Source organism: Cellvibrio sp., from assembly GCF_039207905.1.
GTDB lineage: Bacteria > Pseudomonadota > Gammaproteobacteria > Pseudomonadales > Cellvibrionaceae > Cellvibrio.
On record NZ_JBCECX010000010.1, the window covers coordinates 57,672 to 115,342 of the forward strand.

Below are 57,671 nucleotides of genomic sequence, written 5' to 3' on the forward strand. Positions count from 1 at the left end.
TGGCTATAAACCTGCTCGAAATCCCAAGGATCGTCACAATGAATAGGAACCGCTGTAACTTTGGTCTGCGGTGAAACCTGAGCCATATCATGGATAGTCAAATCCAGCAGCACCTGATCTTCCGGCAGATACATCAATAAAAATTCGTCCACCGGAAATTCAGAGTGCATCAACAGAGCAACACTGGGTCGCCAGCGCTCCCAGCGCCGCTTACCCAAGCCACCATGATCAAGCCTTGAACCTAAAATCCCGACAATGACATTACCCATATAGATATATTCCTATCTATTTTGATATATAAATTAATATCAACCATCCTACCCAAATACGGACAAACAGCCAATTAAAAAATAAAACACAATAAAATCAATACCTTAAAAATTAATTAAACCTCCAATTCAAAGTTGGCAACGCGCTTGCAATTACCTATGTGTAAACAAAACGAAAGGATAAGAGAAAGATCATGAGCAACTACGAAGTCATGCATAACAAAGGGCAAGTGCCGGTGAAATCCTGGACCAAGGGCGTAAGTTTCGATGAAAACGCACGGGCGCAGGTGAACAACATGGCGAGCATGCCCTTTATCCATAAGTGGATTGCAGTAATGCCAGACGTTCATTTAGGTAAGGGGGCAACTATCGGCAGCGTGATCCCAACTATCGGCGCAGTGATACCTGCGGCAGTAGGTGTGGACTTGGGATGCGGAATGATGGCTGCGAAAACCACATTGAATGCATCACAGCTACCCGATTCCTTAACTGCATTGCGTAGCGAGATAGAGAAAAAAGTACCGCACGGAATGAGCCCGAAAATGCGTGGTATGCGAGACAAAGGAAGCTGGGCAAATGTGCCGGATGATGTACTCAATGCATGGAGCCCACTAAGCGATGGTTACGCAAAGTTGGTAGAGAAGCATCCGTTTTTGAAAAACACGAACAATTTTAACCAGCTCGGAACACTGGGAAGCGGGAATCACTTCATCGAAATTTGTATCGATGAAAGCAATAAAGTCTGGGTAATACTGCATAGCGGATCGCGCGGTGTAGGTAACCGTATCGGGACGCATTTTATCGAGCAAGCTAAAAAAGATATGGAGCGCTGGTTTATTAATTTGCCCGATAAAGATTTGGCTTACATTCCCGAAGGGAGCGATAAATTTCGCGATTATGTAGAAGCGGTTGCCTGGGCACAGGATTTTGCCAAAACCAATCGTGAAGTGATGATGGCCAGAACACTGCAAGCTATGCGCGATATTTTAAAAATTTCGTTCGAGGCGCACGTGGAAGCAGTGAATTGTCACCACAACTATATCAGCCGCGAAAACCATTACGGGCAAAATGTATGGGTAACGCGTAAAGGTGCGGTGAGCGCGAAAAAAGGCGAGATGGGAATTATCCCCGGAAGCATGGGTGCAAAATCCTTCATCGTGCGCGGACTAGGTAACGAAGAAAGTTTTTGTAGCTGTAGCCACGGTGCGGGACGAGTGATGTCGCGCGCAGAAGCAAAACGTCGCGTATCCATGAGTGAACATTTACTCGCGACGGCAGGTGTTGAATGCCGAAAAGATGAAGATGTGATTGATGAAACACCTTCAGCCTATAAGCCCATCGAAAAAGTGATGAGCGCACAATCTGATTTGGTGGAAATTGTCCACACACTGAAGCAAGTACTGTGTGTTAAAGGCTAGGTATTTAAACCTTAAATAATTAACTAAAGATAAATCCGCACAAGGATGTGCGCGATAAACAGAATTTGGCAGGTTGTTATTGATGGAAAAATTAACAACGCTGAATGATCACAGCGGTTCCGGTTTTTTCGGGCTGACACAACCATCATTGATGACTTGTGTATCGGGATCAGGCAGTTGCCAGATAGTGCCTTGTAGCTCAGCGGTAGAGCAACGAACTTGTATTCGTAGGTCGCTGGTTCGACTCCAGCCAAGGCTCCAATGCTATAGCTCATTTGGTAGAGCATCTCACTGTTAATGAGACGGTTGCCGGTTCAATTCCGGCTAGCAAACTGGTCTTCCAACCAGCTTAAAAGTAATACCGCAGACCTCCTTGGAATTTATTGTGCTGCTATAAACGGTTTTCAAAAGGTAAAGGATTTCACCAGCACAAAAAATCCAAACAGAGAGCTGCCACAAGGAACAAATTGATTAGCGCGCAAAGGCGATCATTGCAATTGATTGCACAACATGGAGCAAAAGACATGGATTGTAATGCAATGGAGCGCATTTGATTTGCCAATGCCCGTTAATGACCCCCCTTGTGCCCGCCTTCTGTGGAGGTTCTGCACTCACAACAAAAAGCCAGGAATGGCAAAGGATGAAAAAAATGAAATTCAAGAAAAAGTATGTCATCAGCGATAGCCAATTAGGCTTGTTATTCAAGGACCAACAATTCCAGCAAGTATTAACCACTGGAACCCATGAATTTTGGGATTGGAAAAATAAACTGACCATGCAGTCAATCACTGTGACTAATACATTGGCTGATGGTGTAAGCAAAGACATTTTATATCTTGCTGACCTGTACCCTGCTGCGTTTGCAGATTATTTGCAGCAATGGGAAACCAACGAAAACGAAGTTGGACTGGTGTATCAACAAGGTATTTTGCGCGATATTAAAGGCCCCAGCCAACGCGGTGCTTATTGGAAACAGAAAAACCTGATCAGCCTGGAAAAACTGGACATCAGCGAACATTTTTCAATTTCCGACAAGCTGGTACGTGTTCTCTCTGGTGTTCGCGATCCTTTACTGAGCAAAGCTGCAATGACCGCTATCGCATTGAGCAACGTAGCCGAAGGTCATGTTGGCTTCTTAATGGTAGATGGAACCACCCAGCGCAGCCTGCAACCTGGTTTACATATGTGGTGGAAATACAACCGCACCATTGAAGTAAAACAGTTCGATTTGCGTTTGCAAAACATGGAGGTCAATGGTCAGGAAATTTTGACCAAAGATCGCGTTAGCCTGCGCATCAATTTGTCAGCGGTATGGCAAATTGTGGATGCAGAAATCGTGAAGCGCGAATTGGCAGACAGCAAAGATTATTTGTATCGCGAATTGCAATTGGCACTGCGCACTATTGTAAGCACCCAGACACTGGATGAATTACTGGCCGATAAAAACTCACTTAACCAGCAAGTGCTGGCGATAGTGAGCGAAAAATCAGTGCAATACGGTATTTCACTCAAGTCAGTGGGCGCGCGGGATATAATTCTGCCCGGTGAAATGAAAGCAATTTTGACTCAGGTAGTAGAAGCGCAAAAACTTGCCGAAGCTAACCTGATCAAACGCCAGGAAGAAACCCAGGCAACACGCTCATTGCACAACACCGCAAAAGTGATGGAAGGCAACCCAGTACTATTGCGTTTGAAAGAACTGGAAGTGCTGGAAAAAATCACCGGCAAAATTAACACCCTGAACGTCTACGGCGGCTTGGATGGTGTCATGAATGATCTGGTGAGGATTACCGATAGAACGGCGAAAGCTTAATTAAGTGGCCAGCTATGCTGGCCACATTTTATGGGAATAAAAAAATGGAAAGCCCGACATCTCAACAACAAAGCAATTTGCTTGATCTCGGTGAAGCCCGCATACAGAAATTAATCAGTCAAGCCAGTAGCCCCAATGGTTACGAACGTGAAGCAGCAGTCACCGCCATTAAGCGATTAAACGCACCGCAATTGCTGCCCACGCTTATTCGCAGAGCGAATGACTGGGTTAGCAGCGTAAGCATGCGTGCAACTGAAGCTTTGACGTGCTTGCTTAGAACTGAGAATCAGGCATTCTTCATTGAAGTCCTGCCAGATATTTTTCACTTAGCCCAGTGCGGTAGAAGAGATCACTCACAGCTAATAGCAGCAGTCCTTGAGTTTTTATTGGGGGAGAGTCAAAAACACTCACTAATTGGTGCCATCAGCCATCCCAATCCAAAAATTAGCAGCATTGCTTTTCACTTATCCACTAAGCACAGCCTGGTATCGAAAAAAGAACTGTTATCACTCGCTATTAAAAGCGAAAACATTGCCGTTGTTCGCGCTGCTGCACAACTGATCAATGAAGTAGACGATGAAGGATTTTTGCTTTTATCTCAAGAGTTGATCTGGCACAAATGCAGTGCAGTGTCATCAAGAGCAATCAAACGATTAAACCTTCTCACTCCTAAAGAAATTGAGAAGCTATCAGCTGATTTGATTTTTAACCGCAGCGCCGAAATCCGGACAATTGCAAGGAGTCATCTAGCTCAATGCGGCGTTGATGTGCTAAGCCTCTACCGAAACGAATTAAATTATTCCGCAGCACCGCTTTATAAACGTCGCGTAGCGTTAATTGGTATTTGCGAAACAGCTAGTGAAAAATCTCTCAATGATTTAACGCAGGCATCAATATCTCCCGAGCCAAGCCTTCGCTCGCTAGCAATTACACGCTTGGTTAAACTATTGGGAGACAAAGGAAGATATATCGCAATTGTTGGCATTTTTGATGAAAGCCCAAAGGTTGCAAGAGAATCTGCAATAGCATTCATCAAACAAGGGCTTCAATGCTCGGTAGAAGAGCTGCTACAACTCACGCGCCTCGGCAAATCGCCAAATCGGTTTGACGTAGCAATGTTTCTTGCAGAGAAAGGCAACAAATGGGATCACATTATATTTTTGCTTGAGCTTATTCAAAGACAGATTGGAGAGGATGATCTGATCAGAGAAAACTACACCCGGTGGCATACGAACTACAATCGCAGGCAGACTCAACCAACTAAACAACAATTAGTACAACTGCAAGATATCCAATTAAAAGATGAAACCTTAACTAACGAACTGGCACAAATATTAAAGATTTTTTGATGCTATTCCAGTGTTGGGCATCACCGCCCAACCTGGATCAAGTCACCACACAATTTTCAGGCACAACCGGCGGCGAGCCAATTTCTTCACCCAACATTTCACGCAGTGCCGATTCAATCATATTGGTCATTGCATCCAATGCGAGGTCATTTGGCTCAGTGCCGAATGGATCTTGCAGCTCTTCTGCCAGTGCCTCCAATGCCAAGAAGGTGTAGGCAACGAACACGACAATCAGCGGGGTCATAAAGCCCAGTGTCGCAACTAATCCCAAGGGCAGCAAAAAGCTATAGGTGTATACGGTGCGGTGAAGAATGACCGAATAGGCAAAAGGCACGGGGGTGCTGGCAATTCGTTCGCATCCGCCCAGGCAGGCACTTAATTGGGATAGATGCTGATCCATCCGCGCAAATAAAATCGGGCACAGCTGCTCTTGTTTACGCATAGTGCGCAGCTGTTGCGCGAGATCCAGCACCACCAACTCCGGTTTAAAACGACCTTTGATGACTTGAGTCACCGCTTCAGGTCTTAATAACTGCTGCAATGCTGGAGTCGCATCTGTGTGGCGGAGCTGGGCACGCAGCGCATGGACAAAGGCAATCAGGCTATATACAAATTGACGGTTCTGTTCGTCCGACGCATCGGCCGCGGTCAATTGCTGGCGAGTCAGCGTCCGGGTCTCGTTGAGCACTGCACCCCATAATTTGCGCGCTTCCCAAAACCGATCGTAGCTCACCGAGTTGCGAAAACTCAGGAAGATAGCCAAGGCAATCCCCAGCAGGGTGAACGGTAGCGGCGTAAGATCCGGTAGCAGACCGGGATAATAGTGGTGCACAACCACCACCAGCGTGGCCAATGAAACGAGCAAGAATAACTGCGGCAAAATACGGTTAAGCAAGGAGCCACGCCAAACAAACAACATACGAAGCCAGTGCAATTTCGGCCGGATAATCATAGAAAGGAGGTCACGTAACAGGAGGGAAGAAACTGGCGCCATGGTAAGACCTGATCCGCGAAATGCCCAGCGCTTGAGCAGCTAAAATGAAAAATATAATTGGATAGAGCAGGTTAAAGGGGCATTCAGGAAATCATTGTCGGCATCTCATCTCCAGCGTGCTAAGATGCGCGCCTTTTTTCTGTTTCCGGCCCGTTTTGACGGGCTAAACTAATGATTTCACGCAATCAGGCACGAGATATGGCAAGAAAAGTGGCAGTGATTATGGGTTCCAAGAGCGATTGGGCCACCATGCAAGCGGCAGTAGAAATACTGGAGCAGATGGGTGTTGAGTATCACACCGAGGTAGTTTCTGCCCATCGCACCCCGCAAAAGCTCACTGAATTTGCTGAAACCGCAGTGGATAACGGTTATGCAGTGATTATCGCCGGCGCCGGTGGTGCTGCGCATTTGCCCGGTATGGTCGCCGCACACACCCGCTTGCCAGTACTGGGCGTGCCCGTACAAAGCAAAGCACTGAGCGGTGTTGATAGCCTCTATTCTATTGTACAGATGCCCAAAGGCGTTGCGGTTGGCACTTTGGCGATTGGTGTTGCCGGTGCATTTAATGCCGGTTTGTTGGCCTGCCAGATTCTGGCGGTAACTGATCCGGCGTTAGCCACCAAAATCGACCAATTCCGCCATGACCAAACCCAATCGGTTTTGGATAATCCAGATCCAAGAGATCAATAGATCGCGATCAACAATCGTGATTGGTAATCCCCTTTGCAGTCAGTAAGCGCGTTTCGAGGTTAGGCATGAGTCAACGAATTTGGGTTTTAGGTGCAGGCCAATTGGGCGCGATGCTCAAGCATGCCGGTATGCCATTGGCGCTGGACGTGTGCCCGGTGGATATTAATGAAGGCACAGCGCCTGCACTCGCGCCTAATGACCTGGTTACCGCCGAGCGCGAGCAATGGCCGGAAACCTTGGTGACCCATGCGCTAGCGCAGCATCCACGCTTTATTAACCAAGCTATTTTTGGCCGTTTGGCTGACCGTAAAACCCAAAAAGAATTAATCGACTCACTCGGTATTGCCACCGCACCTTGGCGCAATGTGGCAAACGATATCACCGCCAACGAATTGCGCGATCAACTCGGCGAGCGCGTTTTATTGAAGCGTCGCACCGGTGGTTATGATGGCCGCGGCCAACACTGGCTGCGCACCGATGACGATGAAGTCCCTACAGATTGGCAAGGCGAAGCAATTGCCGAACAGGCGATCAACTTCGACGAAGAAGTTTCATTAGTTGGTGTGCGCAACCAGCAAGGCGAGTGCGTGTTTTATCCACTCACCTTGAACTTGCATTTAAACGGAATTCTCTACGCCTCGATTGCACCACTCGACCGCTTGCAACCGCTGCAAGCACAAGCGGAAACCATGTTGGGGAAAATCCTTAACGCGCTCGATTACGTCGGCGTAATGGCGATGGAAACTTTCCGAGTAGGCGATCAATTATTAATTAACGAATTGGCACCGCGCGTTCACAACTCCGGTCACTGGACCCAAGCGGGTGCCAGCATCAGCCAGTTTGAATATCACTTGCGCGCCGTTGCCGGTATGGCGACGCCGCAACCACAAGTGACCGGCCAGAATGTGATGATCAATCTCATCGGCACTGACTACAATCCCGAGTGGCGCAACCTCTCCTGCGCACGCACTTACTGGTACGGCAAAGACGTCCGCGCTGGCCGCAAAGTTGGCCACATCAATATTGTCAGCAACAACATCACCGAGATCCGCGAAACGCTGGTATTGCTCGGTGACCTCTTACCCGAGCACTGCTACCGCGAAGCAATCGACTGGAGTTTGCGCGGATTAGCCCCGCTTTAAGAATGCCTCTCATCACGCCTGCCTAACCCGCGGGCGTTTTGTTAATTTGGTTAATGTTTGCAGCTTGTTTGTCGAGAAGTGTGATAGGTTTTGCATTTATCCCGTGTTGAATCATCAAGGAGCTGCCGGATGTTTACTTTGCATATCGCCAACAAGAATTATTCCTCCTGGTCACTGCGCCCCTGGGTGCTGATGCGCACACTGGACATCCCCTTTACCGAACAAATTCATCCACTGGGCACATCAGGCAGCAGTTACGATGCCTACCGGACATTCTCCCCCAGCGGTCGCGTCCCCTGTTTACAAGATGGCGCGCAAACCGTGTGGGACTCGCTCGCGATTGTTGAATACCTTGCCGAAACCTATCCGCAAGTTTGGCCAACCGATAAGGCTGCGCGCGCTTGGGCACGTTCCGCCAGTGCAGAAATGCATTCGGGCTTTCAGGCACTGCGTAATACTTGCGGTATGAGTTGCGGTCATCGCATTGAGATGAAAGAAATCTCCCCCGCGCTGCAAAAAGATATAGCGCGCATCAACGAACTCTGGAACCAAGGTCTTAGCGAATTTGGCGGTGCGTTTTTAGCGGGCGATAAATTTACGGCTGTCGATGCGTTTTTTGCGCCGGTTGTTTTTCGCTTCCAAACTTATGGCTTGCCATTGACCGGCGCAGCCAAAGATTATCATGCGCGCTTGCTACAACTACCGGCACTGCAAGAATGGTATGCGAGCGGCCTTGCGGAAACCTGGCGCGAACCAGACCATGAAACAGAAATTCTTGCAGCCGGAAAACTTATCGCCGATTTGCGCGCGAGCAATTAATCACAACAGCTCTGTTAACCCGGAGTTTATTCAACAGACACAATCGCTTTAACGGAAGCAAGAAGTAATGATGGAAAACACAGTAACTATTACCCCGCACCTGCAAGAAAATTATTTGCATGTCGATGTAAAAGGCGTGGGCAATTATGAAAATGCGTTGACCTTGTGGACCAGCGTTGCGCAAGCTTGCGAGCAATATCAATGTTTTAATGTGCTGGGTGAACAATTCTTGATGGATACCGTCACCACCACCGAAGCCTTCGATCACCCGGCACTCTTTAAAAAAGCCGGAATCAATACCAAACACCGCATCGCCTGGGTTGATAAAAATCCCCGCACCCGCGAAACCACGGCATTTATCCGCGATGTATTAACCAGCCGCTCTGTTGGTTATGGCAAACTCTTTAACGATGTCGATACAGCCAAACGCTGGCTGCTCGGAACTAACTGATCACCAATCCCACCACTCTCTTCGCTACCAACCCATTCATCCCTTTTTAATCAAGCGCACATTAGTAGTGCAGCAATCGATTACATTTAATCCTTTTTGACAAAGACCTACCCCCTTACTAAGGTTCATACAAGCGCCACACAAACAGCTTGGCCTCAACTTAACACCATAATAATTCTTATAACCAACCGACAATATAACTGTGCCTTTCTGTGCTGATTTTTATTAGTGCGCGGGTGATAGAGGAGTTTTCCATGTTTAACGATATGAAAGTCGCTGTACGCCTTGCCGTACTGGCGGGCATGCTGGTTGTACTTATGATTATCATCGGTGTCATGGGTATTAAAGGCATGCGCGATGCAAACCGGGGTATGCAAACTGTTTATGCCGATCGCGTGGTACCCATGCGCGATCTGAAAGATGTTATCGATAATTACGCGTTAATCATGGTCGATGTACCGCAAAAAACAGTAAAAGGAATTATCACACCGCAAGAAGCACTCAAGATCACTCAGGAAACCCTGCCTGCAACTGAAAAGATATGGGAAACCTATTTAGGTACATTCTTGATTGACGAAGAAAAAGCGCTGATACAAAAAGCAACGCCGCTGATTACTAAATCCCAACAACAATTGCGCGATCTGCAAAACTGGTATGCAAACAATAATATCGATGCAGTAAACGTTTTTACCCAAACGGGTATCTACCCCATTTTTGATCCGCTCAATGAAGTGTTCACCGAGCTCAATAAATTGCAGGTGCGAGTGGCCGAGCAAGAATTTATTCGCTCAACCGAACGCTACGAAAGCACCCTGATGACAAATAGCATAATTATTATCATCAGTATTGTGATCGCCATTATTTTAAGTTTTATTATCGCCCGCAGCCTGCTGAAACAATTAGGTGGTGAACCAAACTACACCGCAACTGTAATCCACCATATTGCACAAGGCGATCTCTCTGTCACCGTTGACCTTAAACACAATGACAACAGCAGCATCCTGTTTGCCATTCGCCAAATGGTTTCCAAACTGTCAGAAATTATTGGCGATGTACGCTCCACTGCTGACTCGCTTTCTTCCGCATCAGAAGAGCTGAGTGCAACAGCGCAATCGCTGAGTCAGGCAGCAACACAACAAGCCGCCAGTATCGAAGAAACCAGCGCATCCATGGAGGAGATCACCGCTTCTATCGGGCAAAATAATGACAACGCCAAAGTGACCGACAGCATCGCTAGCAAAAGTGCGCAAGAAGCTACCCAAGGTGGCGACGCGGTAAAAAATACGGTTGATGCCATGCGCAAAATTGCGCAAAAAATTAGCGTGATTGATGACATCGCTTATCAAACCAATTTACTCGCATTGAATGCGGCGATTGAAGCGGGCCGCGCTGGTGAACACGGGCGCGGTTTTGCGGTAGTGGCAAGTGAGGTACGCAAGCTCGCCGGACGCAGCCAAACAGCAGCAAAAGAAATTGGCGAACTTGCAGGAGGCTCGGTAAAACTGGCCGAAAGCGCCGGGCAATTATTGGATGAAATTGTTCCCGCCATTCGCAAGACGGCGGATTTAGTACAGGAAATTTCTGCCGCAAGCGATGAACAAACCATGGGTGCCAACCAAATCACCACGGCAATCTCGCAAATCAGCGTGGCTACCCAACAAAATTCTTCATCAGCCGAGGAGCTTTACTCAACTTCAGAAGAACTCACCAGCCAAGCCTTGCAACTGCAACAAATGATGGAGTTCTTTAAACTCAAAAGCGCACGCAACGCCTAGCGCTTTATCACTCCAAATAAAAAAGCCCGGTGGAATAATATTCCACCGGGCTTTTTTATTAACTCTATGTTACGCAGTAAAAATTCGTCAGCTTAAAGAATCCAGACTTCAACACGGCGATTCATCCGCCGTCCCTCTTCTGAATTACTGCTAGCCAGCGGAGCCTCCTCACCCATACCACGCGCAACCAATGGATAAATACCCCGTGCGATTAGTTGTTGCTCTACCACTTTAGCGCGACGCAACGACAACTCACTATTTTGTGCTTTGTCGCCTTCGCTATCGGAGAAACCAAACAATTGCACACGCTTGGGTGAATTGATCTCTACATACTTAACTAAACGTTCAAGATCGCTAATACCCTTGGTATCCAATTCGTCGCTACCATCCTTAAAGCGGAAGTTAATCGACAAACGCTGCGAACGGACTGTCAGGTTGCGCATATCTTCCGGATAAAAATTATTGGCAAAAGGCTGTCCGGTTTTAATATTTTGCGATACCAAGCCGATATCCTCTACGATACTTTGGCCGCGCTCGGTTTCACTGAAGTTAACAAATTCTTCAGCATCACCATTAATATTCTTCTGCGGCAAATAAAAGAATAAGCGGCGAGCTAAAGGATAATCCTCAGTGCTCACTGTAAAGTGAGTAGGCAGAATAGGCTTTGCATTATCGGTGCTGGAAATTGCCATTAGCTTCGCACGGCGCACATAGGGTAAACCGATAAAACCAATCGCGCCCTCATCTTTCGCCACCGTATCCGATAGTTCAGTGCTCGATTCAAAACGTTTCGCAGTAGGTGCCAAAGATGTTTTAGCTGGGTCTAACACCATACTTTTAAATGAATCCCAGGTACCGGAATTTTCATCGCGTGCATAAAGGGTAATAGGTAAATTTTTCCCACCCACTTGCGACCAGTTATTTACTTCACCGGAAAATATTTTTACCAATTGCGGAATGGATAAATCAGCCAACGGATTATTGGTGTGGGTAATAATTGCCAAGCCATCCAAACCGATAATATGTTCACTGGCTGCCTCGGTCAGGTCGCCACTGGATTCCAACAACTGCTCGCGCTCTTGACCTTTGATCTTGCGCGACGACATGCCTAGTTCCGCTTTGTTCTGCTGCAAATCGGTAAAGGCAGTACTGGAACCGTGTGCATGAATCTCAACAAATTCGATGCGACCATTCAGCTCGGCGCTCACCGCTTTTTCAACCGCGTTTTTACCCTGCTCGGTTTTAATATTCGCCGCGCCCCGCGCCATAAAATAGGATTCAACTAAACGCGGCGCTAATTTTTCACCCAGGGTATTGGAGCCGTGCACACGGAACAAAGGTTTACTCGCACGTGTAACCGGGCCACCCGGAACATAGGCAGGCTGTTGCACGGCGGATTTAATCTGCGCACCGGTAACCGCCTCAAGCACAAATACTTCGCCAGCATCTAGCGGCAAAAAAGAACGCAACAAATAACCGCCAAGTACCAATAATAAAGAGCAAGAAAAAGCAGCAAGAAAACCTAGCCTGATACTGCCACGACCTTTTTTCTTCGGTTTAAATTCATTGCCTGTATGGGTGGCAGTAACAACATTATCCTCCATCTGGCGCACATCCCACACCAGTTGAGTTAACTCATCGTTGTTTGCGGCCAGGGCTTTTTCCAATAATTCTGCGCGGTACTCTTCGTCCTTTAACACCATATTTAACGGAATGTGCATCTTTAAATGAGCTTCGCACAAGCGTTTTAAATTCCATAATTTATCGACCAACGCCACGTTGTAATGCATATGTTTGTGGGACTTGGGGGACATAGTAGCTCTCTGCTAATCGACAAAACCGGATTGGCAGATTTGGATATTTTCCCAACCGCCAACCAATGAAGCCCAGTACTATATGACGGCATTGTGACAGCAGGGTTACATCTACATACAGCCTACTATTGCAGTAGTAATCAGATTGCTATGATGGATTCTCTTAATTACCAGCACTAACTCTTATGGAAACAATTCCACCGCGCAAACCAGGATTTTGGGAAGCAACCAAATTTTGGCTCAAATTGGGGTTCATCAGCTTTGGTGGGCCAGCGGGGCAAATTGCCATCATGCATCAGGAATTGGTGGAACAGCGCCGCTGGATTTCCGAGAAGCGTTTTCTGCACGCACTGAACTACTGCATGCTCCTGCCAGGCCCCGAAGCGCAGCAACTAGCAACCTACATCGGTTGGTTAATGCACCGCACCTGGGGCGGTGTTATTGCCGGTGCGCTCTTTGTTTTGCCGTCCCTGTTTATTTTGATTGTGTTGTCATGGCTGTATATCGCCTACGGCCATTTAACATTCATTGCCGGGATTTTTTATGGGATTAAACCCGCGGTAGCCGCGATTGTCGTGCAAGCGGCACAACGTATTGGTTCGCGCACACTAAAGAACAATTGGTTGTGGGGCATTGCGATCGTAGCCTTTGTCGCCATTTTTGCATTGCATCTACCCTTCCCGATAATTGTATTGTGCGCGGGAATTGTCGGTTGGCTCGGCGGAAAGTTTTCGCCACAGCTATTCAATGCCAGTGCCAAACATCAAGCCAACCAAAAAAATTATGGCCCGGCAATTATTGATGACGCAACGCCCACACCAGAACATGCAACGTTTCGCACAAAAAATTTGCTGCTCATTATTGTGTGCGGATTATTACTGTGGGTACTGCCCATGTTATTGCTCGGCGGAACTTTTGGTTGGAACCATGGCTTCACACAAATGGCCTGGTTTTTTACCACCGCTGCACTACTGACATTCGGCGGCGCTTATGCGGTTTTACCTTATGTGTACCAAGGTGCAGTTGTTAACTACCAGTGGGTAACTCCGGCACAAATGATAGATGGGTTGGCACTGGGTGAAACAACTCCCGGGCCATTAATTATGGTGGTCGCTTTTGTCGGATTCGTCGGTGCTTATACACAACAATTTCTAGGTGCCGATCACTTATTTTTAGCCGGCGCTATAGCCGCTACATTAGTGACCTGGTTTACTTTTTTGCCGTCATTTATTTTTATTCTCGCCGGCGGCCCTTTAGTTGAATCCACCCAAAGCAATTTACACTTTACTTCACCACTAACGGCAATCACCGCAGCAGTTGTGGGAGTGATTGTAAACCTCGCATTATTTTTTGCATATCACACACTTTGGCCAGAAGGGACTGAATTAAGTTGGCTGTCACAATTAGATTTGGTCGCATTGGCAATAGGTGTTGTCGCTAGCGTTTTATTATTTTATTGGAAGGTTGGAATTATTCGCGTGTTAGGAATTTGTGCACTACTGGGGATTGCGGTAAAAACATTTGTTTAATAACAATAAGGCGCCGATGGGCGCCTTATTTAATGAACTCACTGTTTGGCACCCCACGCATAGTCTTGCCCTGCCGTGGTAACAACATCAACCAGATAGGTATTATCCAGGGATATTCTTGGTAGAACTTTGGTTGTATTTTTCAGCGGTTGTTTAATCGATGGCAGACGATAAAACAGATTGGGATTATCACCCCGTGCCTTTTTAACTTTAAATCCATTCGCATCAGGCAAAACTGAATAGGTACGCAAGCGTAAATTACCACCCAAACGAGAATGGATTTTTAGCGCGCTTATCTCGCCATTGCTCCAGCGCATATCCACAACAAAACCACCACGCATTACCAGCCCTTTAATTTCACCGTCCGGCCATGCATGCGGAAGTGCCGGTAGCAGATGCACCGCGCCATCATGACTTTGCGCTAACATTTCAGCCATGCCCGAGGTGAAACCAAAATTACCATCAATCTGAAACGGTGGATGCGCATCAAACATATTGGGATAAGTGCCACCATTTTCATTAACGCTACCATCAACTGTCAGCGCCGGCTTAATTTGATCACGCATTAATTTAAGCGCACGATCACCATCCAAAAGACGCGCCCACATATTAATTTTCCAATTCATCGACCAACCAGTCGAGGGATCGCCACGCTGTTCCATAGTCACCCGCGCCGCACTGAATAATTCCGGTGTCTGCAATGGTGAAATTTGGTTGCTTGGATAGAGGCCATACAAGTGCGATATATGGCGATGTTTATCTTGAGGATAATCCCAGTCTTGTAGCCATTCCTGCACTTGATGGTACTTTCCAATTTGCATTGGCGGTAAGCGCGAACGCATTTTTTCCCAAGCAGGAACCCGTGTTTTATCTTCACCCAAAATTTTAGCGGCCGCGATAGTATTGCTGAATAAATCAAACAAGAGTTGATTATCCATAGTCACACCCGCTGCGATCTTTGTACCCGTAGCTTTAGGTACATTCTCGGGTGACATTGAGGGAGAAACAATCAGCCACTTTTTATCCGGTGATTCAATTAAAAAATCTTCAAAAAAAGTAACCGCTGATTTCATGACCGGATAAACTTCCGCCAGGTATTTTTTATCGCCACTGTATAAATATTTTTCCCATAAATGTTGACTGAGCCAGGCACTACTGGTGGGCCAAGGTCCCCAAGAGCGATCAACACCTCCGGTTATGCGCCATATATCCGTATTGTGGTGTGCCATCCAGCCGCGCGCGCCATACATGGTTTTAGCGCTCTCTTGCCCGGTTGCAGACAACTCTTTCGTCATAGTAATCAGCGGCTCGTGCAACTCACTTAAATTAGTGATTTCCGCCGGCCAGTAATTCATTTCAGCATTAATGTTGAGCGTGTATTTGCTATCCCAAGGAGGATCTTGGCGATGATTCCATAGGCCTTGCAAATTTGCGGGCTGACTGCCGGGTTGCGATGATGAAATCAATAAATAACGGCCAAACTGAAAATATAAGCTAGCCATTTGCGGATCATGCCGCGTTGCAAATAAACGAATGCGTTTATCCGTCGGCTCTTGGGAAAATTCATTATCGCCAAGATCTAATGAAACACGTGAAAAATAGTGATTATAAAAATCGCTGTGCGCTTTCTTGCGCGCAGAATAGTTATCGCCAGAAAAATTGGTTACCGCTTTTTGCAGTAAGGATTGTGAACCTGCGAGTGCATCACCGCTAATATCGCGATAATTAATAAAGTTCGTCGCCATGGAGACCAAAATAAGGGCTGAATCTGCGTTGGTAATCTGCAGCCGATTATCGGTAACGCTTAACTTCCCACCTTGCGGAATCACTTTCACCAACGAGGCCAATTTAACTTGGCCTTTAATACCTTCGTGATCTTTCGATAATCCCTGCATCATCAAGGTTGAGCCATCACTCCCGACTGAAAAATTCATTGGCGATGGATGCGAAAGTTGGGCAGAAAAAGTCAGTGCACCCGCTTTGCTCGCCGTTAATTTGATGGCAACTACCTGATCGACAAATGAGGTAAATACTTCGCGCTGATAAGTCACTCCATCAACTTGATAACGGGTTGTGGCTACAGCATTCTCGATATTTAAATCGCGATAATACTGCTGGTAATTTTTGTGATCAGGAAAAGTGAGGTGTAAGTTGCCAGCAGTCTGGTATGGCATGCCATTGGCGCCTTGGCTGGTTATCGCTTTCTCGCCCAGTTTTTCAGCAGCTTCATATTGGCCCGCAGCGATTAATTGGCGAATCTCCGGTAACGCCTTCAATGCGGCGGGATTGAGATTATTGTGCGGCCCACCCGCCCAGAAAGTATTCTCATTGAGCTGGATATTTTCATTCACAGGATCACCATAAACCATAGCACCCAAACGCCCATTCCCCAGTGGCAAAGCTTCTTCCCACAAAGTTGCAGGCTGGGCATACCAAATTTTGTGAGGTTCAGCGGCAAAAACCGTAAAGGACAGACAGTGGAGCATACAGAAGACGAATATTTTTCGCATAGTGGTAGATCCCTGATAATTTTTATTTGAGCTTCAGTCTATGCTCATCCCTTAGCGCTTGAAATTTGTTTATCCTAAAAAAACATTTTTTAACACGCAGTAATCACTACTGATAAGTAGAAATAAAATCGGCGCTATATAGCGCCGATGGTCAAAAGCTTTATTAAAACAACATAACTATTTTAATAGCTTTTTCAGCTGCGGCTCCAACGATTTAGCCCAGAGTTCATAGCCTTTTTCGTTAGGGTGTAATAAATCCGGCATTATTTCTTTACTTAGCACACCCTCTTTGGTCAAAAACGTTTGATTGATATCGGCAAAATATACTGTCTTGTTGTCAGCGTAGCCTTTAATAATTGCATTAACGCCATCATTAATTTGGCGTAACTTTCCATCAGGTTTTTCGTCGCGTGGGAACACTGCCAGTAACAAAACTTTGGTATTAGGCAAACGCTGCTGCAATTCACCGAGCAAGTTTTTAATTCCTGCTGCGGTGGTCGCCGGGTTCTCATGGCGATGACCGGTATTATTAGTGCCGATCATCATCACCACCAATTTGGGAGACATATTTTCAACTGCGCCGTGCTGCAAACGCCATAACACGTTCTCGGTACGGTCGCCGCCAAAACCTATCGCAAATGCATTGCGCTTGGCGTAGTGTTTTTCCCACACTGGCGCGCCTTCTTTTTCCCAACCCTGGGTAATGGAATCGCCGATAAACAACAAATCAATTTTTCCTCCCTTAGCAGCAATCGCTTTAGCATCAGCCAATTTTTGTTGGTGGCGAGGTAGCCACCAATCAATCGACCACCACTCGTTTAATAAATCCGGCGTTACCGACACTGTTTTGTAATCAGGGCAACTGACGAGAGCAACATCTTTCGGGGTTTGAATCAGCAGTTGCATATTGGCCACCGCCACTTCACCCGCACCGCCCACCTCCAATGCAAACGGCATAGTGGTCGCATTGAAATTATCTTGCTCTTGTTTAAAGCAGCTCAGCGGCACATACACTTTTTGCCAGCCTTTACCCACCAAATCACGCGCAGGTAAAGTAAAGGGAACTACGCGATCACAATTTTCTTTTTGGCATTCCATCTTGAATGAAACACCACCTTTCGCCAGCTCATTGATTTTAATATCAACAGCCAACACACCAGTTTTCATATGCGTAGTTAAATCCAGTGGCTCGCCACTTTCCAGTGTCAGGCCCGCGCGCCAGGTATCTTTCCACGTGAAGGTCAATGCATCTTCCTGCACATCTTTATCAGCGGTTTGAACTTTGACATCACCTTTTGGTAACGCGGAAAACGCACCACTCAGGATTTGTTGACGCTCGTAGTTTTCAATAAAGATATGCCAGGGCTGTAATGGACGACGCACATACAAATTAATATCTTGCGGTTCACCATTGGCAACACCTGCAACATTCTCTGGCAATTGCTTAGCAGAAGATTTACCGGATTTGTAAGTCAAACCGTAACCCAATTTAAATAATGGGTCGTAACCTTTGTGCTGCTTATTCAACACATCTTGCAGCGGCAGCTTTGGCCAGGAGAATGAAAGCTTGCCAGTAAAATCAAAATTCGCTTTACCATCGGTTTTTGCAATTAACACATCAGCAATACCGGCGCCTTCCGAACCGGGCAGCCAAGCAGCAACAAATGCATCGGAAGCATTAATTTCCGGATTAACCCACATAGGTCGGCCGGATAAAAATACCGATACTGTCGGGATACCCTGTGCTTTTAATTTTTTCAGCAGCTCCAGACTTTTCTTTTTCGCTGGCTCAAATTCCAATGTATCGCGATCACCACTGCCTTCTGCATAAGGATTCTCACCAAACACAACAATTGCTACATCCGGTTTTTGCGTCGCAGAATGTTGTGCAAGGGAACCATCAACTGACAGGATTGTTTTGCCACCAGCAGCTTCAACTGCGGTTTTGATTCCGCTGTAAATAGAGGTCGCGCCGGGGAAACGGAAATTTTCTTTGGCATCAGCCACGCCTTGCCACCAGATACTCCAGCCACCTGCTTGTTTACCGATATTGTCGGCACCATCACCGGCAACCAAAATTGTTTTGGTTGGATTAATGGGCAAAACTTTGTTGGTATTTTTTAATAACACCAAGCTTTCACGCACAGCTTGACGCGCAACCGCGCGATGCTCTGCACTACCGACTACCGATTTATCGCCCGCATAGGCGCGCTCGGATGGTTTTTTATCCCACAAATGTGCGCGCATTTTTACGCGCAGAATCCGGCGCACAGCATCATCAAGACGCGCTTGTGATATCTCGCCCGACTTCACTTGCTTTAAAGTGTTTTCGATCATGGCTTTCCAATCGTAGGTCACCATCAGCAAATCAATACCGGCGTTGATCGCCTGCGCACAGGAATCGTTGGTGCAGCCAGGAACTTGACCGTGGCCATTCCAATCACCCACCACCAAACCATCAAAGCCCATACGGTTTTTTAATACATCGGTGAGCAAATATTTATTGCCATGCATTTTCTCGCCGTTCCATTCACTGAAACTGGCCATCACGGTTTGCACACCGGCATCTAACGCAGGCACATAACCGGCGTTGTGAATTTTGACTAATTCTTTTTCAGAAATACGTGCATTACCTTGGTCGTCGCCGCCTTCAGTACCACCGTCTGCGAGGAAATGTTTTGCGGTGGCGATAACGCGATCACTCGCCAAAAATTCATTGGTATTTGGTTTGCCCTGCAAACCTTCCACCATTGCGGTGGCATATTTGGCAACCAATGCGGGATCTTCTGAATAGCTTTCGTATGTGCGCCCCCAGCGATCATTTTGCGCAACCGCTAATGTGGGAGCAAAAACCCATTCCGTACCCGTTGCGCGCACTTCTTTTGCGGTAGCTGCTCCAATCTGGCGAATCAAATCCGCATTGTGCATTGCACCCAAACCGATGTTATGCGGAAACAGCGTCGCACCGGTTAAATTGTTGTGACCATGAACAGCATCTGTGCCCCAGAAAATTGGAATAGCTTGTTTGCCATCACTGGTATCCATGGAAGCAACATACAACGCATCGAGAAAATCCACCCAATCTTTCGGTTGTGCATTATCGATACGGTTGGGCATAGAGCCGCCGCCATTGAGCACTGAACCTAAATGGTATTTTTTAATATCATCCGGCGTAACCGTTTGGATTTCAGCTTGCATAATTTGCCCGACTTTTTCTTCGAGCGTCATTTTTTGCAAGATGCTTTCTAATTTCGCATTGAACTCAGCGGAATCTTTAATGGGCGATTCGGCTTTTGGCCAAAGATTGATATTGGTTTTTTGTTCGGCGTGAACGGAATAGTTAGCCGATAAAATTGCGGCGGCCATAAGACCGAGTGCCGCTAGTTTTTGAAGTTTTTTCATTTCGCATTCACCACAACTTGTCTCTGCACACCCATTCCTTCAATACCCAATTCCATTACATCGCCTTCATTTAAATAGAGCGGTGGTTTTTGGCCGAGGCCCACACCCGGAGGAGTTCCGGTGCTGATAACATCGCCGGGTTGCAGGCTCATAAATTGCGAAAGGTAATGCACTAAAAATGCAGGGCCAAAAACCATTTGGTCAGTAGAGCCATTTTGGAATGTTTTGCCGTTTACTTTTAACCACAAATTTAAATTAAGTGGATCAGGCACTTCTTTTTTCGTTACCAGATAAGGGCCAATTGGACCGAAGCTATCGCAACCTTTGCCCTTGTCCCATTGACCACCCGGACGCTCTAATTGGAAATTACGTTCCGACACATCGTTAATTACGCAATAACCCGCGATATGATCCAAAGCGTCGGCTTCAGACACATAGCTCGCGTGCTTGCCAATCACGATACCTAATTCAACTTCCCAATCCAGTTTGGATGAATTGCGCGGTTTAATGACATTGTCATTCGGGCCGGTAATCGCGCTGGTTGCCTTCATAAAAACCACAGGTTCCGATGGCACAGCAACGCCAGATTCTGCAGCGTGGTCAGCGTAGTTCAAACCGATGCAAATAAATTTACCTACGCCATTTACGCAAGGACCAAAACGACCCGGCTCATCAACCAGTGGCAGGGAATTGATATCCAATTGCGCAATTTTTTTCAGCGACTCTTCACTCAGTGCAGCACCATTAATATCAGGTACAACTGAGCTTAAATCGCGCACCTTGCCATTGCTGTCCAAAATTCCGGGGCGTTCTTGACCTGAGTTTCCGTAACGAAGTAATTTCATATATAAGCTTCCAAAAAAATTAATTGCTCCAACCACCATCAATGATATTGATGGTGCCAGTGGTAAATGCCGATGCGTCGCTCGCCAGATAAAGTGCCAGCTCTGCCATTTCACGGGCAGTGCCTAAACGCCCCATAGGTTGGCGTGCGACAAAATTTTTATAGGCGGTTTCGTAATCGCCAGTTGCATGCAAACGCTGCTCAAGCGACGGCGTTTGCACTGTGCCCGGACAAATTGCATTGCAGCGAATGCCTTGGGTAACAAAATCCGCAGCGATTGCTTTCGTCATGCCGATAACCGCTGCTTTTGTCATGCCGTAAGCAAAACGATTGGGCGCACCTTTAATGGAACTGGCAACCGATGACATATTGATAATAGAGCCGCCGCCACGCTCAACCATCCCGGGCAAAAACGTGCGGATCATGCGATACATGGAACTTACATTTAAATCGAATGAAAAATTCCAATCATTTTCATCGCAATCCAAAATAGTTCCGCTGTGCACAAAGCCGGCGCAGTTAAATAAAATATCGATGCCGCCAAGCTCTTTGCTGAGCGCGATAACTTCATCGTTCTTTAATACGTCCAGCTTGCGCGTCTCGCAAGCAACCAATTCGCTAAGCGCATTGATATTAATATCCGTTGCAATAACGCGCGCGCCTTCAGCGGCAAATAGCTCTGCGCTTGCGCGCCCTATGCCTTGCGCGGCAGCGGTAATTAATGCGGTTTTACCTTCCAGTCGTTTCATAATTATTTATTTTTGTAAGACGGCTCGCATAACAATCAGCCGCACAGTGGTTATAAAAATCAGGCGATTCTGCGCACCGGCAAACAACTGGGGCCGATGGGTTCAAATGCCTTGTATGTCAGGATAAATTCCTGGTGGCCTAACTCTTCTGAAACACTGCGTTTGCCGGAGGCAACATCGATTACGTTTTGTAAAATTTCTTCGCCAACCTCATCCAGTGTTGCTTCACCTTCCAGTATGCGGCCTGCGTTGACATCCATATCGCCGGCGAGGCGACGATAGGTTTCCGGATTGGCGCAAACTTTTATCACTGGCGATATAGCGGAACCCACAACGGAGCCGCGTCCGGTGGTAAATAGAATGACGTGAGAACCACAGGCAATTAATTCGATGATTTCGGCGTTGTCGGAAATATTCGGGAAACCAAAACGCGGCTCGCCATCGGGCACTACATCCAATAAATACAAACCACCTGCGGGTGGAATATCGCCAGGTTTAATCAAACCGCTAATGGGTGATGAACCGGACTTTGAATAAGCGCCCATGGATTTTTCTTCGAGCGTCGTTAATCCGCCATCGGCATTGCCCGGTGCGAAACTGCCGAAGCCCATTACGCGATAATAGTGCTCGGCCTTGGCAACACAGGCTTCAATTTCCTCGCCCAACTCTGGCGTGATGGCGCGATCCGCCATAATGGTTTCGCAGCCAATTAATTCGCCGGTCTCTTCAAAAATACAAATTGCATCGGCTGCGACTAAGGCATCGAAGCAACGACCAACGGCAGGGTTAGCACTGATGCCGCTGGTACCGTCGGAGCCGCCGCATATAGTCCCAACAATTAATTCATGTAAATACATGGGCACGCGCGCCACTTTTTCGGCTTCGCTTTGCAAACGTTTTACGGCTGCGATACCCGCATCGATTGTTGCTTTGGTTCCGCCTGTTTCCTGAATAACCAATAATTCAGCGGGGCGATTAGTGGCGAGAATATCGCGCAATAATTTTTCGCGATTCATACTTTCGCAACCGAGCGATACTAAAAGCGCACCACCGATATTGGGATGCGTGCACACAGCGCGCATCATGTCGTAGGCGTATTGATTGGGATAACAACCGGGGAAACCAATTAAATGCACATCAATGTCATCGATAAGATTCACGATGCGGCGCGTAACGTGATGAGCGCATTCAACCAAATAGGCCACCACAATCACGTTGCGGATGCCCTTGCGACCATCGGCGCGCAACCAGCCATTGAAACTCACATTATTATTCACGACTCACTCCTGTCTTTATTCTGGCGAGTGCGGGTGTGACTCGGAATGTAATCACTTTTCATATTGTGCATATGTACATGCGCACCTTTTGCAACGGCTTCAGTCATGGAGCCAATGGGCGCGCCGTAGCGATAAACTTTATCGCCCTGCTGCAAATTCACGCGCGCAATTTTGTGACCGACAGCGATGTCAATTTCGCTGATAAGTTTTTCACCATCGATACTGATTTCATCACCCGGATGAAATTGTTTTACGCACACCAGAATATTGTCATCCGGGTGCAGCAAGATCACCGGCGCTATGGCTGGTTTTTGTTGCGCCCCGGAATCGGCAGATTGCGTCATACGTAATCCTGAAAAATAAAAGAAACAAAAAATTAGGCCGGTGTCGGCGCAGCTGGATGTAACAACTCACGCTCACGCAATTGCTGCCAGAGTTCCCCGGGAATCGGTGTATTCATCCATTCCAATGCTTGTTGCACCTGGGTATCGGTAGCGAGGCCAGCCAACACTGAACAAATTTGTGGATGGGCGATGGGAAATTGCAACGCAGCTGCGGCGAGCGGCACGGCAAATTCTTCGCACACGGTTTCCAATTGCGCGACCCGATCAATGATCGCTTGCGGCGCTGGTTCATAGTTGTAATGCAACGGGATTTTGCCGCTCGCGATATCGGTACTTTTAACGCCCGTTGCCAAAATGCCGGAATTAAACGGGCCACCGAGAATCACCGATGCACCGCGCCGCGCGCATAGCGGCAGAAAACTTTCCCAGGCGCTTTGCTCCAGCAAGGTGTAGCGGCCAGCCAACAAGAAGCCATCAAAATCGCCATGCTTTAACGCCGCCTCACAGATCTGCCATTCATTGGTGCCAAGGCCAATCGCCGTCACCTGCCCCGCCGCTTTTAATTCATTCATCGCGCGGTAGCCGCCATCCATAAATTCGCGAAAGCGCGCGGGATGATCAGCGCCATGAGTGAGTGGCCCTAAATCATGGGCGAGCAAAATATCGATGTGTTTGCGGCGCAAGCGTTTCAAGCTCGATTCAAACGAGCGCATTACGCCGTCGTAGCTGTAATCAAAACGCGGTTCCAATGGTGGCGCATCGGCAAAACCATGACGCACCGACGCAGTTGAACTGCTCGGCACCAACAAGCGCCCGACTTTGGTGGAGATGATTACCGGCTCAGCTACCGGATTCTTGGCAAGCGCAGCCCCGAGCCGGGATTCACTCAAACCAAAACCGTAGTGGGGCGCGGTATCGAAATAACGGATGCCAGAATCCAGCGCCGACTTCACCGCGCTAGCGGCTTGTGCATCACTTAAGGGTTGGTAAAGGTTGCCAATCGGTGCTGCGCCGAAGCCCAGCAAGGACATAGGCAGGGTGCTACGTCCAAAAGTACGCGTTGGAAGAAGTTTGAACTTATCCACACAGCCTCTTTTTATAATCAGGTTTTTATTTTTAACTTTTATTATTGAAACAAGAACTGCCAGTAAAAAATCATTCTAGCCGAAGGCCGTCAGGATTCACATATAGTTATTTAGACTTTTTGTAAAAAGATCGTCAATTGTTAGTTTGTTTTTTTGTCTGTTTTTTGAACGCCCACAAAAAAGCCGACTGCTTGAGTCGGCCTCTTGCGAAAAGCGAGGGAAAAACCTTAGTCGATCAACCCGTGGGAGATTTTGTCTGCGGCTTGCAGCAAGCGCTCCAACACGCGATCAGTACTAATCGCCTGGGATTTGATGTGGATAAACGGAATTATCAATACGGCAGATGCGCCATGCACACCAATAATCGGCACGCAGAAATCCGTCACACCATCCACGAAGTCACTGGCGAGCTGGATATAGCCCAGATCAACCCCTTTGCGCGCCTTGGCGAGGAAGCGCTCAATACGCTCCAGATCCACAGTCGCCGACAGCAGTGGCAACCAGCCAGCTTGTACATCCGGCGTGGCAAAACCGTAGAGCAGCGCACCGGAGTTGGTGTCGATCAAGCGACGGCGATAGCCAACGCGGACGGAGAAACCAAGGTCCATCGGGCTTTCGAGACGGGCGACAACCACTATCTGGTCGCCAGACGGAACCACCAAGTGGCAGGACTGGCCCAGTTCGCGGGTCAATTCCTTCATCACCGGCAAAGCAACTTCCAGCAGGGTTTTGGCGGTGCCCTGTGAAATACCGAGGGTGAAGAGTTTGTTGGTGAGCATGTAGCCATCGCGGCCATCGGGCATCTGGGTGATAAAGCCGCGGTATTCGAGCGCGAGTACCATACGGAACAATTCACTCACAGAGCGCCCGAGTGCGGTGGCCATTTGTGAAGTAGTCATGGGGGATGAGTTGCGCGCGAGCAATTCGAGAATATCCAGGCCTTTTTCTAACGCGGGGGCACGGTATTTACGCTCGGATTCCTCGGCAGTTTCCAGTTGGGCATTGTCGAGTTCTTTCGTCATCATAGAAGTCATAGTGTCTTTCTCATTATTAGTATTTTAGTGGTCGTCATTCCGTTGTTGTTTTATGAAGCCTTGCAGATGCAGCGGAACATCACTCGGGGCTAAACTTTATCCAAGTCACGGCCGGATTTTACCCATAGAATTTTTCAGAAGGCGTTCCACTTTACGTAATTCGATAAAAACGTAAACTTGTACCTATAAAAACCTTTTCATTTTTGATTGATCCATACCCACTAAGTACATGATCAACAAGATTAAGCCAATTTTTATAGGTAGCGAGCTGCTTGTTTGGCGCCAAACCCATGACAGGCCAGTCGCTACCCCACATCAACCGCTCTGCCCCAAAAATATCGACCAAATATTTTATATAGGGCGCCAATGCCAGCTCGCCTTGATCCTTCCCCGCTTCGGTAGATAAACCAGAAATCTTGCAATAAATAGAAGGGAGTGCAGCGATGCGCGCAAGTGCGGCGCACCAATCATCCGCCGGTTGATCATTGCCGATAATCGCCGGCTTGGCCGCGTGATCAATCACAATCGGTAAATCAGGATGACGGCGCGCGAAAGTTTCCAGATACGGTAAATGGCGGGTGTAAACCAGTGCATCAAAACTTAATTGATGGCGCTTCATCGCCGCGATAGCAGGTTCAAGTTCCGGGCGTAAAATCCAATCGTCTTCCGGCAGGCATTGCAGCATCGGGCGCAGGCCGCGCATTTTGGGATGCTGCGCCAAATGTGCGATACGCTCAGGCGCATCTGGTGAAGCGAGATCAACCCAGCCGACAACCGCTTTAACAAAATCAGATTGCTCAGACAACGCCAACAAATAATCAGTATCCGCATCGCTTTGTTGGGTTTGCACCAACACCGAACCGGTTACGCCGTTGGCAATTGCAATGGGCGTTAAATCCTCCAATGCAAAATCACGGTAGATCGCGTTCAGATCCGGCGTCGGCCAGCAGCAACCGTGTTGCCCAATTTGCCAGCAATGTTGATGGGCATCGATCACGATAAACCCGCTTCAGCCTTATCGCGGCTGCGCGCGTAAATCGCAATCACCACAAAACTCACCAGCGGCACAGCGACCGCGAGGTGGATCGAACTCATGTCCGACACCAATCCCATAATCGCCGTGAGCACCGCGCCGCCGATAATCGCCATCACCACCAGCGCCGAACCGGCTTTTGCCAAAGATCCGAGGTTTTTCACACTCAGGGCAAAAATAGTGGGGAACATCAGCGACATAAAAAAGCTGGTCGCTGCCAAGGCCAGCAGGCCGGAATGACTGGGAACGAGAATCGCAAACGCACAGAGAGCAACATTGGCGAGGGCGTAAATCCACATCAGCCAAGCGGCGCGGAAGCGCACCATCAATGCCGTCGCCACAAACCGGCCAATCATAAAGACGACCAATGACCCCATCAGATAATTCGCGAGGGTTTTCTCGCCCGTACCCGGCACCGCTTCTTGTCCGTAACGGATCAGGAAACTCCAAATGCACACCTGCGCGCCCACATAAAAGAACTGCGCCATTACGCCAAACATAAATTCGCGGTTGCGCAGCAGGGTTTTGTAATCGCGCCAGCTGCCGGTTTCATCCGTCGCAGCTTGAGTGGCGATGCGCGGAAACTTCACCGCCAGCACCAACAACGCCCAGGCGAGCACCACCAAACCAATCACCAGATAAGGCCCCTGCACCGCTTGGGATTCAAACTGATAAAACTGCTCCAGCTGCTCAGCGTTCATCACCGCCAGCTCTTCAACTGTCGGTTCATTGCCGGAGAGAATAAATTCGCGCCCAATCAAAATCCCCGCAATGCAACCAAAGGGATTAAACGATTGCGCAAAGTTGAGCCGACGCTCGGCAGTAGCCGGATCCCCCATGGCCACAATCAGCGGATTGGCGGAGGTCTCCAAAAATGCGAGGCCGCTGGCGATCACAAAAAGCGCGCCGAGGAACAACACATATTCGCGCTCTACCGCAGCGGGATAAAACAGAAATGCGCCCGCCGCATACAACAGCAGGCCGAACACCACAGCGGCTTTGTAGCCGTAGCGTTTCATCCAGAGCGCAGCGGGAATCGAGAACACAAAATAGCCGGTATAAAAGGCGGACTGCACCAACCCGGCCTTGAAGTCCGAGAGGGTGAATACCTTTTTGAACTGGGTAATCAAAATATCGTTGAGGTTATTGGCCATGCCCCACAAAAAGAACAGGCTGATAATCAGGATTAACGGCAACAGCAGGCTTACAGGTTTATCGTTATTGTTCATTACAGCTCCATTGGGTACGCCCGCGATCAAGCCGCGTAAGTCACTACCACATTGTCATTATTAGGATGGAGAGCGCTCATTCGAGTGAGCTTCTAGTCAGTATAAAAACGCCTTACGGATTCATGCGTAAAAGCAGGTTTATACATAAAAGATGCTAACATAGAGTCATAGCAACTATAACAATTTTTATGCGAGTTTATCCCTATGATCCTGGCCAGTATCGACGACTACCGCACCCTTGCGCGCAAACGCCTGCCCCACTTCCTGTTTGAGTACATCGACGGCGGCGCTTTCAGCGAAACAACACTGCGCAATAACCAGCTCGATTTGCAACAAATCGCTCTGCGCCAACGAGTGTTGCGCGATGTTTCCAACATATCTACTAATACCCATTTATTCGGCCAGGATTTTTCGCTGCCGCTGGGATTATCGCCCGTAGGGATTGCCGGTTTGAATGCGCGACGCGGCGAAGTACAAGCGGCGCAAGCAGCAGAGGAAGCAGGCATTCCTTTTTGTTTGTCGACGGTATCGGCCTGCTCCATTGATGAAGTGCGCGCGGGCGTTAACAACCCGATCTGGTTTCAGCTGTATATGATCCGCGACCGCGGCTTCCTGCGCGAAATGCTCGCGCGCGCCAAAGCCGCTGGCACAAACACCTTGTTATTCACCGTTGATATGCCGGTGCCCGCCACACGCTATCGCGATATGCGCTCGGGTTTATCAGGCGGCAGTCTGTGGCAACGCAAACTCACCCGCGTCGGACAAGTCCTGACCAAACCTCACTGGGCGTGGGATGTCGGCCTGCTCGGTCGCCCGCACTGCTTGGGCAACATAGTGCCGGTGCTGGGTGAGAAAGCGGGTATCGATGATTTCTGGGCGTGGCTGGGCGCGAACTTTGACCCTACGGTAACTTGGGATGATATCGACCGCATCCGGGCCGAATGGGACGGCCAGTTTATTATCAAAGGTATTCTCGATGCCGATGATGCCAAACAAGCCAAAGCCATCGGTTGCGATGGTTTGATCGTCTCCAACCACGGCGGCCGCCAATTGGACGGTGCACTCTCCTCGATCAAAGCCCTGCCGCGCATCGCCGATGCCGTTGGCGATGACCTAAGCCTGATTCTCGATTCCGGCGTGCGCTCCGGCTTGGATATCGTCCGCGCTATGGCGCTGGGCGCAAAAATGGTGATGATCGGCCGCCCTTGGGTGTACGCATTGGCGGCGCGACAAAAACGCGGCGTGAAAGAAATTATCGAACTCTTTGCCAAAGAAATGCGTGTAGCCATGGCGTTATCCGGCTGCACCAAAGTCGCCGATATTAATGCCAGTATGTTGGCTACTACCGAAAAACTTCTGCGCGAGACTGTTTAAAAATCCCACCAAAAGCGCGATGAAAAATTCCGGCGAAAGTGGTGCATACTGACAACCTCTATTCGCCGGATGTGAACCTGATGCGCGACATAAAAAACATCGACCTGAATTTATTGAAAGCACTGGACGCATTGCTGGATGAGCGCAGCGTAACGCGCGCGGCCGAGCGCTTATCGCTCACCCAACCAGCGATGAGCGGCATGCTGACGCGCTTGCGCGAGAGCTTTAACGATCCACTGTTTGTGCGCTCACAGCGCGGGGTTGTGCCCACCCAACGTGCGTTGGAATTAGCTGCACCGGTCAAGCAAGTTTTGGCGGAAATTGCTGTGCTGCTTACGCCCGCTGAATTCGATCCGCTTACGGCAAAAACGACCTTATCCATCGCCGCAACCGACTACGCATTGCAAGCGGTGGCTGTACCTTTTGTGCTGGAATTAAAAAAGCGCGCGCCGAATATTCGCGTGGCATTGCTGCCAATTGAAAATGAAAGTTTGCATGCGCAATTGGAGCGCGGTGATATCCAATTGGTGCTATTAAGCCCCGCAAATAGTCCACCCGATTTACATGCGCGCCGCTTGTTCGATGAAGAATACGTGTGCGTGATGCGCGACCAACATCCCGCGGCAAAAGCACCTTTAACGCTCGATGAATTCTGCAATCTTGAGCACGCACTTTTCTCTTACAACGGTGGTTGTTTTAGCGGCGCGACCGATGAAGCCCTCGCAAAAATCGGGCGCGAACGGCAAGTGATGCTTTCGGTAAAATCTTTTTTAGTGATGACCAATATCGTCCGCGCCAGCGACTTGATTTCCGTTGTGCCCAAACGTCTGGTTGAACATCTCGACGGATTGGTAATGCAAGAAACTCCCTTGAAGGTTGAAGGTTATGCGCTAGTGGCTGCGTGGCACGAACGCACCCATAAAGATCCCGCCCACCGCTGGGTGCGCGATCTGCTGTTTGAATTATTTATAACCGACTAGTCAGATCAGGATTCACTCAAACATCTTCAGATATAAAATTTCCTGATGGCAACCATAAGAAAATAAGAATTTTTATATACCTGAGGAGAGGTTAATCTGCACTCCATGAATTCGATTCTACAAACCTCATTACGAATCTTGCAGTAAAACCTGTTTTCCTCTGGAGACTCTCATGTCCGCACTTTTTACCCGTTTCAAACTCAAGGATGTTGAATTACGCAATCGCATCGCCGTGCCGCCCATGTGCCAATACATGGCGACCGACGGTTTCAGCAACGACTGGCATCTTGCGCACTACAGCAGCATTGCGCGCGGTGGTGCAGGCTTGGTGATTGTCGAAGCCACCGCAGTATCACCAGAAGGCCGCATCTCTCCCGGCTGCTTAGGTTTGTGGAGCGACGAACACGCCGCCGGTCTCGCACAAATCGCCAGCGCGATTAAAAAAGCCGGTGCCGTTCCCGGCATCCAGATCGCACACGCCGGCCGCAAAGCCAGCGCCAATCGCCCATGGGAAGGCGACGACCACATCCCTGCGAATGATCCACGCGGCTGGGAAACCATTTCACCATCAGCCGTTGCCTTCGGTGGCGATTTGGATAAAACACCGCACGAAATGAGCATCGACGATATCAAACGCGTCTGCGCTGATTTTGCCGCTGCAGCACAACGCGCACGCGATGCTGGATTTGAATGGTTGGAATTGCATTTTGCGCACGGTTATCTAGCGCAAAGTTTTTTCTCCACTCACGCCAATAAGCGCACCGACGAATACGGCGGCAGCCTTGAAAACCGCAGCCGCTTTTTATTGGAAACACTCGCAGCAGTGCGCGGTGTGTGGCCAGAAAATTTGCCGCTAACGGCACGCTTCGGTGTGATTGAATATGATGGCCGCGATGAAGAAACACTCGCCGAATCCATCGAGCTAACCAAACAATTGCGCAAGAACGGTCTGGATATGTTGAGCGTGAGCGTCGGCTTCTCCACACCCGATGCAAACATCCCATGGGCACCCGCATTCCTCGCACCTATTGCCGAAAAAGTTCGCAACACTGCCGACCTACCCGTTTCATCCGCATGGGGCTTCAGCACGCCTGCATTAGCAGAACAAGCCGTAGCAAATAAGCAACTGGATATTGTGATGATTGGCCGCCCACATCTCGCCAATCCACACTGGCCTTATCAAGCCGCACGCGAATTAGGCGTGGACAAACCATCATGGACTTTACCTGCACCTTACGCACACTGGCTTGAACGTTACAGAACCTGATTAATCAACAGCATTTGATTGATCAGAAGCACAACTAAAAATCCCGCAGGCTAAATACCTGCGGGATTTTTAGTTTATCGCTATCAAATGGCTGCGGACTTAACATCACCTCTCCTGCGCGTTATAGTCGCACTCATCTTGGTCGGGGAGCATTACAGTGAAATATTGGACAATTAGCTTAGCGTTTCTTTTATCAATACTATTAACAGCTTGCGCACCGTCAACAACCGTTGAAAAAAATCGTGCACCATTTTCTATTTCCGATTCACTGTTTGATAAATCCCAAACCGATAATTTAGGCTTGCAAAAACCAAAATCGGCCAGCCACCATTTGGTGTTCAAAGCCGAAGCAGGCACTGCACAATACAACCACGGCGCAGTGTTGTTTCCGTTCAAGAATGAATTATTTATCCAATGGCAAAGTTCGCAGAAAGATGAAGATGCGCCCGAAACAAAAATTCTTTACAGCCGTAGCATTGATGGCAATACATGGAGCGAACCACAAACGCTAGTCGTCGCGCGCAAAGATGCGCTGGTCACTAACGGCGGTTGGTGGAGTTATGGCAATACGTTGATTGCATTTATTAATGTCTGGCCCACCAACATGCAACCAAAAGGCGGATACGTGGAATACATCACCAGCGAAGACGGTATTCACTGGTCTCAACCCGCGCACCTGCTGGATCATCAAAGCAAACCTGTTGATGGTGTTATCGAACAAGATTTAAAAACCTTGCCCAACGGTAGAATCCTCACCGCTATTCATCATCAACCCGGTTTAATCGCAAAACCGTTTTACACCGATGACAAAACCGGACTGCGTGGTTGGACTCAAGGCATCATGGAAAACCTGCCACATCAGCCCGGTATCAGCCGCGAACTGGAACCCAGTTGGTTCCTAACTAAAAAATCACAACCAGTGATGGTATTTCGCGATCAAGGCAGCAGCTTCACTGTGTTGGCAGCCCGCAGCAATGACAACGGAAAAACCTGGTCAACACCAACTGCAACCAATATGCCCGACTCCCGCGCAAAACAAAGCGCAGGTAACTTGCCAAATGGAAATGCATTTTTAATTAACAATCCCAGCGGGAATAAAAATCGCGCACCGCTAACAATCACACTCAGCAAAGACGGCGAATTATTTGATAGAGCATTTTTATTGCGCGCCGAATCCGAATTACCACCTATGCTCTATCAAGGCAAATACAAACGCACCGGCTACAGTTATCCCAAAAGTATTGTTTGGAATGATCGGGTATGGACTAGCTACGCAGTAAACAAAGAAGATATCGAAGTGACCTCAGTCGAGATCGGAGATCTATAACATGATTAGCTGCAACCAACACGACTATATCGAAATTGTCTGCATGTACCACTATCCGCTAAAACTCACGCTTAAATCCGGCGACGTTATCGAAGGTGTCGCGCAAGACACTCAACGAAATGATAATCGCGATGAGTGCATAAAAATCACAACCGAAGCCGGAGAACAGCTAGTGGTGTTAAGTGATTTAAAGAAAATGGAAGTGCAAGTTGAGAATCCACACCTTAAGGCTGTGGAGTTTAGCTAAAGCTTATTATTGTCAATCTAATATCAGTAATTACAGCTTACTACGCCGCTAATCTTCCTGACATCATCTCGGCTGCGCCGGAAAAATAGCCTACGCGATAGGTAGACGGGTCATCTGGGCCTTTAAACTTGTAGTTATTGCCACTACTTTTGAATGATTTCAAATAAGCACCAAAGTCACCAAATCGTTGATCAAAATCATTTAAGCTTAAGGGCGCTTTGCGGCCAGCTTCTGTGTATTTATTGTAGTGATTAACCGATTCTTCTCTGATAGAGAACATGACATCTTTTAATTCTTTTCCTTCTTTCCCATTCGCTAACGTTTCAATTTGGGATAGTTCTTTGGGTGATAGGTCTACGCCATTAATTTTCCCACCAGTAATGACTATCTTATCTCCCTTTAACGTGAACTCAAAATCTACGTCTTTAAGGTGCGGATGTTCCTTCTCAATCAGCTCAGAAAACTTTGACTTTGCATCAAAAAGATCGGATGTTTTATAAATGGAATTACCTATGGATGCATCTCTTTCATCCATTGCCATGGTTTGTAATTTCATACCTATTTCATTTAAATCTTTTTCCAATGTTATAACAATCTTATTTTTTTCAGACTGCCCCATTTGATCATAAAGTAATAGCGCATCAGGAACATTCTGTAGCTGATCTAAATAGGCCTTATTAAATCGCCTAAATACAAGATCTCCATTTTCACTTTGAACCTCTTTAAATGCCTCATTGAAATCAGCATCAGTTTCAAATATTTTTGATGGTTCTTCCCAGGTTTCCCTATTTAATTCAGCCAGTTGATGGGCTTCGCTCAACATCACGCCAACAGGAGATAAAGTCACTTTATCTTTATAACTTAACTGTTCGCTAAACCCTTTTTTTAAGCCATATATATCATAAATTGATATCATTTCAGCAGGTGGTGTATTTACCGCATTGTTGTTTGCAACACCTTGGAGGCTAGTATTTTCTGAAGATTTAGCCGTTTGATTATTAATATTTAGGCTGCTGATTGTAATTGTGCTCATATGATCATCCTGATATATCAATCTTCATCAAACAATTTCGATATTTAGTAGTTGAATACTTTCAGCTACGCCTTACTGCCTACATATCTAGTAGTTTTATCGGCAGGACTGCATTGAACTTTAGGTTCTCTTCACAAAAGGTCAAGCGCATAGACAACCACAAAACAGGTAATATTGCGTAATACAATCCGAATCCAGGCACAAATGCGGGTCTGTTTTAAGTGAAAATTAATAGTTTGTGGCTTTAAGAGTCTAACGATATCATTCACTTTTTAAACATGCGATTCAGCTAAGCAGCGCTCCGCTCACTCGTTATATGCTCAACTCTTCATTCGGGATTTTATGCAACTCATTGATATTGATAAAGCGCGTTATCGCAAGCATTTAAAAATAGTATTTATTAGCTGTGCGGTTAGCTTGGCAGTAGGTAGTCTGGCGTTGTCGCAAACCCTGATTGCTATTTTCCCCAATGAAAGTGGCAGCCATTTTCATTGGAACTTATTGGGCGTAGTAGTCAGTGCAGTTACTATTGGTTGGCTACTCAATAAATATCGCAAGCACGATTATATGCGTGAGGTTACTTACGTTTGGGAACTGAAGCAGGCGTTGAATAAGATAACCCGAAAAATACGAAAGATCGAAGCGGCAGCACTTGAGGGTGATAGAAATGCGTTATTGGCGATGCAATTCAGTTATGCCGGTTCGCGATTGGTGTGGCAACTAGACGACAATACACTCACGCTGGATGCACTGGTAATTAAGCAACATGAGCTTGATCGTCTGGCCGAAAAATTCCACCTAACCTTATCGGTAGATGATTACGACGAGAAAATATTAGCTGCGTTTTAGCGTTTTCTATCACTACCTTAATTAAGTAAATATGACCATGCAATCAGACGCCAAAAAACTGGTAGAGAAACATAACAATCTCAATCACTCCGACCTATTGAAAGTCGTATCCCATATTCAACGAGAGCAAGGCGAATGGATTTTGCACACGTTAATGATAGAGGGTTGCGATACACCTTTTAAATTCAAGCGCAAAGGCAATTACCAAAGTTTAAAAGGTGCCAGAGTGAACATTACCTACTACCCTGAACAGCAAGTTGTCGCGGGCATTACATTTGAAGTTATGAAAGTCGTACGTATTAAAAAAGGATGACGCGTTGTTCTATTCACATACTTAGGTGAACCTAACGATAAGAGGGGGGCAGGATGTTAATTCGATTTTTCATAATCCAATCGACTTTACTTGGAACACTTGCTTTTATAATTTGGGCGATTCTCATGTCACCTAATATATGGCCTTTCGCTTTATCTCTGGATACATTGGTAGCAACAGCTGCTGGCATCATTCTCACAGCCATGTTCTTGCTCGTGGTTGCTTGGCCTTTCCAAATTGCTCTGCGCAGAAGATATTCATTGCTTCTTCGAATTTTTGTGGGGGCAATATCAGGTCCAATCGAAGTTTGGCTTGGCCTCCTTGTACTTTCCAGCTACCCAATCAATTTGGAGTGGTACGTGTCAAGGGCTTGGGCACTACATAGTGTTTACACTGCTGTAGGAACAGCCTTCGCCATAGCATGGTATTTCCATCTGCGCTCTAAAGGTTGTTCCAAGCCAACATAGCCTTGCAGTGCGGCTTAATTTAAGTGTTAAGGTGTCAATTTTTCCACCAAAAAAATAGGCGTTGAACTTCTGTTTATGGTCAAATAGCTAACACTAATTTAGACGAATCATCCCCAACCAATCGACAATAACTTTTGTCATCACTTCAGGCTGCTCAAGCGGAATCATATGTCCGGTTCCTTCGATGATTTCAATTTGTGATTCTGGAATAGCATTGCTTAGCTCGTAGGATTCTTCAAGGCTACGCAATTGATCTTGTGCAGCGGCGATCACTAATGTCGGGCATTGAATTGGGTGTTGTGCGAGCGAATCACGGCCTAGCATTGATTGTTTGGAGAACTCTTCATAGCCTAATTGAATTCCCATGTTGCGAATTCGGTTAATCAGCACCTTATCACCAGCGCTGTCCGGATGAAGTGACTTCGTGATTGCTAGCGTGCTCAAGCCTTTAAATCGACTTTGTGAAGATGCTTTGACTGCAGCCTCTTTTAACTTTTTTTGTTCTGGTGTATCAGAGCGGAGCGAGCTGGCGATTAGTATTAGTGCGGCTACGCGATCAGGAAACTGCTCTACTAGGGATCTTGCGATGTAACCACCCAAAGAAAATCCGACTAGTACAAATTGCTTGGGTGCGCCTTGCGCAATATGTTCTGCTATTTGAGAAATGCTTTGCCCTACACGCAAATTGGCGCGGTGAATCTCCCTGCCTGCAGGAAGCAGTTCGATGAACTCATCCCACAATGATTCATCGAGCATAAATCCGGGAATGAGCACTAGCGGTGTTGTATTGCTAACAGGCATCGAATCCTTCTTATCAATTTTCGCAGGCACATTATTTGCTGCCTTTTGTTTTCTTAGAGAAAGTGTTGGGTTTTAAAATTCTTCGCCCACGCTACTGTTGCTTTATCACCAAGGAGAACCAATGAAAAAAACATTATGCGCCTTTGTGGTAATTGCAACAGTTTACGGCTGTACGACTACTCCCGCAAACAAAGCCACACAAACTTATAACAAAGACTATAAGGCTCACGCCCAGCAAGGGCTCCAGTACATGCAATCAGGTTTTGTAAACGAAGCTGCAATAGAACTTGATGAGGCAATAAAACAGTGCGAGAACAAATATCTGATTAACGGCAAAAAGATATATACATCGAGGACGACAGCTGAAAGCCTGATGTATTCCGTACTGTCTACCAATAAAAATGAAGCAGCCGAAGTGGGCGATATAGTTTGCTCCGATGCTTATTACTTGCGCGGCTCAATCGCCCTAAATACCGGAAGAATTCGCGATGCAGAATTCCTGCTAAAAAAGGCAGTTGGAATGGGGCCGATGAATGCAATGTATTTATCCGCACTTGGTCATATCTACCAAGTAAGGCGCGACTGGAATCAGGCGGTTTATTATTTCACCCAAGCTGAAGAGGCTGCTCCCACCTACTCTCCCGATGTATTAAAAGCCAGTGAGTTTGTGCGAGCCAAACAAGGTATTGGCTTCAACCTGATTCAATTGGGAAAATTAAATGAAGCGGAGGAAAAATATAAAGAATGCCTGGCACTAAACTCAGGCGACAAACGCGCAAAGGATGAACTTGAATACATCAATATAATTCGAGGCAAACGTAATCTTTAAAAAAGCCCGCCTGTTTTGCAACAGGCGGGCTTTTTCAGCAACCGAGAGAAATTATTTAGTTAACTTCACTTCAACCGCTTTACCATCATAGTCAATTGTTTGCATAGGTTTCGCATCAAAGTTGGCAGCATCTTTTGACGCGCCAGCGATAACGCGAACACTAATTTTGCGTTTTTCAGCCATGCCGGTGAATTTACCAATACGCTCACCGATGGTAACTGTAGCGGCTGCATCATCGTAGCTGACAGGAATTCGCGTCCACTCACCTTGCTCGTATTTCACTGAGCGGCCATCATCTTCGTAAATTTCAAAGTTGCCGTTAGCGCCTGCGTAAATATTCAAAGTCAATGGCGTTTTCAAGCCTTCGTCCACATGCTGGATTGCTGCACCGGTTGGCACAATCGAACCGGCTTTAACGAACAATGGCATTTGCGAGAGTGGAGCATCTACCTTGATAGTTTGGCCGCCTGCGGTTTTCTCACCAGTGTAGAAGTTGTACCAATCTGCGCCTGCAGGTAAGTACACATCGCGTGAACGCGCATTGTTTTCATACACAGGATTGACCAAAAATGCCGGGCCAAACATGTATTGGGTATTGATATTCCACCCGGCTTTATCGTTCGGGAAATCCATTACCAGCGGACGCATAATGGTGCCATCTTTGTGGTAAGTATCTCCGGCCAAGGTATAGATGTAAGGCATCAAGCGATAGCGTAATTTGATGTAGGATTCGAGCGTGCTGTATACCTCAGTACCTTCATCCGCCAGGCTGAAAATTTCACGGTACGGATATTGGCCATGCGAGCGGAATAGCGGAACGAAAGCACCGAATTGGAACCAACGCACGTTCAACTCTTGCCAATCTTTTACCAGCTCTGGTTTTAAATCGTGAATATTAAATACTTCACCGCTGCCGCTTTTGTGGCCCCAACGATATTTATCTTCCGGTGTAAAGCCACCAATATCAAAACTCCAGTTAGGCACACCGGCAATACCGGTGCTTACACCTGCAGCAACTTGCTCGCGTAAATTATTCCAATCCGCTGAGGTATCGCCGCTCCAAATCGCCGCACCAGTACGTTGGATTCCGCCAAAACCGGAGCGAGTTAAAATGAAAGAGCGTTTTTCCGGATCAGTTGCACGCTCACCGTTATAAACTGCGGACGCATTTGGAATCGCGTAGGAGTTGAAATATTCCGCACCTGAACCAATACCACCTTCACGGCTCATTAATTCTTTGCGCTTGGTGAACGACAAGTTTGAATGGATATCCGGTTCGGCCGCATCCAACCACCAGGCATCAAAACCTTTGCTGTTTAATTTCTGGTTGATTTGCTTCCAGAAAATGTCTTGTGCTTCTTTGGTGTAAGGATCGTAAAACGCATTCAAATAACCTTTGCCAATCCAATCCAAATTACCTTCTTCGATATTTTTGTTGAACATGTAGCCTTTCGCGTTCAACACTTTGTAGTTATCGGTAGTCGGATAAAACTTGGGCCAAACGGAAATCATAATGTTGCCGTTCATTGAATGGATTTTATCGGTCATGGCTTTTGGATCGGGGAAAAATTTCGCATCAAAATCATGGCTACCCCAGGCATCTACTGGCCAATAGGACCAATCCAATACGATATTATCAATCGGGATTTTTTTATCGCGATAGTATTTGAAGGTGTTGACGATTTCGTCCTGATTTTTATAGCGCTCGCGGCTTTGCCAGAAACCATAAACCCATTTTGGCAACATCACCGCTTTACCGGTCAGCTCGCGATAACCACTCACCACTTCGTCTTTGTTATTACCTGCAACAAAGTAGTAATCAATTGCCTTACCTGTATCAGACGCCAAGGATAATTCTTTTTGCTCTTCAATCGGCATTGGATCGAGATGAGTCAAACGAAAGAAACCACCACTCACCGTCCAGTCAACTTTAATCGCTTTTTTCTCACCTGCTACCATGTCCATATTGTAGGTGTGGTACCAGGGGTTCCAGTTCAAACGCCAGCGATCAAGTGCAACTTTTCCATCAACAAATAATTTTGCATAACCGGAGTTATACATTTTGAAATGGTGGGTGCCAGATTCATCAGTTTGAATACTGCCTTCCCACTCGATGCGCAAGTTTTTTGCATCTTTCACTTCATCAGGAAAGGGGACTTCACGCACGCTGTTATTGCTGAAGAACTGATAATTCAGATCAGCTTCTACACGAGTTAGCTTTAACTGATCACCGTCGTAGTAACGTGCAGTCAAGCCGCCCTCTTTGCCTTCAGCATCAAATAATTTCAACGAGGCATTTAAAGGCTGGGTTTCGCGTGGGTCGCCAAAGCGGGTTACGGAGTTGTTGTCCCACAAGACACCGTAGTTGCGACTGGACACTACGTAAGGAACAGAAATCACCAGATTGTAGGTAGTGAGCTCTACATTCTCGCCTGCGTAATTGACCTGGCCATTTTGGTGCTGCCCAAGACCAAAGAAACCTTCATCGCTACCGCGATTGAATTCCTGACGAATTGCAAATGAATCAGCATCTGGCTTAATCGGATCAGCAGTCACGGCAGAAAATGTACCGCGATTTTCTTCTTGTAAAAGCACCTTGCCTTGGGCATCGAGGAAGCTAACAGTTCCATCGACTAAAGATACTTGTGCCGATACTTGTGCTGTTTTTAAAACGAGGTTATTACCCACTTGATCAACGGTGAACGGAACACTGGTGGATGGTTTAGCAACTACCTGAATTGATTCGGGTATAACGCCAAAGTCAGTGCCTGGCAAAGCAGTCACACGGATAATTTTTTCCGACATCACTTGCAAACGCACTTTTTTAACTGCGCCTTCTGCGAGAGTAAGTACTACGCCTTCAGCGGTTCTCTCCACTTGGGCCAGCGCCTTAACTTGTGCAGCGGGTGTTGTAGTTTCATTGTCTGATTTTGAGCAGCCTTGCAGCAGTGCAACTGATGCCACACCGAGAAGGCAATGCCTAATCATGGTTTTTTTAGAAAACCTTGTTAGTGCAGATAGCATTTTATTGTTCTCCTTTGCGGTTTGAAATTTTTATATTGATAATGTACGTGGAAAATAAAGGAACAGAAATAAAAAAGGGCGCTGCTTGCTGCGCCCTACTTTTAATTAATTGGTGGTATACGCAGCCATTTTGACTTTGAGCATGACACCGCGATCACTAAAATTCATGCCCCAATCGGTTTGATCACCATTCCAAACGCGATCTAATACCCATACACCTTTCTCAAAATGACCTTCTTCGATACGGTCAATCATGTATTTTTTACCAGCCAATTCTGCGGAGGGTTTAAATTCCACACGCGCTTTGTAAGCTGTTACCAGATATTCGTTGTCACTCAATTGCGTTACCAATGCACCGCCCGATGCTGGGGTATTACCTTCCGGTGGTGCAATCCAGAACATGGGGCGACCATAAGTGACTTCGATATCCCATAAACCAGCATCAACAACTTGCGTCAATGCGGCAGCTCTGTCTTTAGCGTGCTGTTCTTTTTCTGCCGGGGTAGCTTCAGCATTCCAGATTTTTTGCGTCTCACCTGTTGTATCCAATGGTTCGGCAAAACCCCAACTGTTATTTTCAAATAACATTTTCGCCCACTCGCGCATCGCAGGTGCAATTGCGCGATAGTGTCGCGCGAAGTTTTCGATCACTTCATCGTTATATTCTTTTGCACCTAATGGATAATTGGTGTAGCCGGTGTCATCCATACCGAATGGAGAAAAGCCGATACCACCTTTACCCAGAGTCGGGAAAAAATAACGTGCGAATGGCTGGTCGTTGCCTATCTCTGCGACAAACAAAGCATTGTCAGGGCGCGTGTAAAGTTCCAATACCTTGCTAACGGTTTTGTGATCGCGGAAATAAATATCCGGTGCAATCAAATCAATATCTGGCCCCGCGGCTTTCCAGATATGCAGCACGTTATCGGTACCACCGCCGCTGGAATATTGACCCGGTAAGCCAGGGTTGTAGGGATTACGCAACGCCACATTCACATACATCGGCAGATTTTTTATCGCCTTACCTGCAGCGGTAATTTCGTTGCAATATTTGGCGATGTAATAGGCATGGAAAAATTCATCTGCATCTTTACCAAATACTTGCGCCCAATTGCCGGATTTTAGATTCAGCTTTTTGACAAGATCGTCCGGTACCGGTGTATTAAACACTTGCTGCGCCATAGGAGAAAAATCGCGCACGGCACCGTAAGTGCCTACTTCATTTTCAACTTGCACCATAATAACGGTGTGGTCTTTATCCACTTTTTTGAGATGCTTCATTAATTCAACGAAGGCTTTTTTATCCGCTTCAAGGGTATTTTTACCCAAGGGGGACATAGAGTTTTGTGTATCGCCATCCGGCTTAACAACACGCGGGAAACGCTTGTTATCCAGCTTCACCCACGCCGGCGCATAATGTGGTGCATTATTTTTCCAGGTTGCAAACCACAAGAGCACTACTTTTACATCGCGTTCACGCGCCTGTTTTAACAATACATCAACGAAAGAGAAATCGAATTTTCCTTCCACTGGTTCAACCTGTTCCCAGGCAACCGGGATACTCAGGGTATTAGCATGCATTTTTTCAACGGATGGCCAAACATCCTTCAATGCTGCAGCGTAATTACTCGAGTTATTGGTTTGAGCCCCCAACATTAAAAATGGTGCACCATCAACCATAAGGGCGTGCTTGCCATTTTTACTTACCAGTTCAGGTAGTGGCGCGGCTAGCGCCGGCAATGTAGCAGCAGCGAGACAGCAGATCGCAAATATGCGCTGCACTTTTGACGTTAATTGACGAGCAATAATCATAAGACCTCAATACAGAATTGTTTTCCCAGGAATAATTTTTTGGATTTTTAGTAGAACACCAATTATTTTTTCATAAAAGTAATTCTTATTTGGCCTTTTTACTCTTGTTAACAAAATCACAACCACGGTTTTACTAATGAACAAAAACGAAAAAACCTTGCCCTCGTTAGAGGGCAAGGTTTAACACAGACTAATTAAAACTTGGCGCGTAAGCCAATAGCGAAACGAGCATCTTGTGCATAAGAGTATGCCACGTGATCGCCAGCTGAGTTTTGATCCATGATACCAACGGTTTTCTCTTCCAGGAGATTTGATGCCTCAGCGGTGATGGTGTAGTTATCAAGGAAGGTATAACTGATCGATGCATCCAGCTGACCATAATCATCGTTATAAATTGGCAAACGAGCTTTACCTGCATCACCAAAGTTGAAGTCCGGGTCAAATCCGTTACTTCCCCAAGTAATCAGGTACTTGCTACGCCATGAGTATGCTAAACGCGCAGAAAGGCCGCCTTTTTCATACATACCGATGATGTTGTATGCATTTTTAGAAAGCTGGTCAATTGGCATTTGGCCATACAACGAACGATCAGTATCAACAGGACTAACACCTAACGCATTCGCAGGAATTTTTGCCTTACTATCAATGTATGTATAACTCGCTTGAATACCCAAACCATCGAAAGGAGCGGGTAAGGCATCAAAGAATTTACTTACACCAATCTCCGCACCATTGATCTCACCAGAACCGATATTTTTGTACAACGTGGAGTTTACTGGAACTACGGTACCATTCGGATTTTCTACATCACTAACAACATTGTCTCTACGGAAGAAATCGTCAATTTCTTTGCGGAATAAAGCAGCGTGCGCCATTCCTCCATTCTCGTCGAAATACCATTCAGCGGAAATATCAAACTGAGTTGCTGTCATAGGTGCAAGATCAGGGTTGGTGTACTGATCTTGAGCGAACTTAACATCATTCAAACTGGTTACAGTATCTATGCCTTCTTTTTTGCTATTGGTGATAATCCGCTTGGCTTGCAAATCAGAAAAGCTTGGAGCCCAGATTGCTTCAGATGCAGCAAAACGAATGAATAAATCTTCCGTCGCTTTTAATCTGAGGTTTAAGCTCGGCAATACGTAACTACGACTATGCTTGACTGAATAAGGACTGGTCGATGTCGCAAATCCCACACCAGGTGGCGCGTCTAAATTATTCCAACCTTCATAACCATGCGCTTCGTTATCGATCTGTACTACGCGAACACCCACATTACCATCGATCGGCATAGCCAAGTCATCAAAACCAAAATTAGCCATCATGTAAGCGGCAAAATTTGTTTCACTTTGTTGGTTGCGATACTGAGGATCATTCAAACGATTCCAATCAAGATAAATCGAATCACAGATCCATGATTGATACGCAGCACAAGTTGTCTCACGATCACCATTGATAGCATCAGTAGTATTTCTAAAATCCTTTACTGCCGCACTGGAATACAAATAACCTGCCGCTGGAACATTAATATCACCACGCTGGAAGTTATCAAATGAATACAAGTTTAAATACTTTGATGCCTCATCTTCTGTAACTTTTGGCAGAGTATTTTTGTCATAGCCATTCCAATCCAGCTTGGTAAACCAAGTGGCGTAACGAGTATTCCAATCATATTCAGTGTTGATGTTATCAGCAGTTTTTTCTGAGTATCTGAAACCAGCTTTTACCGATTTGATAACAGAGTCATCAAAATTATATTCCGCATCAAAACGTCCAGTTTTAGCTTCTGCATCATTACGCTCGAAGTGTGTCATTTGCTGACCCAGGCTATAATTACGATAATCGCCCATATAACTGGAATCTAAAGCTATAGATGGAGTTTTGGTACCAACGCCATCCAGAACAGCTTCCGTAGGAATTACCTTCAAACCCAGTGTGTAGTCATCAGCGGTTGCTTCTGCAGTTACAAATTGGAAATCTGCTGAGAATTTCCAATGCTCGTCTGGAGACCATTTGATGCCAGCAGAATAATCAGTTGTTTCAGAAACTTTATTTGCCCAACGAGTACTGGTACCAAAATCTAGCCCCCACTGTGCAGGGTTAGCAACAGTTACAGTACCCGACTCAAGTGCACCGTTTTCGCTGTACACCCAATCATTATCAGCAGTAGGGAGGAGTGCTTGATCACCATTTGCACCTTCAAGGAAGAAAGCGTTTTCATCATAAACGGTATCGTGTTTACTTTGGAAAGCTGTGAAATAAACCTCAGTGTCATCGTTTGGAGCCCACTGCAATGCAAGGTATCCACCTTGACGTTTGCTTTCGTGATCGTTGCGCCGCCAATCGACACCTTTAGAAATCCACACATCGTCGCCGTCAATAGTTCTTGGCAAAAAGGCACGGGTATATACTTGGTCTGAGCGGCTTGAAAGCTCAGAGGAGGAAGCATTCACCAAAATACCAAACTCACCAATATCGGTACTCCAACGATTGCTGTACAAGCCTGAGTATTCACCATTGGTTTCTTTTATTTGATCGCCATAGTTAGCTTTTACAGACACACTTGCTACCTGCCCTTCAGAATCAAGTGGCATGCGCGTACGAAGGTTAACGGTACCACCCAAGCCGCCTTCGATCATATCGGCAGATGGACTTTTATAAGTGTCTACTGCATACATCAATTCTGCAGGAACATCTTCAAAACTTAATCCACGGCCACTTGCCGCAGAGAAAACATCGCGACCGTTCAACTCTGAACGTACTTGCGACAGACCGCGCACAGCTACACCACTACCTTCGGCAGCCGGATGCTCAGCATCGTTATTGGTATAACGACCAATAGTTACACCAGGTACACGTTGCAATGCTTCGGTAACACTGCGATCCGGCAATTTACCAATATCTTCAGCAACGATTGAATCTACCACTACTGCAGAATTCTTTTTAACGTCTTGTGCCGATTGAATACTGGCGCGCTGGCCGGTAACAATTACTTCTTCAACGGCACCTTCCGCTTGCGCGAATACGGGTGTAGCTACACTCATCACTCCCATTGCCAGTGATAGGCCGGATGCAAATTTAATGTAGGCTGGTAACTTTTTCTTCAAAAACTGTTTGTTGTTAGATGTCATGACATTCTCCAATTAGAATTATTAAAATGGGTACCCCTAAAGCTATCTCCCGCTGCTGGATAAGAGATATGTGCTTCCTCCTTGAGCGTTAAAACTTCCACTTGTATCCTTATTTTTTACTACTATGGATTTATTGTTCGCCGTCGAAACCAAAGAATATTTTTCTGTAAACAACGACGTTCTTAATTGAATTTTCCCGCTGTTAGCGGCATAGATTTTTGCTTTGGTAAGCTGATTATTTTTCCACTCCAGATCCAGAGTAATTCCACCGCGCGCGCGCAAACCTGTGACTGAGCCGTTTTTCCAGGCAGCAGGTAGTGCGGGCAATAAATGCAGTTCACCGTTGTGGCTTTGCACTAACATTTCCACTACGCCCGTGGTTGCGCCGAAGTTTCCATCAATTTGGAATGGTGGATGGTTGTCCCACAAATTACTCAGTGTGCTCCGCTGCAATTGTTCACCCAATACTTTGTGCGCACGATTACCATCAAGCAGGCGCGCCCACATATTGACCTTCCAGGCTTGCGACCAACCGGTGCCACCGTCGCCACGCGCATTCAGCGTTGTTCTCGCTGCGGCTAATAATTGAGGATTTTTGTGCGCATCGATTTGGCGGCCAGGATGCAACGCAAACAAATGGGAGATATGGCGATGTTCGTTTTTAGGATCATCGAGATCCTCTTTCCATTCCTGCAACTGCCCCCATGAGCCAATACGTATGCCATCATCCATGCCAGCGAGTTTTGTTTTTAGCTGCTGTGCAAATTTTTTATCGCCGATGGCAGTAGCGGCTTCATGGGTGTTGCGCAACAAATCAAACACGATTTGCTGGGACATTGCTGCACCCTTGGTAAAAGGCCCCTGCTCCGGTGAGAAGCTGGGCGATACAATCCATTTACCATCGCGCGGATCTTTAATCAGAAATGCCAACCAAAATTCCGCTGCGCTTTTCATTACGGGATAAGCGCGCTCGCGCAGGAATTTTTTATCGGCAGAAAATAAATAATGTTCGTAATAATGTTGCGCAAGCCAGGCAGATGCTTCCGGCTGCCAGAATGCGGTGGGCCAATCGATAACACCGGTAAAGCCCCAGATATTGGTATTTAAAAATACTGTCCACCCTTGGTTAACACCAGCCACTTTTTGCGCAGAAATTTTTCCAGGCTCAACCAGGCTATCGACAAAATCAAAATAGGGAGCCATCAACTCTGGCATATTGGCGGTTTCTGCCAGCCAGTAATTCATTTGCAAATTGATGTTGACGTGGTAGTCGTCGTTCCAGGGCGGAGTGATGGAATTGTTCCAAACGCCTTGCAGGTTCGCAGGCAATGAACCCGGGCGCGACGAGGCAATCAACAAGTAGCGACCGAATTGGAAATAGGTTGACTCCAAGGTGCGATCCAACACTGCATCGCCTTTTTTATAACCCGCGAGTAATTTATCAGTGGGGGTATTTTGCGGTTGCTGGCCAATATCCAACGCAACGCGACCAAACAGTGATTGATAATCGCGACGATGATCTTGCTGCAATTGTGCAAATGTTTTTTCGCTCGCACGCGACACTGTTTTTTGCAAACGCGCATGCGGATGTTCACCGCGATATTTTGGAAAGCGCTGCGCGTAATCAGTACCCGCCGCCAATAAAATCACCACCGAGTCAGCGTTTTTAATCGCCACTTGTTTGCTATCAATTGCAGTGAGCTCACCGCCCTGATGTGAAAACTGAATGCGGGTTTCAAACTGCAAGCCATTGCTGTGCAATTTCCCACTTCCGCTCAACACACCATTTTCGATTGTGGTCGCAAGGCTGCGGTTATCTGGTACTTGTAGATCTGCAGTAAATGAAATTTTGCCCGGTTGATCGGCACTGAGCTTTATCGCAATTACACCATCTGGATAACTGGCTAAATATTCGCGGCGATACTGAACACCTGCTTGCGAATAAGTCACCGTTACCTGTGCATCATCCAGCGATAACTCACGGCGGTATTTGGTGACACCGCTGTCATTTTTATTGAAGTGTAAATTCAAATCGCCGAAGGTCTGGTAATCGCCATAGGCAGTGATTTTGCGACCAAGAAGACCCGCTGCCTTCTCAGGAGTAATCGAGCCTTCGCGCTGGATTGTCTCGCGAACTTGCGCAACTGCTGCTGTCTGCGGTTGGTCGGGCCACCCAAAATCGTAGCCTTTGGCACCCGGTCCACCGGTCCAAAGCGTTTTTTCATTGAACTGAATTTGATCATTGGCAACACCGCCAGCAATCACCGCCCCCATAGCGCCATTGCCAATCGGCAAGCCTTCGGTCTCCCAATTGGTGGAGGGATGATCGAACCAAATGTTAGTAGGTACGGATGCATAAGCCGGCGCAGCACAGAGCGCGGCCACAAGACCTGACACAGGGAGACAACGTATCGCCACTAGCTGAAAGCGCAGCTGGATATTGCGGTAGATCGTGATCATTAAGTGTTATTGCTCTTATATGGTAAATATGACTATATGATGCAATATTAAGCCAATGTTTTTATACGTGCAAGATTTATTACCTATGACAAAAAACTCGCCAAAACGGTGATACTAAAAGAAACAAAGCAGGATTAAAGCGTCACGCTCGCGCCCTTCAACTCAGAAATTAACGGGACAAAAGCGCTGTCAGCTGCCGACAGATCGCATACATCAGAGGGTAGAAAATTCAAGCGGAAAAGCCTGCGGCTGCCGCAGGCTTTGGGAGAGATGACGCAATTAGTTATCGATAGATTGGAGAAACTCGGCATGACTGGCGGCCAAGGCAGTCCCCTTGCCGATGGCACTTTTCATTTTGTTCATCACCAACGGAATAGCGGCAGGATCACTGAGAGGTAAAAGTGCCTCAGGCGCCATCCCGAAACCATAGAACATGCTTACCCAGCTCTCCTCAACGAAAGACTCCTGAGCCAGCAGTTTGATATCACCACCAGCTTTGTAGGCCGCAATTTTTTCCTCAAGGGTAAGCGGAATCGACATGGCCCGCACATGTTCCCAGAAAGGATTTGAGCGGCCATTCAACTTGTAATGCAGGATGATGAAATCCCGAATGCGCTCGTACTCCAGCCGGTTCAGGCGGTTGGCCTCCGCAACCTGCTTTTCATCGATAATAAAATTCACCAGAAAGCCGGTCATTTTGGCGATCCCGGTCTGGATAAGGGAAATGCTTGTGGACTCCAGTGGTTCCAGAAAGCCGCTCGATAATCCGATAGCCACACAGTTTTTATGCCAGAAATCCGGCCGCATACCAGTGGTGAAGCGAATTAACTTTGGCTCCGTCAAGGGCTCACCGGCCAAATTGGCCAGCAACTCTGCGCGCGCCTGCTCATGGGAAATAAACGGGCTTGAGTAGACATAACCATTACCAACGCGATGCTGCAATGGAATGTGCCATTGCCAACCCGCAGTACGAGCCGATGAGCGAGTGTAAGGATCAGGCTCAGTCACACTGTTGGTCTGCACCGCCAACGCACTGTCGCACGGCAACCAATGACTCCAATCCTCGTAGCCAACACCCATGGTTTTATTAATGAGCAGCGCCGGGATGCCGGTGCAATCAACAAATAAATCGCCATCAATTATCTGGCCGGATTCAAGCGAAAGATGCTGGATGAAGCCATTCGCCGTATCCAACTGGATATGGTTAACCTTGCCCTCTGTGCGAATAACGCCTCGCCTTTCAGCGTAGTTGCGCAGGTAGCGGGCGAAAGCCGATGCATCAAAATGGTAGGCATAGTTGTACCAGGCGAGACGGCTCTTATCCTCGAAGCTGGGCTGGGCGAACTTGCCGGCTTTAGCGAGTTGGGTGCAAAGGCAAAACTCCTCCAATCCATCGGTATATCCGGCCTGCCTCGCGGCCCACCAGGTTTTGTGGAACGAACGATCTTCGAGGCGAGCGCCGTAGCCGCCGAAGGGATGAAAAAAATTCTTGCCCTCCCCGGCCCAATGTTCGAATTCAATACCTAATTTAAAGGTCGCATTGGTCGCGTTGATAAATTCGCTTTCGCTGATTTCCAGGGTTTTAATGAACTGACGAATTCCCGGAACAGTCGCCTCACCAACACCGATAGTTCCAATCTGATCTGACTCGACCAGAGTAACCTGGATATCAACTCCATCCAGCCAATGTGCCAAATAGGCCGCCGTCATCCATCCGGCGGTGCCGCCGCCGACAATTACAATTTTTTTTATAGGTTCCGCTGTCATAGCCACTCCAGATGCCGTATCGGCTCCGCAATATTATTAAAATAAAATAACTAGCTTATAAATCATATATTAAGCATGCCCGCCCTACCACGGTTACGGCTTTCGGGAGCTGGCATAGCTGTTGCTGTACTTTGTCCATTACAAATCCATCGCCCAATTGGGGGCACTGAAAGCGGTAACTTCAGGTTTTCCAGGCTATTGGAGTAAAGCAAAGAATGTCAGCAAGCACCATCAACAGACAGGGGCAAGCCCCCAATGCACCATTGCGCGGCACAAATCCAAGTGAATTTGCACACTTCTGCGACCTTTATCACCAGCGGTTGGACGCACTAACCCTCGCAAAACAGCTGATTCATATGATTAAAGCGGTGCAGCGCCATCGCGGTATGACTATGGGTGCGCTGGGCGGCAACCAATTGTTCCGCGATGAACTCTCCCATCTACAAGTTCAGCTGGAGCGCCGACTGGAGCTACTCCAAGCGTTCTCTGCGCGCAGTTCCGCACTGCTCAGCCAGCGCGATCAGGAAAACCTGAGCAATGCCTGGCTGACGATTAGCCGCAACTGGCAAGAAGATGCGGTGATAGATAATTACGAACTGCACTGTCATCTGATCGAGCAATTGCTCAGTATGGTGGCGGCTTTAGGTAAACAGTTGGAGCAGCCGACATCGCAATCCATGCCGGCGATGCTTGAGCCTAAAGTGATCCATGCGGATGAAACGCTTTACCCCAATCGCTTCAAGTATCTTGAAGTGCTGCACTTCTCCACGCGCCTGATGCCTTCTGTCGCAGAGCAAATCGGTCGCATCCGCGCGCTGGCCACTTACGCTTCGGCGCTGGGTTATTGCGATAAAGATTTTGCCGGTAAATTGCGTTATGTCATCCAGTGCACGCGGGTAAATAACGAGAAGTTACGCCATCAAGCCAAACGCCTTGAGGGTTTACTCGATAGCGATTTGAGTTTGTTAAGCCAACTTAAAAGCTACGAAATCAAACTGGAGTTTTTGCTTTCCATGGTGGAAAGCGATGTGGTGAATGCGCATCAGATCAATACTGACAGTAGCCGTTTATTCAGTCTCGCTACCGATATTATTGATGTGTACCTGAAAGTCGTCGACGAAGGTGTGCAACTGTTAACCCAATGGCACGAGCAGGATATTGAGGTCTGGGTGCAATCTTATTGAGTGAATATGAGGCGCAGGACTTGCCTCATCCTGAGTAATCCCTACAATTGCTGAAAGCCACTTCAGGGATCAGCTTCCATGCGTCGTATCTGGCCACTCAGCTTTACTGTTCTTGCCTCCACGGTTATCGCCACCACAGCACGCGCCGAATTATTTACCGCGACCGATGAATTCATTTCCAAACCCGAGTTAACGGCAGAGGCCATGAATACCTGCCTACAGGCTTCTGTTGTCGGCGCTGCGGAAAACATGACCATCCGCCAGCTGAAAGAAGCTTGCCAAATGCTGCATGATCAGCAAAAAAGCGAAGCACAACAGGCTGAAATAAAAGAGACAACACCGGCAGTAGCGCAAGTGCGTGAAACACCGCTGCTAAAAAAACGCATGACGCTGGAAGCACTCAATCGCTCCAATCGTTTTATGCTGACGCCGCACAAACGCAATTACTTTTTCCCGGTGAGTTATACACGCAATCCCAATACCGTGCCCTATCGCAACACCAATACGGAATCGCTCAGCACATTGAGCAAAACGGAAGCCGAGTTTCAGCTAAGTATTAAAATCCTGATTCACGAAGATTTGTTTGGTAACAACGGCCATCTCTATCTCGGCTACACCAACCATTCGCTCTGGCAGGTGTACAACGATACTGATTCAGCGCCCTTTCGCGAAACCGATCATCAACCGGAATTTATCCTGAGTTTTACCAACGATTGGGAAATTTTAGGTTTCAATAACCGCATCAATGAATTCTCGTTAACGCATCAATCCAACGGCTTGGGCGGCGAGCTTTCGCGCAGTTGGAATCGCATCATGTTCAATTCGGTTTTTGAGCGAGGAAATTTTGCGTTTGCGTTTAACCCCTGGTATCGCATCCCCGAGCCGGAACAAGATTTTCCTGGCGACCCACACGGCGATGACAATCCGGATATCACCCACTATATGGGTCACTTTGAATTGAATGCAGCCTATCAACACAAACAAAATATTTTTAACGCAATGCTGCGCAACAATCTTGATGCCGATAATAAAGGAGCATTGGAATTAGGCTGGAGTTTTCCGATCAGCTCGAATTTGCGCGGGCAATTTAAGTATTTCAAAGGCTATGGACACAGCTTGATTGACTACAATACCGACATGGAAATTTTTGCGTTAGGTATTGTGTTTACTGATTTGTTTTAAGCGGGGAAAGCGAAGCCGCTAGTAGGCTTCGCCCAATAACTCGACCAGAGTCCGAATAGATTCTGCAGCTTGCGGCGACACATCAATAATTGAAAAACCAATCCAATGTTTGCCAGATAAATCAGCCTCTCTCGTCCATAAACAATCCACACCTAACTGAATAACCATTTGCCCATTCACTGGTTCGGGCACATGCAAATCCAGGGTGTAAAGACGATCCTCTTCCATCGCAACATCGCCCACAATCATTAACCCCTGAGTGTGGATATTCACCAAACGACCAACGTATTGATCGCGCATGTTGTCATAAACATCCACGTCGCCGTTGATCGTGTGGCGCTCCAACTCCCGGTCATGTTCGCGTGAGCAATTGTGCGTCATGATGCATTACTCGCTTTGGCATTATCTGCGCGCGCATTGAGCGTGTGATAAATATTTTCCAGCGCACGTTCGAAGAAAGGTTTGGTACTGCCCGCAATAATACGTGCACGACCCGAAAGCATATCGCGTGCGAGTTGTAACCCTGATGTGAGTGAAACCTTGCGCCCTTGCTGATCAACCAACATGTAGTGCTGGGTTTTCTTGTTGTACCAGGCCACCTTCAAACGTCTGCCACCTTCAAACTCAAACCAGGTTCCAAACTCGACCATTTTCAGGCTATCAACAATTTTCGCCTCTTCCGGCAATACCGGTTGCTGTTCCGCAACTACATGACCCGCTTTTTCTGCCGCAAGGGATTCAAGTTTGCTGCGCATAGGCGCTGGTGCAGGTTCCGCCTGGCGACTCAAGAGCGCCATGCGCTGCAGAGATATCACCGCATCCAATAATTTGCGCCCCTTCGCCTGTTCGTAACCAATAGTTTCAAAACCGCGTTCCAATGCAGCCAGCAATCCATCTTGCAGCTCCATTTGTTTTACTTTGTCTGCCTGCTTGGTTTTTGGCTCCAAGGACCACAGTAAATCATCAATCACTTGCAGCGCACGGGTCCAACTATCGGACTTATCACCGTAGCGCAGCAACACAAACGACAAATAATCTGACCAGGGTTGCAACAACAGCAACAATATTGCCGATGGCATATCGCGATTATCAGTGCGGCTACGAACTTCATTATTCACCTGAATTTTCGCTTCACGCAGTTTTTCTTCGCCTTGGGCTTTTTCCAGAGCGCGACGCTCCATCAATTCCTGACGACGGGCAACGTTGTGCGTGTATGCATTAAATTCAATTAATAATTCAGCATAAATGCGCACATCGTTTTTGAATTCTTGCAACAAGCGGAACACGGTGGTTTTGATCTTGGTAAAAATATCGTATTGATCGCTGCCATCATTACTAACCCAGCGCACACCGGATTCAGCCAAACTATTAAGCAGAACTCTTGCAGGGTGTTCCGGCTGCTCGAAAAAACCTTTGTCGAGAAAAGCGATTTTCAAAAATGGCGTATGTAAATAACTGAGTAATGCTTTCACCGAATCCGGAAGATGATCATCTGACAGCATGTAGTCAAACAACATACCCACCAGATCAATGGTCTGCATATCGCCCGCTTCTACTGCACCATTTTCATTTTCGCTGGCAATCTGCTCCATCATTTTCCGACTAACGTCGGCAACTGTCTGCACCTGGATGGTCGCAACACCAGATTCAAGACCGGCAAGAACTTGTTGGCTCATGCTATACGCATGATTTTGCATATTCTCAAGCACACCAACCAACTGGTTCTGGCTGTAGATTTGCAAATCCGCAGGCTGTGCAGACACACGTGCAGGTGTTGCATTCAAGACCGGATCTGAAGAGATAGGACTGTTAGCGGCATGCGCTGCAGTAAGTGCTGCAGAGGTCGATGTAAAATTCGCAGCCTGAATAGCAGGCAACTGCTGCGTAACGTGGGTTTGCAACAAGCGAATCGCATTCAGCAAGCTATTTTGATATTGAATATCGTTGGGATTAAGTGCACCACTTAATAATTTGTCGCTCGCACGACGCTGGTGTAACTGCTCATCCTCTTCTTGCTGTTGTTCGACAACTGCTTGCTCACGCTCAAAGGGATCATCCTGCACGGGTTCGTCCACTTTGCTCGCTGCGGACTTGTCACTAGCAGGAACAAAACGTAAGTTCGGCAACAAGTTTTGGCGAATCAAATAATCATTCAGCTCAAGGTATAAACTGTCGAGCATCCCAATGACATCTTGATCAAATAATTTGTAACCGATAATTTTGGTCTTAACATCAACATCGAGATTGGCAAGCAACTTTCGGAGCGCTTCGCAAAACTGCACCGGGCTTACCGGGTTGGCGCGCTCATCGATTTTTTCACCATCATTCAATAGCGCCAGACGCTGCTGGAAGGCCCACAATTGTTCAGCGAAAAAATTATCCGCACGATGAGTAATTGACGTAATTGCGATAGTTTCTTCAAGATCAGAATTCTCAACTAATGACAGTATGTCGCCACTAAAGCGCTCTTCACCAGTCAAGGTATTGAGAGATTTATTTTTGAATTTCACAAAACCATTTGCCAGATGCTGGCAGAACTCCTGCTCAGCAGCTTGTTGCACTGCCGATAAAAGATTTTGTGTTTCGTAGAGGGCAACTTGTTCTTTGTTGGTTTTCGCCTGCTCGGCAATTTCTAAAACTTGTTTGGACCACTGCCGCCAGAAATTAGGAAAAACACGATAGGCAAAGCCCCGAGTTAAATCGCGGCACTGTTTGAGATATTGAATAACCAGTTGCTCTGACATGGCTACCGCGGAGTACGGTGATGACTTATTTGGATCAGAGCCTGGCAAGCCTGAGTTGTGCATAGTTATTCCGTGTTTTTCCATGACTTTCATAATTCCCTAGCACCTCATCACTGGGTTGGACAGCATCACCACATGTGAAAAAGGGGCCTCTAAACCTACAGACTAGAAGAATGCATCTTTTATATAGGTTGTCCTGAGCGACAATCTTACCAGCTTGTGAAAATTCTTCCAGACAATAAGACCACTGGTTCACAGTTAGATTAAAAATAGCACGATCCATGCAAATTAGCCGCAAGTCGCGTCATTAGGCTACGGAAAGTTATGTAAATCGGGCCAGTTAGCTAATTAGAGCACGTCGCAAACACCTTTCCTCTAAGACCACCATCGTGCGCACCAAAATAAACCGCCATGCACGCCATCGCGCCACAAAAAAGAGCATGACATCTGATGCCCATATCACCTAAAAACAGAAAATAATCATATAAATCAAATGGTTGAATAATTGGCACCTATATTGCGATATGGAAAATCGTAATAACTGATTCGCACTCTGGGTGGTTTTAGCTATTCAACAAATCTGTAAATACAATTTGTTAATAGGAGGCTAGGGTTCCGGTCACTTGAGCAATCAAGTTGATGTCTGGTCCGAGAGCTTCCGACCTCCCAAGGTTGGCACGAGGCAATACGCCCAGTTGCTGCCTTGAGGTTACACGGCGGGATAAAAGCCCGGGAGATGGAATGGCCTAACCGCCAGAGTGCTCCCATATGCTGCGCCGATGTCACCAAAACCGCTGGAGGTTGTTCATGTTGCGTCATTCCCGCCTTACCAAAGTATTACTGGCTCTTACACTCTCCCTGTCTGCCGCTGCTGCCAGTGCTGCTGAACCCTTTAAAGTTTGCTGGTCTATTTATGTTGGCTGGATGCCTTGGGGCTACGGCGCCGAGCAAAAAATTGTCGATAAATGGGCGAAGAAATACGGCATCGAAATCGAAGTAGTACAAATCAATGACTACGTAGAATCCATCAACCAATACACCGCCGGCCAATTCGATGGCTGCGTGATGACCAATATGGATGCGCTCACTATTCCTGCTGCGGGCGGTGTGGATTCAACCGCGCTGATTGTCGGCGACTTCTCCAACGGCAACGACGGCATAGTGCTTAAAGGTGCAAAAAGCCTGAAAGATATTAAAGGGCAAAACGTTAACCTGGTTGAACTCAGCGTTTCCCATTACCTGCTTGCACGCGGATTGGAAACCGTCGGCTTGAAAGAGTCCGATGTAAAAGTGGTAAACACCTCAGATGCCGATATGGTTGCCGTTTACGGTACCAAAGATGTCACCGCTGTCACCACCTGGAATCCTTTGCTGAGCGAAGTTCTCTCTCAACCCAACAGCAACAAAGTATTCGACTCATCACAAATCCCCGGTGAAATTATGGATTTGATGATCGTGAATACTGCGACCCTGAAAAAGAATCCCGCATTGGGCAAAGCACTCGTCGGCGCCTGGTATGAAATTATGGGCGTGATGAGCGGATCAGACAAAGCTGCCGCTACCGCAAAAACTGCAATGGCCGCTGCATCAGGCACCGATCTCGCCGGTTTTGAATCACAACTCGCCAGCACCAAAATGTTTTACACCCCCGCTGCTGCACTCGCACTGGTTAATAGTGATGAGCTGTTAAAAACCATGCAAAAAGTTGCCGAGTTTTCGTTTGATCACGGCCTGCTGGGTGATGGCGCTCCGGATGCTGAATTTATCGGTGTAGAAGGCCCCAAAGGTGTTTACGGTGATAAGAAAAACGTGAAGCTGCGTTTTGATACCACTTATATGCAATTGGCCGCCGACAAAAAACTGTAATCCCGTTATCTGACGATAAACAACATCCGGAAATTGTTCCCAAGCTTTGCTTGGGAACACATAACGAAAAAAGCGCTGAGTGCCCATGAAAAAATTGATCAATCTTACGCCGTCAAAATCCATCAATCTTTTATTGGGAATTCTGCCGTTTGCGTTGATATTTGTTATTTATTTAATCGCTTCTGATGCGCGCCTTGCTGAAAACGCCAGCGACAAACTCTTGCCCAGCTTCGCACAAATGGGCGATGCAATTCAGGGGCTCGCATTTGAGCCTAGTAAGCGCAGCGGCGAATATTTATTTTGGCAAGATACGCTCAGCAGTTTGTATCGTTTGTCATTGGGCATTTTCATCGCAGCAATCCTTGGCTTCACCATCGGTTTGTTAACTGGTGCCATTCCCACTATTTATTCGCCGATCGCACCGCTGCTTACCGTTATTTCACTAGTGCCACCAATGGCATTGCTACCTGTTCTATTTATCGTATTCGGTTTGGGTGAGCTTTCAAAAGTAGCCTTGATTGTTATCGGTGTCGCACCATTTATTGCGCGCGATATCCAACGCTGCACACAAGAAATTCCGCTCGAACAATTAGTAAAAGCACAAACACTGGGTGCATCTACTTGGCAAATTTTAGTGCGGGTTTTAATTCCGCAATTGCTGCCAAGACTAATTAATGCTGTGCGCTTATCGCTCGGCGCGGGCTGGCTCTTTTTGATCGCCGCCGAAGCGATTGCCTCTACCGATGGTTTGGGCTACCGCATATTCCTCGTGCGCCGCTATATGTCGATGGATGTCATTCTTCCTTATGTAGCATGGATTACCTTGCTTGCCTTTTTGGTGGATTGGTTATTGGTCAAACTCAGCACCAAATGCTTTCCTTGGCACTATCAACTACCAAGTAAATAGGCAATTACCAAGCAAATAAGATCCTGGGATAGCAGAGATGACCATTCTTCCTTTTGATAAAACTATTCTTAATGAGAAAAGAGCGAAAGCTATGCCGATGATTCAGGCAAAAAATCTGTGGAAAAAATACGGCGATAACGTCGTATTGGAGCGCATGAATGTCAGTGTGACAGCCGGTGAATTTATCACCATGGTAGGAACATCCGGTTGCGGTAAAAGTACCTTTTTAAAAATGCTGCTGGGAATGGAATCGCCAACCTCGGGCGAGTTATTGCTGGATGGAAAGCCAATCCGTAACGAACCCGATCAATCACGCGGAATTGTATTCCAGCAGTATTCCGTATTCCCACATTTGAGCGTTTTGGAAAATGTAATTATCGCGCGCGAGTTTGAACATTCACCCTTGTTCGGAAAATTATTCGGCAGCAAAAAGCGTTTGGTAATTGAGGAAGCAAAAGCATTACTCGAATCCGTTGGCTTGACAGCCGCAATGAATCGTTACCCGCATGAATTATCCGGCGGCATGAAACAGCGTTT

44 protein-coding genes, 2 tRNA genes and 1 riboswitch (2 of these 47 cut by a window edge) are annotated in these 57,671 nt (G+C 47.1%); of the genes, 24 read left to right on the top strand and 22 right to left on the bottom strand.

Annotated features, from left to right (window positions below):
• Positions 1–269, bottom strand: the 5' portion of a protein-coding gene (rtcR, locus tag AAGC78_RS07860) for an RNA repair transcriptional activator RtcR (RefSeq protein WP_435783513.1). The gene continues 1,321 nt to the left of window position 1, outside the view; 269 of the gene's 1,590 nt are visible here — the first part of the coding sequence; the start codon lies at positions 267–269; its stop codon lies beyond the left edge, outside the window.
• A gap of 194 nt (positions 270–463) precedes the next feature.
• On the opposite strand from rtcR, the gene AAGC78_RS07865 reads away from it, so the two are divergent.
• The 5 genes from AAGC78_RS07865 to AAGC78_RS07885 all read left to right on the top strand — a co-directional run bounded on the left by AAGC78_RS07865 (position 464) and on the right by AAGC78_RS07885 (position 4,849).
• The gene (locus AAGC78_RS07865) at positions 464–1,687 is read left to right on the top strand and encodes an RtcB family protein (RefSeq protein ID WP_435783514.1); all 1,224 of its coding nucleotides are present in this window, start codon (positions 464–466) and stop codon (positions 1,685–1,687) included.
• 189 nt (positions 1,688–1,876) lie between these two features.
• Positions 1,877–1,948: transfer RNA gene (locus AAGC78_RS07870), tRNA-OTHER, on the top strand.
• Positions 1,948–2,017: transfer RNA gene (locus tag AAGC78_RS07875), tRNA-Asn, on the top strand. The genes AAGC78_RS07870 and AAGC78_RS07875 overlap by 1 nt, the downstream gene beginning before the upstream one ends.
• A 319-nt stretch (positions 2,018–2,336) precedes the next feature.
• Complete coding sequence (locus AAGC78_RS07880; RefSeq protein ID WP_435783515.1) at positions 2,337–3,500, top strand: slipin family protein; 1,164 nt, start codon at positions 2,337–2,339, stop codon at positions 3,498–3,500.
• Positions 3,501–3,514: 14 nt separating this feature from the next.
• Positions 3,515–4,849, top strand: a complete 1,335-nt coding sequence (locus AAGC78_RS07885; protein WP_435783516.1) for a hypothetical protein — start codon at positions 3,515–3,517, stop codon at positions 4,847–4,849.
• A gap of 37 nt (positions 4,850–4,886) precedes the next feature.
• Here the strand turns inward: AAGC78_RS07885 and AAGC78_RS07890 are convergent, their stop codons facing one another.
• Entirely contained in the window at positions 4,887–5,843 is a 957-nt protein-coding gene (locus AAGC78_RS07890; protein ID WP_435783517.1) for a bestrophin family protein, read from the bottom strand.
• 198 nt (positions 5,844–6,041) lie between these two features.
• Here AAGC78_RS07890 and purE point away from each other — a divergent pair, with 198 nt between their 5' ends.
• The 5 genes from purE to AAGC78_RS07915 all read left to right on the top strand — a co-directional run bounded on the left by purE (position 6,042) and on the right by AAGC78_RS07915 (position 10,720).
• Positions 6,042–6,533: a 5-(carboxyamino)imidazole ribonucleotide mutase gene (purE, locus tag AAGC78_RS07895; protein WP_435783518.1), complete on the top strand. Its 492-nt coding sequence runs from the start codon at positions 6,042–6,044 to the stop codon at positions 6,531–6,533.
• 65 nt (positions 6,534–6,598) lie between these two features.
• Positions 6,599–7,675 (top strand): 5-(carboxyamino)imidazole ribonucleotide synthase, encoded by a 1,077-nt coding sequence (purK, locus tag AAGC78_RS07900; protein WP_435783519.1) that lies wholly within the window; start codon positions 6,599–6,601, stop codon positions 7,673–7,675.
• A gap of 129 nt (positions 7,676–7,804) precedes the next feature.
• A complete protein-coding gene (locus tag AAGC78_RS07905) occupies positions 7,805–8,494 on the top strand; it encodes a glutathione S-transferase N-terminal domain-containing protein (protein WP_435783520.1) in 690 nt (229 codons plus the stop codon).
• A gap of 67 nt (positions 8,495–8,561) precedes the next feature.
• Positions 8,562–8,945 carry a hypothetical protein gene (locus tag AAGC78_RS07910; RefSeq protein ID WP_435783521.1) on the top strand — a complete coding sequence of 128 codons (384 nt, stop codon included), beginning with the start codon at positions 8,562–8,564 and terminating at the stop codon, positions 8,943–8,945.
• A gap of 254 nt (positions 8,946–9,199) precedes the next feature.
• A complete protein-coding gene (locus tag AAGC78_RS07915) occupies positions 9,200–10,720 on the top strand; it encodes a methyl-accepting chemotaxis protein (protein WP_435783522.1) in 1,521 nt (506 codons plus the stop codon).
• Positions 10,721–10,812: 92 nt separating this feature from the next.
• On the opposite strand, the gene AAGC78_RS07920 is transcribed toward AAGC78_RS07915, so the two are convergent.
• Positions 10,813–12,534, bottom strand: a complete 1,722-nt coding sequence (locus tag AAGC78_RS07920; protein ID WP_435783523.1) for a substrate-binding domain-containing protein — start codon at positions 12,532–12,534, stop codon at positions 10,813–10,815.
• Between the two features lie 185 nt (positions 12,535–12,719).
• On the opposite strand from AAGC78_RS07920, the gene chrA reads away from it, so the two are divergent.
• The gene (gene chrA / locus AAGC78_RS07925) at positions 12,720–14,063 is read left to right on the top strand and encodes a chromate efflux transporter (protein WP_435783524.1); all 1,344 of its coding nucleotides are present in this window, start codon (positions 12,720–12,722) and stop codon (positions 14,061–14,063) included.
• Positions 14,064–14,101: 38 nt separating this feature from the next.
• Here the strand turns inward: chrA and AAGC78_RS07930 are convergent, their stop codons facing one another.
• The 10 genes from AAGC78_RS07930 to fucP form a co-directional block, all read right to left on the bottom strand.
• Positions 14,102–16,573: a glycoside hydrolase family 95 protein gene (locus tag AAGC78_RS07930; protein ID WP_435783525.1), complete on the bottom strand. Its 2,472-nt coding sequence runs from the start codon at positions 16,571–16,573 to the stop codon at positions 14,102–14,104.
• Positions 16,574–16,750: 177 nt separating this feature from the next.
• Entirely contained in the window at positions 16,751–19,975 is a 3,225-nt protein-coding gene (locus AAGC78_RS07935; RefSeq protein WP_435783526.1) for a glycoside hydrolase family 3 N-terminal domain-containing protein, read from the bottom strand.
• Complete coding sequence (locus AAGC78_RS07940; RefSeq protein ID WP_435783527.1) at positions 19,972–20,820, bottom strand: fumarylacetoacetate hydrolase family protein; 849 nt, start codon at positions 20,818–20,820, stop codon at positions 19,972–19,974. The genes AAGC78_RS07935 and AAGC78_RS07940 overlap by 4 nt, the downstream gene beginning before the upstream one ends.
• A gap of 19 nt (positions 20,821–20,839) precedes the next feature.
• Positions 20,840–21,568: an SDR family oxidoreductase gene (locus AAGC78_RS07945; protein ID WP_435783528.1), complete on the bottom strand. Its 729-nt coding sequence runs from the start codon at positions 21,566–21,568 to the stop codon at positions 20,840–20,842.
• A 59-nt stretch (positions 21,569–21,627) separates the two neighbouring features.
• Entirely contained in the window at positions 21,628–22,845 is a 1,218-nt protein-coding gene (locus tag AAGC78_RS07950) for a UxaA family hydrolase (protein WP_435783529.1), read from the bottom strand.
• Positions 22,842–23,189 carry a UxaA family hydrolase gene (locus tag AAGC78_RS07955; protein WP_435783530.1) on the bottom strand — a complete coding sequence of 116 codons (348 nt, stop codon included), beginning with the start codon at positions 23,187–23,189 and terminating at the stop codon, positions 22,842–22,844. The genes AAGC78_RS07950 and AAGC78_RS07955 overlap by 4 nt, the downstream gene beginning before the upstream one ends.
• Positions 23,190–23,221: 32 nt before the next feature.
• Positions 23,222–24,274, bottom strand: coding sequence for an aldo/keto reductase (locus tag AAGC78_RS07960; RefSeq protein ID WP_435783531.1), 1,053 nt, complete (start codon positions 24,272–24,274; stop codon positions 23,222–23,224).
• Between the two features lie 227 nt (positions 24,275–24,501).
• Positions 24,502–25,308, bottom strand: a complete 807-nt coding sequence (locus AAGC78_RS07965; RefSeq protein WP_435783532.1) for an IclR family transcriptional regulator — start codon at positions 25,306–25,308, stop codon at positions 24,502–24,504.
• Between the two features lie 151 nt (positions 25,309–25,459).
• Positions 25,460–26,305 carry an amidohydrolase family protein gene (locus AAGC78_RS07970; protein WP_435783533.1) on the bottom strand — a complete coding sequence of 282 codons (846 nt, stop codon included), beginning with the start codon at positions 26,303–26,305 and terminating at the stop codon, positions 25,460–25,462.
• Entirely contained in the window at positions 26,302–27,570 is a 1,269-nt protein-coding gene (fucP, locus tag AAGC78_RS07975) for an L-fucose:H+ symporter permease (RefSeq protein ID WP_435783534.1), read from the bottom strand. Before fucP ends, AAGC78_RS07970 begins: the two co-directional genes overlap by 4 nt.
• A 204-nt stretch (positions 27,571–27,774) precedes the next feature.
• On the opposite strand from fucP, the gene AAGC78_RS07980 reads away from it, so the two are divergent.
• The 5 genes from AAGC78_RS07980 (at position 27,775) to AAGC78_RS08000 (ending at position 32,765) form a co-directional block, all read left to right on the top strand.
• On the top strand, positions 27,775–28,944 hold the full coding sequence (locus AAGC78_RS07980; protein ID WP_435783535.1) for an L-lactate dehydrogenase: 1,170 nt from the start codon (positions 27,775–27,777) through the stop codon (positions 28,942–28,944).
• 41 nt (positions 28,945–28,985) lie between these two features.
• On the top strand, positions 28,986–29,924 hold the full coding sequence (locus AAGC78_RS07985) for a LysR family transcriptional regulator (protein ID WP_435783536.1): 939 nt from the start codon (positions 28,986–28,988) through the stop codon (positions 29,922–29,924).
• A gap of 172 nt (positions 29,925–30,096) precedes the next feature.
• Positions 30,097–31,191 carry an NADH:flavin oxidoreductase/NADH oxidase gene (locus AAGC78_RS07990; protein ID WP_435783537.1) on the top strand — a complete coding sequence of 365 codons (1,095 nt, stop codon included), beginning with the start codon at positions 30,097–30,099 and terminating at the stop codon, positions 31,189–31,191.
• Between the two features lie 157 nt (positions 31,192–31,348).
• Complete coding sequence (locus AAGC78_RS07995; protein ID WP_435783538.1) at positions 31,349–32,518, top strand: sialidase family protein; 1,170 nt, start codon at positions 31,349–31,351, stop codon at positions 32,516–32,518.
• Between the two features lies 1 nt (position 32,519).
• Positions 32,520–32,765 carry a Rho-binding antiterminator gene (locus tag AAGC78_RS08000; protein WP_435783539.1) on the top strand — a complete coding sequence of 82 codons (246 nt, stop codon included), beginning with the start codon at positions 32,520–32,522 and terminating at the stop codon, positions 32,763–32,765.
• Between the two features lie 40 nt (positions 32,766–32,805).
• Here the strand turns inward: AAGC78_RS08000 and AAGC78_RS08005 are convergent, their stop codons facing one another.
• Positions 32,806–33,798 (bottom strand): hypothetical protein, encoded by a 993-nt coding sequence (locus tag AAGC78_RS08005; protein ID WP_435783540.1) that lies wholly within the window; start codon positions 33,796–33,798, stop codon positions 32,806–32,808.
• A gap of 342 nt (positions 33,799–34,140) precedes the next feature.
• Here AAGC78_RS08005 and AAGC78_RS08010 point away from each other — a divergent pair, with 342 nt between their 5' ends.
• Together AAGC78_RS08010 and AAGC78_RS08015 are read left to right on the top strand one after the other, a co-directional pair.
• Positions 34,141–34,647, top strand: a complete 507-nt coding sequence (locus AAGC78_RS08010) for a DUF3087 domain-containing protein (RefSeq protein ID WP_435783541.1) — start codon at positions 34,141–34,143, stop codon at positions 34,645–34,647.
• Positions 34,648–34,684: 37 nt separating this feature from the next.
• Positions 34,685–34,960, top strand: coding sequence for a hypothetical protein (locus tag AAGC78_RS08015; protein WP_435783542.1), 276 nt, complete (start codon positions 34,685–34,687; stop codon positions 34,958–34,960).
• Between the two features lie 560 nt (positions 34,961–35,520).
• Here AAGC78_RS08015 and AAGC78_RS08020 read toward each other — a convergent pair.
• Complete coding sequence (locus AAGC78_RS08020) at positions 35,521–36,228, bottom strand: alpha/beta fold hydrolase (protein ID WP_435783543.1); 708 nt, start codon at positions 36,226–36,228, stop codon at positions 35,521–35,523.
• Positions 36,229–36,349: 121 nt separating this feature from the next.
• Here AAGC78_RS08020 and AAGC78_RS08025 point away from each other — a divergent pair, with 121 nt between their 5' ends.
• Entirely contained in the window at positions 36,350–37,057 is a 708-nt protein-coding gene (locus AAGC78_RS08025) for a hypothetical protein (RefSeq protein ID WP_435783544.1), read from the top strand.
• A gap of 51 nt (positions 37,058–37,108) precedes the next feature.
• Here the strand turns inward: AAGC78_RS08025 and AAGC78_RS08030 are convergent, their stop codons facing one another.
• From AAGC78_RS08030 to AAGC78_RS08050, 5 genes are all read right to left on the bottom strand, one after another.
• Positions 37,109–40,045 carry a TIM-barrel domain-containing protein gene (locus tag AAGC78_RS08030; protein WP_435783545.1) on the bottom strand — a complete coding sequence of 979 codons (2,937 nt, stop codon included), beginning with the start codon at positions 40,043–40,045 and terminating at the stop codon, positions 37,109–37,111.
• Between the two features lie 141 nt (positions 40,046–40,186).
• Positions 40,187–41,893, bottom strand: a complete 1,707-nt coding sequence (locus AAGC78_RS08035) for a DUF5597 domain-containing protein (protein WP_435783546.1) — start codon at positions 41,891–41,893, stop codon at positions 40,187–40,189.
• Positions 41,894–42,087: 194 nt separating this feature from the next.
• Positions 42,088–45,024, bottom strand: a complete 2,937-nt coding sequence (locus AAGC78_RS08040) for a TonB-dependent receptor (RefSeq protein WP_435783547.1) — start codon at positions 45,022–45,024, stop codon at positions 42,088–42,090.
• A gap of 42 nt (positions 45,025–45,066) precedes the next feature.
• Complete coding sequence (locus tag AAGC78_RS08045; protein ID WP_435783548.1) at positions 45,067–47,484, bottom strand: glycoside hydrolase family 95 protein; 2,418 nt, start codon at positions 47,482–47,484, stop codon at positions 45,067–45,069.
• A 279-nt stretch (positions 47,485–47,763) separates the two neighbouring features.
• Entirely contained in the window at positions 47,764–49,251 is a 1,488-nt protein-coding gene (locus AAGC78_RS08050) for a tryptophan halogenase family protein (RefSeq protein ID WP_435783549.1), read from the bottom strand.
• 215 nt (positions 49,252–49,466) lie between these two features.
• On the opposite strand from AAGC78_RS08050, the gene AAGC78_RS08055 reads away from it, so the two are divergent.
• Together AAGC78_RS08055 and AAGC78_RS08060 are read left to right on the top strand one after the other, a co-directional pair.
• Positions 49,467–50,435: a hypothetical protein gene (locus AAGC78_RS08055; RefSeq protein ID WP_435783550.1), complete on the top strand. Its 969-nt coding sequence runs from the start codon at positions 49,467–49,469 to the stop codon at positions 50,433–50,435.
• A 78-nt stretch (positions 50,436–50,513) separates the two neighbouring features.
• Positions 50,514–51,617 (top strand): phospholipase A, encoded by a 1,104-nt coding sequence (locus AAGC78_RS08060; RefSeq protein WP_435783551.1) that lies wholly within the window; start codon positions 50,514–50,516, stop codon positions 51,615–51,617.
• A gap of 18 nt (positions 51,618–51,635) precedes the next feature.
• On the opposite strand, the gene AAGC78_RS08065 is transcribed toward AAGC78_RS08060, so the two are convergent.
• Complete coding sequence (locus AAGC78_RS08065) at positions 51,636–51,998, bottom strand: PilZ domain-containing protein (RefSeq protein ID WP_435783552.1); 363 nt, start codon at positions 51,996–51,998, stop codon at positions 51,636–51,638.
• Complete coding sequence (locus tag AAGC78_RS08070; protein ID WP_435783589.1) at positions 51,995–54,445, bottom strand: DUF1631 family protein; 2,451 nt, start codon at positions 54,443–54,445, stop codon at positions 51,995–51,997. Before AAGC78_RS08070 ends, AAGC78_RS08065 begins: the two co-directional genes overlap by 4 nt.
• A gap of 512 nt (positions 54,446–54,957) precedes the next feature.
• Positions 54,958–55,099, top strand: a riboswitch (guanidine-I (ykkC/yxkD leader).
• A 69-nt stretch (positions 55,100–55,168) separates the two neighbouring features.
• Here AAGC78_RS08070 and AAGC78_RS08075 point away from each other — a divergent pair.
• The 3 genes from AAGC78_RS08075 to AAGC78_RS08085 all read left to right on the top strand — a co-directional run.
• Positions 55,169–56,227, top strand: coding sequence for a putative urea ABC transporter substrate-binding protein (locus AAGC78_RS08075; RefSeq protein ID WP_435783553.1), 1,059 nt, complete (start codon positions 55,169–55,171; stop codon positions 56,225–56,227).
• An 85-nt stretch (positions 56,228–56,312) separates the two neighbouring features.
• Positions 56,313–57,134: an ABC transporter permease gene (locus tag AAGC78_RS08080; RefSeq protein WP_435783554.1), complete on the top strand. Its 822-nt coding sequence runs from the start codon at positions 56,313–56,315 to the stop codon at positions 57,132–57,134.
• Between the two features lie 91 nt (positions 57,135–57,225).
• Positions 57,226–57,671, top strand: the 5' portion of a protein-coding gene (locus tag AAGC78_RS08085) for an ABC transporter ATP-binding protein (protein ID WP_435783590.1). It continues 331 nt past the right edge of the window; the window shows 446 of its 777 coding nt (coding positions 1–446); its start codon is at positions 57,226–57,228; its stop codon lies off the right edge, out of view.

What these genes read in the sequence shown, in the direction of transcription:
- AAGC78_RS07945 (WP_435783528.1), bottom strand. Translation starts at nt 21,568, where the DNA reads ATGAAACGACTGGAAGGTAAAACCGCATTAATTACCGCTGCCGCGCAA.
- AAGC78_RS08030 (WP_435783545.1), bottom strand. Translation starts at nt 40,045, where the DNA reads ATGATTAGGCATTGCCTTCTCGGTGTGGCATCAGTTGCACTGCTGCAA.
- AAGC78_RS08060 (WP_435783551.1), top strand. Translation starts at nt 50,514, where the DNA reads ATGCGTCGTATCTGGCCACTCAGCTTTACTGTTCTTGCCTCCACGGTT.
- AAGC78_RS08080 (WP_435783554.1), top strand. Translation starts at nt 56,313, where the DNA reads ATGAAAAAATTGATCAATCTTACGCCGTCAAAATCCATCAATCTTTTA.
- AAGC78_RS07940 (WP_435783527.1), bottom strand. Translation starts at nt 20,820, where the DNA reads ATGAAATTACTTCGTTACGGAAACTCAGGTCAAGAACGCCCCGGAATT.
- AAGC78_RS07965 (WP_435783532.1), bottom strand. Translation starts at nt 25,308, where the DNA reads ATGACTTCTATGATGACGAAAGAACTCGACAATGCCCAACTGGAAACT.
- AAGC78_RS07935 (WP_435783526.1), bottom strand. Translation starts at nt 19,975, where the DNA reads ATGAAAAAACTTCAAAAACTAGCGGCACTCGGTCTTATGGCCGCCGCA.
- AAGC78_RS07865 (WP_435783514.1), top strand. Translation starts at nt 464, where the DNA reads ATGAGCAACTACGAAGTCATGCATAACAAAGGGCAAGTGCCGGTGAAA.
- AAGC78_RS08050 (WP_435783549.1), bottom strand. Translation starts at nt 49,251, where the DNA reads ATGACAGCGGAACCTATAAAAAAAATTGTAATTGTCGGCGGCGGCACC.
- AAGC78_RS07955 (WP_435783530.1), bottom strand. Translation starts at nt 23,189, where the DNA reads ATGACGCAATCTGCCGATTCCGGGGCGCAACAAAAACCAGCCATAGCG.
- AAGC78_RS07910 (WP_435783521.1), top strand. Translation starts at nt 8,562, where the DNA reads ATGATGGAAAACACAGTAACTATTACCCCGCACCTGCAAGAAAATTAT.
- AAGC78_RS08005 (WP_435783540.1), bottom strand. Translation starts at nt 33,798, where the DNA reads ATGAGCACAATTACAATCAGCAGCCTAAATATTAATAATCAAACGGCT.
- AAGC78_RS08010 (WP_435783541.1), top strand. Translation starts at nt 34,141, where the DNA reads ATGCAACTCATTGATATTGATAAAGCGCGTTATCGCAAGCATTTAAAA.
- AAGC78_RS08025 (WP_435783544.1), top strand. Translation starts at nt 36,350, where the DNA reads ATGAAAAAAACATTATGCGCCTTTGTGGTAATTGCAACAGTTTACGGC.
- AAGC78_RS08055 (WP_435783550.1), top strand. Translation starts at nt 49,467, where the DNA reads ATGTCAGCAAGCACCATCAACAGACAGGGGCAAGCCCCCAATGCACCA.
- AAGC78_RS07880 (WP_435783515.1), top strand. Translation starts at nt 2,337, where the DNA reads ATGAAATTCAAGAAAAAGTATGTCATCAGCGATAGCCAATTAGGCTTG.
- AAGC78_RS08040 (WP_435783547.1), bottom strand. Translation starts at nt 45,024, where the DNA reads ATGACATCTAACAACAAACAGTTTTTGAAGAAAAAGTTACCAGCCTAC.
- AAGC78_RS07930 (WP_435783525.1), bottom strand. Translation starts at nt 16,573, where the DNA reads ATGCGAAAAATATTCGTCTTCTGTATGCTCCACTGTCTGTCCTTTACG.
- AAGC78_RS07890 (WP_435783517.1), bottom strand. Translation starts at nt 5,843, where the DNA reads ATGGCGCCAGTTTCTTCCCTCCTGTTACGTGACCTCCTTTCTATGATT.
- chrA (WP_435783524.1), top strand. Translation starts at nt 12,720, where the DNA reads ATGGAAACAATTCCACCGCGCAAACCAGGATTTTGGGAAGCAACCAAA.
- AAGC78_RS08065 (WP_435783552.1), bottom strand. Translation starts at nt 51,998, where the DNA reads ATGACGCACAATTGCTCACGCGAACATGACCGGGAGTTGGAGCGCCAC.
- AAGC78_RS08075 (WP_435783553.1), top strand. Translation starts at nt 55,169, where the DNA reads ATGTTGCGTCATTCCCGCCTTACCAAAGTATTACTGGCTCTTACACTC.
- AAGC78_RS07905 (WP_435783520.1), top strand. Translation starts at nt 7,805, where the DNA reads ATGTTTACTTTGCATATCGCCAACAAGAATTATTCCTCCTGGTCACTG.
- AAGC78_RS08020 (WP_435783543.1), bottom strand. Translation starts at nt 36,228, where the DNA reads ATGCCTGTTAGCAATACAACACCGCTAGTGCTCATTCCCGGATTTATG.
- AAGC78_RS07980 (WP_435783535.1), top strand. Translation starts at nt 27,775, where the DNA reads ATGATCCTGGCCAGTATCGACGACTACCGCACCCTTGCGCGCAAACGC.
- AAGC78_RS07915 (WP_435783522.1), top strand. Translation starts at nt 9,200, where the DNA reads ATGTTTAACGATATGAAAGTCGCTGTACGCCTTGCCGTACTGGCGGGC.
- AAGC78_RS08000 (WP_435783539.1), top strand. Translation starts at nt 32,520, where the DNA reads ATGATTAGCTGCAACCAACACGACTATATCGAAATTGTCTGCATGTAC.
- AAGC78_RS08035 (WP_435783546.1), bottom strand. Translation starts at nt 41,893, where the DNA reads ATGATTATTGCTCGTCAATTAACGTCAAAAGTGCAGCGCATATTTGCG.
- AAGC78_RS08045 (WP_435783548.1), bottom strand. Translation starts at nt 47,484, where the DNA reads ATGATCACGATCTACCGCAATATCCAGCTGCGCTTTCAGCTAGTGGCG.
- AAGC78_RS07885 (WP_435783516.1), top strand. Translation starts at nt 3,515, where the DNA reads ATGCTGGCCACATTTTATGGGAATAAAAAAATGGAAAGCCCGACATCT.
- fucP (WP_435783534.1), bottom strand. Translation starts at nt 27,570, where the DNA reads ATGAACAATAACGATAAACCTGTAAGCCTGCTGTTGCCGTTAATCCTG.
- AAGC78_RS08070 (WP_435783589.1), bottom strand. Translation starts at nt 54,445, where the DNA reads ATGGAAAAACACGGAATAACTATGCACAACTCAGGCTTGCCAGGCTCT.
- AAGC78_RS08015 (WP_435783542.1), top strand. Translation starts at nt 34,685, where the DNA reads ATGCAATCAGACGCCAAAAAACTGGTAGAGAAACATAACAATCTCAAT.
- purE (WP_435783518.1), top strand. Translation starts at nt 6,042, where the DNA reads ATGGCAAGAAAAGTGGCAGTGATTATGGGTTCCAAGAGCGATTGGGCC.
- purK (WP_435783519.1), top strand. Translation starts at nt 6,599, where the DNA reads ATGAGTCAACGAATTTGGGTTTTAGGTGCAGGCCAATTGGGCGCGATG.
- AAGC78_RS07920 (WP_435783523.1), bottom strand. Translation starts at nt 12,534, where the DNA reads ATGTCCCCCAAGTCCCACAAACATATGCATTACAACGTGGCGTTGGTC.
- AAGC78_RS07990 (WP_435783537.1), top strand. Translation starts at nt 30,097, where the DNA reads ATGTCCGCACTTTTTACCCGTTTCAAACTCAAGGATGTTGAATTACGC.